This is a genomic window from Lederbergia citrea, from assembly GCF_018343525.1.
Lineage (GTDB): Bacteria > Bacillota > Bacilli > Bacillales > Bacillaceae_C > Lederbergia > Lederbergia citrea.
Genome location: NZ_JAGYPH010000002.1, coordinates 173,015 through 230,685 on the forward strand (window position 1 = coordinate 173,015; position 57,671 = coordinate 230,685).

At 39.8% G+C, this 57,671-nt stretch carries 51 protein-coding genes and 3 riboswitches (2 of these 54 running past the window's edge); of the genes, 38 read left to right on the forward strand and 13 right to left on the reverse strand.

Annotated elements, in window-relative coordinates:
* Both KHA88_RS10085 and KHA88_RS10090 read left to right on the forward strand, forming a co-directional pair.
* A protein-coding gene (locus KHA88_RS10085; protein WP_213122281.1) for a protein adenylyltransferase SelO crosses the window boundary here: on the forward strand, positions 1-315 show its 3' end. The gene continues 1,149 nt to the left of window position 1, outside the view; the window shows 315 of its 1,464 coding nt (coding positions 1,150-1,464); the start codon falls outside the window, past its left edge; its stop codon occupies positions 313-315.
* Positions 316-613: 298 nt separating this feature from the next.
* A complete protein-coding gene (locus KHA88_RS10090) occupies positions 614-1,519 on the forward strand; it encodes a sugar phosphate isomerase/epimerase family protein (RefSeq protein WP_213121839.1) in 906 nt (301 codons plus the stop codon).
* A 137-nt stretch (positions 1,520-1,656) separates the two neighbouring features.
* On the opposite strand, the gene mgrA is transcribed toward KHA88_RS10090, so the two are convergent.
* Entirely contained in the window at positions 1,657-2,649 is a 993-nt protein-coding gene (gene mgrA, locus KHA88_RS10095; RefSeq protein ID WP_213121840.1) for an L-glyceraldehyde 3-phosphate reductase, read from the reverse strand.
* Positions 2,646-3,509, reverse strand: coding sequence for an NAD-dependent epimerase/dehydratase family protein (locus KHA88_RS10100; protein WP_213098725.1), 864 nt, complete (start codon positions 3,507-3,509; stop codon positions 2,646-2,648). Before KHA88_RS10100 ends, mgrA begins: the two co-directional genes overlap by 4 nt.
* A 156-nt stretch (positions 3,510-3,665) precedes the next feature.
* On the opposite strand from KHA88_RS10100, the gene KHA88_RS10105 reads away from it, so the two are divergent.
* Complete coding sequence (locus tag KHA88_RS10105; RefSeq protein ID WP_213121841.1) at positions 3,666-3,986, forward strand: winged helix-turn-helix transcriptional regulator; 321 nt, start codon at positions 3,666-3,668, stop codon at positions 3,984-3,986.
* A gap of 53 nt (positions 3,987-4,039) precedes the next feature.
* Here the strand turns inward: KHA88_RS10105 and KHA88_RS10110 are convergent, their stop codons facing one another.
* Complete coding sequence (locus tag KHA88_RS10110) at positions 4,040-4,819, reverse strand: aldo/keto reductase (RefSeq protein WP_213122282.1); 780 nt, start codon at positions 4,817-4,819, stop codon at positions 4,040-4,042.
* Positions 4,820-5,249: 430 nt separating this feature from the next.
* Between KHA88_RS10110 and KHA88_RS10115 the strand changes: the two genes are divergently transcribed.
* Positions 5,250-5,684 carry an AarF/UbiB family protein gene (locus KHA88_RS10115; protein ID WP_213121842.1) on the forward strand — a complete coding sequence of 145 codons (435 nt, stop codon included), beginning with the start codon at positions 5,250-5,252 and terminating at the stop codon, positions 5,682-5,684.
* 241 nt (positions 5,685-5,925) lie between these two features.
* On the opposite strand, the gene pgeF is transcribed toward KHA88_RS10115, so the two are convergent.
* The 3 genes from pgeF to KHA88_RS10130 all read right to left on the reverse strand — a co-directional run bounded on the left by pgeF (position 5,926) and on the right by KHA88_RS10130 (position 8,391).
* The gene (gene pgeF, locus KHA88_RS10120) at positions 5,926-6,693 is read right to left on the reverse strand and encodes a peptidoglycan editing factor PgeF (RefSeq protein ID WP_213121843.1); all 768 of its coding nucleotides are present in this window, start codon (positions 6,691-6,693) and stop codon (positions 5,926-5,928) included.
* A 399-nt stretch (positions 6,694-7,092) separates the two neighbouring features.
* Positions 7,093-7,395 (reverse strand): DUF5634 family protein, encoded by a 303-nt coding sequence (locus tag KHA88_RS10125; protein WP_213107569.1) that lies wholly within the window; start codon positions 7,393-7,395, stop codon positions 7,093-7,095.
* A gap of 108 nt (positions 7,396-7,503) precedes the next feature.
* Entirely contained in the window at positions 7,504-8,391 is an 888-nt protein-coding gene (locus KHA88_RS10130; protein WP_213121844.1) for a TetR/AcrR family transcriptional regulator, read from the reverse strand.
* A 241-nt stretch (positions 8,392-8,632) separates the two neighbouring features.
* On the opposite strand from KHA88_RS10130, the gene KHA88_RS10135 reads away from it, so the two are divergent.
* Entirely contained in the window at positions 8,633-11,899 is a 3,267-nt protein-coding gene (locus tag KHA88_RS10135) for an efflux RND transporter permease subunit (protein ID WP_213121845.1), read from the forward strand.
* A 144-nt stretch (positions 11,900-12,043) separates the two neighbouring features.
* Positions 12,044-12,424, forward strand: coding sequence for a VOC family protein (locus tag KHA88_RS10140; protein ID WP_213098717.1), 381 nt, complete (start codon positions 12,044-12,046; stop codon positions 12,422-12,424).
* A gap of 105 nt (positions 12,425-12,529) precedes the next feature.
* On the opposite strand, the gene KHA88_RS10145 is transcribed toward KHA88_RS10140, so the two are convergent.
* The 4 genes from KHA88_RS10145 to KHA88_RS10160 form a co-directional block, all read right to left on the reverse strand.
* A complete protein-coding gene (locus tag KHA88_RS10145; protein ID WP_213098716.1) occupies positions 12,530-12,988 on the reverse strand; it encodes a hypothetical protein in 459 nt (152 codons plus the stop codon).
* Between the two features lie 234 nt (positions 12,989-13,222).
* A complete protein-coding gene (locus KHA88_RS10150) occupies positions 13,223-13,396 on the reverse strand; it encodes a FeoB-associated Cys-rich membrane protein (RefSeq protein ID WP_213107572.1) in 174 nt (57 codons plus the stop codon).
* A 20-nt stretch (positions 13,397-13,416) separates the two neighbouring features.
* Positions 13,417-15,426: a ferrous iron transport protein B gene (gene feoB / locus KHA88_RS10155; protein ID WP_213122283.1), complete on the reverse strand. Its 2,010-nt coding sequence runs from the start codon at positions 15,424-15,426 to the stop codon at positions 13,417-13,419.
* A complete protein-coding gene (locus KHA88_RS10160; RefSeq protein WP_213121846.1) occupies positions 15,423-15,650 on the reverse strand; it encodes a FeoA family protein in 228 nt (75 codons plus the stop codon). The genes feoB and KHA88_RS10160 overlap by 4 nt, the downstream gene beginning before the upstream one ends.
* Before the next feature lie 171 nt (positions 15,651-15,821).
* Here KHA88_RS10160 and KHA88_RS10165 point away from each other — a divergent pair, with 171 nt between their 5' ends.
* Together KHA88_RS10165 and htpG are read left to right on the forward strand one after the other, a co-directional pair.
* Entirely contained in the window at positions 15,822-16,733 is a 912-nt protein-coding gene (locus KHA88_RS10165; RefSeq protein ID WP_213121847.1) for a nuclease-related domain-containing protein, read from the forward strand.
* Positions 16,734-17,164: 431 nt separating this feature from the next.
* On the forward strand, positions 17,165-19,036 hold the full coding sequence (gene htpG / locus KHA88_RS10170) for a molecular chaperone HtpG (protein ID WP_213121848.1): 1,872 nt from the start codon (positions 17,165-17,167) through the stop codon (positions 19,034-19,036).
* Between the two features lie 44 nt (positions 19,037-19,080).
* Here htpG and KHA88_RS10175 read toward each other — a convergent pair whose 3' ends face one another.
* Positions 19,081-20,271 (reverse strand): coenzyme F420-0:L-glutamate ligase, encoded by a 1,191-nt coding sequence (locus KHA88_RS10175; protein WP_213121849.1) that lies wholly within the window; start codon positions 20,269-20,271, stop codon positions 19,081-19,083.
* A gap of 118 nt (positions 20,272-20,389) precedes the next feature.
* Here KHA88_RS10175 and KHA88_RS10180 point away from each other — a divergent pair, with 118 nt between their 5' ends.
* The 30 genes from KHA88_RS10180 to KHA88_RS10325 all read left to right on the forward strand — a co-directional run bounded on the left by KHA88_RS10180 (position 20,390) and on the right by KHA88_RS10325 (position 55,019).
* The gene (locus KHA88_RS10180) at positions 20,390-21,280 is read left to right on the forward strand and encodes a LysR family transcriptional regulator (protein ID WP_213121850.1); all 891 of its coding nucleotides are present in this window, start codon (positions 20,390-20,392) and stop codon (positions 21,278-21,280) included.
* 160 nt (positions 21,281-21,440) lie between these two features.
* Positions 21,441-25,784 (forward strand): alpha-amylase family glycosyl hydrolase, encoded by a 4,344-nt coding sequence (locus tag KHA88_RS10185; RefSeq protein ID WP_213121851.1) that lies wholly within the window; start codon positions 21,441-21,443, stop codon positions 25,782-25,784.
* 101 nt (positions 25,785-25,885) lie between these two features.
* Positions 25,886-25,992: riboswitch (TPP riboswitch) on the forward strand.
* A 67-nt stretch (positions 25,993-26,059) separates the two neighbouring features.
* Positions 26,060-26,149: riboswitch (TPP riboswitch) on the forward strand.
* A 118-nt stretch (positions 26,150-26,267) separates the two neighbouring features.
* A complete protein-coding gene (gene tenA, locus KHA88_RS10190; RefSeq protein WP_213107578.1) occupies positions 26,268-26,957 on the forward strand; it encodes a thiaminase II in 690 nt (229 codons plus the stop codon).
* Positions 26,958-26,994: 37 nt separating this feature from the next.
* Positions 26,995-27,516 (forward strand): energy coupling factor transporter S component ThiW, encoded by a 522-nt coding sequence (gene thiW, locus KHA88_RS10195; protein ID WP_213121852.1) that lies wholly within the window; start codon positions 26,995-26,997, stop codon positions 27,514-27,516.
* Positions 27,485-28,312 (forward strand): bifunctional hydroxymethylpyrimidine kinase/phosphomethylpyrimidine kinase, encoded by an 828-nt coding sequence (thiD, locus tag KHA88_RS10200; protein ID WP_213121853.1) that lies wholly within the window; start codon positions 27,485-27,487, stop codon positions 28,310-28,312. The genes thiW and thiD overlap by 32 nt, the downstream gene beginning before the upstream one ends.
* A gap of 3 nt (positions 28,313-28,315) precedes the next feature.
* Positions 28,316-29,119 carry a hydroxyethylthiazole kinase gene (thiM, locus tag KHA88_RS10205; protein WP_346729174.1) on the forward strand — a complete coding sequence of 268 codons (804 nt, stop codon included), beginning with the start codon at positions 28,316-28,318 and terminating at the stop codon, positions 29,117-29,119.
* The gene (thiE, locus tag KHA88_RS10210; RefSeq protein WP_213121854.1) at positions 29,116-29,733 is read left to right on the forward strand and encodes a thiamine phosphate synthase; all 618 of its coding nucleotides are present in this window, start codon (positions 29,116-29,118) and stop codon (positions 29,731-29,733) included. Before thiM ends, thiE begins: the two co-directional genes overlap by 4 nt.
* Positions 29,734-29,939: 206 nt before the next feature.
* Positions 29,940-31,124, forward strand: a complete 1,185-nt coding sequence (locus KHA88_RS10215; protein WP_213121855.1) for an MFS transporter — start codon at positions 29,940-29,942, stop codon at positions 31,122-31,124.
* Between the two features lie 106 nt (positions 31,125-31,230).
* Positions 31,231-31,413: riboswitch (Lysine riboswitch) on the forward strand.
* A 114-nt stretch (positions 31,414-31,527) separates the two neighbouring features.
* Positions 31,528-32,367: a transporter substrate-binding domain-containing protein gene (locus KHA88_RS10220; protein ID WP_213107583.1), complete on the forward strand. Its 840-nt coding sequence runs from the start codon at positions 31,528-31,530 to the stop codon at positions 32,365-32,367.
* An 86-nt stretch (positions 32,368-32,453) separates the two neighbouring features.
* Complete coding sequence (locus KHA88_RS10225; RefSeq protein WP_213107584.1) at positions 32,454-33,173, forward strand: amino acid ABC transporter permease; 720 nt, start codon at positions 32,454-32,456, stop codon at positions 33,171-33,173.
* A 17-nt stretch (positions 33,174-33,190) separates the two neighbouring features.
* On the forward strand, positions 33,191-33,931 hold the full coding sequence (locus tag KHA88_RS10230) for an amino acid ABC transporter ATP-binding protein (protein ID WP_213098702.1): 741 nt from the start codon (positions 33,191-33,193) through the stop codon (positions 33,929-33,931).
* A 242-nt stretch (positions 33,932-34,173) separates the two neighbouring features.
* Complete coding sequence (locus KHA88_RS10235) at positions 34,174-37,374, forward strand: DEAD/DEAH box helicase (RefSeq protein ID WP_213121856.1); 3,201 nt, start codon at positions 34,174-34,176, stop codon at positions 37,372-37,374.
* Positions 37,375-37,491: 117 nt separating this feature from the next.
* Positions 37,492-37,782, forward strand: coding sequence for a hypothetical protein (locus KHA88_RS10240; protein WP_213107587.1), 291 nt, complete (start codon positions 37,492-37,494; stop codon positions 37,780-37,782).
* A 54-nt stretch (positions 37,783-37,836) separates the two neighbouring features.
* Positions 37,837-38,028 (forward strand): hypothetical protein, encoded by a 192-nt coding sequence (locus KHA88_RS10245; RefSeq protein WP_213121857.1) that lies wholly within the window; start codon positions 37,837-37,839, stop codon positions 38,026-38,028.
* Between the two features lie 85 nt (positions 38,029-38,113).
* On the forward strand, positions 38,114-39,559 hold the full coding sequence (locus KHA88_RS10250; protein WP_213121858.1) for a DEAD/DEAH box helicase: 1,446 nt from the start codon (positions 38,114-38,116) through the stop codon (positions 39,557-39,559).
* Positions 39,560-39,814: 255 nt separating this feature from the next.
* The gene (locus tag KHA88_RS10255; RefSeq protein ID WP_213107589.1) at positions 39,815-40,234 is read left to right on the forward strand and encodes a MarR family winged helix-turn-helix transcriptional regulator; all 420 of its coding nucleotides are present in this window, start codon (positions 39,815-39,817) and stop codon (positions 40,232-40,234) included.
* A gap of 26 nt (positions 40,235-40,260) precedes the next feature.
* Positions 40,261-41,874 (forward strand): MDR family MFS transporter, encoded by a 1,614-nt coding sequence (locus tag KHA88_RS10260; RefSeq protein ID WP_213121859.1) that lies wholly within the window; start codon positions 40,261-40,263, stop codon positions 41,872-41,874.
* A gap of 89 nt (positions 41,875-41,963) precedes the next feature.
* Positions 41,964-42,725, forward strand: a complete 762-nt coding sequence (locus KHA88_RS10265; RefSeq protein WP_213121860.1) for a GTP pyrophosphokinase — start codon at positions 41,964-41,966, stop codon at positions 42,723-42,725.
* A gap of 87 nt (positions 42,726-42,812) precedes the next feature.
* Complete coding sequence (locus tag KHA88_RS10270; protein WP_430413710.1) at positions 42,813-43,055, forward strand: hypothetical protein; 243 nt, start codon at positions 42,813-42,815, stop codon at positions 43,053-43,055.
* A gap of 214 nt (positions 43,056-43,269) precedes the next feature.
* Complete coding sequence (locus KHA88_RS10275) at positions 43,270-44,697, forward strand: S8 family peptidase (protein WP_213121861.1); 1,428 nt, start codon at positions 43,270-43,272, stop codon at positions 44,695-44,697.
* Between the two features lie 310 nt (positions 44,698-45,007).
* Positions 45,008-45,808 carry a sensor histidine kinase gene (locus tag KHA88_RS10280; RefSeq protein ID WP_213098691.1) on the forward strand — a complete coding sequence of 267 codons (801 nt, stop codon included), beginning with the start codon at positions 45,008-45,010 and terminating at the stop codon, positions 45,806-45,808.
* Positions 45,777-46,502 (forward strand): response regulator transcription factor, encoded by a 726-nt coding sequence (locus tag KHA88_RS10285; protein ID WP_249313026.1) that lies wholly within the window; start codon positions 45,777-45,779, stop codon positions 46,500-46,502. Before KHA88_RS10280 ends, KHA88_RS10285 begins: the two co-directional genes overlap by 32 nt.
* Positions 46,503-46,508: 6 nt before the next feature.
* Positions 46,509-47,552: a hypothetical protein gene (locus KHA88_RS10290; protein ID WP_213121862.1), complete on the forward strand. Its 1,044-nt coding sequence runs from the start codon at positions 46,509-46,511 to the stop codon at positions 47,550-47,552.
* A 61-nt stretch (positions 47,553-47,613) separates the two neighbouring features.
* Complete coding sequence (locus KHA88_RS10295; protein ID WP_213098689.1) at positions 47,614-49,233, forward strand: ABC transporter substrate-binding protein; 1,620 nt, start codon at positions 47,614-47,616, stop codon at positions 49,231-49,233.
* A 66-nt stretch (positions 49,234-49,299) separates the two neighbouring features.
* Entirely contained in the window at positions 49,300-50,247 is a 948-nt protein-coding gene (locus tag KHA88_RS10300) for an ABC transporter permease (RefSeq protein ID WP_213098949.1), read from the forward strand.
* A gap of 12 nt (positions 50,248-50,259) precedes the next feature.
* Positions 50,260-51,171 carry an ABC transporter permease gene (locus KHA88_RS10305; RefSeq protein WP_346729175.1) on the forward strand — a complete coding sequence of 304 codons (912 nt, stop codon included), beginning with the start codon at positions 50,260-50,262 and terminating at the stop codon, positions 51,169-51,171.
* 17 nt (positions 51,172-51,188) lie between these two features.
* Positions 51,189-52,079, forward strand: a complete 891-nt coding sequence (locus KHA88_RS10310; protein WP_213121863.1) for a DUF1028 domain-containing protein — start codon at positions 51,189-51,191, stop codon at positions 52,077-52,079.
* Positions 52,076-53,089, forward strand: coding sequence for an ABC transporter ATP-binding protein (locus KHA88_RS10315; protein ID WP_213098687.1), 1,014 nt, complete (start codon positions 52,076-52,078; stop codon positions 53,087-53,089). The genes KHA88_RS10310 and KHA88_RS10315 overlap by 4 nt, the downstream gene beginning before the upstream one ends.
* Positions 53,064-54,026, forward strand: a complete 963-nt coding sequence (locus KHA88_RS10320) for an ABC transporter ATP-binding protein (RefSeq protein WP_213098686.1) — start codon at positions 53,064-53,066, stop codon at positions 54,024-54,026. The genes KHA88_RS10315 and KHA88_RS10320 overlap by 26 nt, the downstream gene beginning before the upstream one ends.
* Before the next feature lie 138 nt (positions 54,027-54,164).
* Positions 54,165-55,019 (forward strand): MBL fold metallo-hydrolase, encoded by an 855-nt coding sequence (locus KHA88_RS10325; protein WP_213121864.1) that lies wholly within the window; start codon positions 54,165-54,167, stop codon positions 55,017-55,019.
* A 51-nt stretch (positions 55,020-55,070) separates the two neighbouring features.
* Here KHA88_RS10325 and KHA88_RS10330 read toward each other — a convergent pair whose 3' ends face one another.
* Positions 55,071-56,264 carry an alanyl-tRNA editing protein gene (locus tag KHA88_RS10330; protein ID WP_430413711.1) on the reverse strand — a complete coding sequence of 398 codons (1,194 nt, stop codon included), beginning with the start codon at positions 56,262-56,264 and terminating at the stop codon, positions 55,071-55,073.
* A 292-nt stretch (positions 56,265-56,556) separates the two neighbouring features.
* Positions 56,557-57,671: the 3' portion of a purine-cytosine permease family protein gene (locus KHA88_RS10335; protein ID WP_213121866.1), read on the reverse strand. It continues 286 nt past the right edge of the window; 1,115 of the gene's 1,401 nt are visible here — the last part of the coding sequence; the start codon falls outside the window, past its right edge — the gene reads right to left on this strand; it ends in the stop codon at positions 56,557-56,559.

Below are 57,671 nucleotides of genomic sequence, written 5' to 3' on the forward strand. Positions count from 1 at the left end.
AAGCACGATGATACAAACTTATTTGGAAGCCCAGAATTTGCAGAGTGGCATGAGCGCTGGCTGGCAAGATTGGATGGACAGCAGGAATCGAAAGCCTCCTCGAACGAGTTAATGAAAAACACAAACCCTGCGGTTATTCCGCGGAACCACAGGGTTGAAGAGGCGCTGGAAGCGGCGGTGGAAAAAGGGGACTATAGCGTCATGGCCCGGCTTTTGGATGTGCTATCTCAACCTTTCACGTACGCTGCTGAGCAGGTGGAATACTGTACAGTACCAACATCAACAACTCCTTACCGAACTTTTTGCGGTACTTGATGTATATATAGGAAGAACTAGACAGAAATACTTTAAAGCCATTCTTATACGTTAAAGGAATGGCTTTTCACTATTTTCAAGATATATTTCGAGCATTGTGTTGATGAAGTCATAGGTGAAATGAAAGCCTAGAATTTAATTATATGATTTTCAGAAATTTTAGTGTAAAACGGCCATTGAAATTGCGAAAAAATCCAAACTTTCTGTTAAAATGTTATTATACATGCTTGCCTGTCAGGAGGTTGATGCGGGTTATCCATGTATTGGTAAGAATACATAAAAACAGGGAGGACTCGGTATGAAGATAGGTGTATCAAGCTGGAGTATGAATCAGGAATTTATTAAGGGAATGACAATGGTAGACTTCGTTCGTGTAGTCAAGGAGGAATTCGGGGCGGACGCGGTTGAAATGGTTCATTGGATGGTCGGTAATGTCAGTTCAGAAGGTGCGGAAAAAATGAGTTTCGCCTTCGAGCAGTTCAGTAATCCCGATAAAGATCCCGAAAAAATTCAGAAGGCGATTGGCGGCTTTATGGAAGTCATGGATGAGATGAGCCTCAACAAGCCGGAAAATCTTGAAGATGTTAAGATGGCTCTTGAAAAATACGGGGTGAAAGTACTCAATATGCCAATTGACTACGGCAATATTTCTGGGTTGGATGAAGAAAAACGCAAATCGGACCTAGCGGTTATAAAATCTTGGATCGATATAGCTGCTTACCTAGGAAGTACAGGAGCTAGAGTCAACACTGGTCAGCAGCCAGAAGGCGTTTTTGACCTTAGCATAACAGCAGATTCATATAGAGAACTAGCTGAATATGCCGAGACGAAAGGTGTTGCTTTAGTATTGGAAAACCACGGTGGTATGTCGGCAGATCCAAAAAATATACTAAAGCTTTTTGAAATGGTCAATCATCCAAATTTCCGAGTTTGCCCTGACTTTGGAAATTTTGATCCGGAAATTCGTTATGAAGCGATTGATATGATATTCAATAATCCTATCTTAGTTCATGCGAAAACATATGAATTTAATGAGGATGGAAGCCACGTCCAATTTGATTTTGGCAAGTGCATGGAGATTGCGAAGAAGCATAATTATGACGGCTACTACTCAGTAGAATTTGAAGGACCTGGAGACCAACGGGAAGGGATCCAGAAAACAATTGATTTGTTGAAAAAGTGTGTAAGTCCAATAAAACAGTAATTTATCATGAAAGAGTAATAGAATTAAATTTCGTATCAAATGGGACTTTTTTTCTGAAAATATAAACGAGCTTGTGAATACAAGCTCGTTTAAATATGAGGTATAGTGCACTGATATTGCCTTTCCTTATAATAAAATTAACCTTTTAAAATATCATCTATCATAGCTAATTCTTCCTCGCTAAATTCAAGGTTATTTAATGCTGCCACATTATCTTCAATTTGGCTAACACGACTGGCTCCAATTAATGCCGATGTCAGTCGTCCTCCACGGAGTACCCATGCCAGGGACATTTGTGCAAGTGATTGCCCTCTTTCTGCAGCAATGTCATTTAATTGACGAACCTTTTGAATTACATCTTCAGTGATTTGGTCTTTTTTAAGAAAACTTGTTGGGTTCGCAGCACGTGAATCCTCAGGAACTCCGCCTAAATATTTATTCGTTAACAAACCTTGTTGTAATGGACAAAAGGCAATGGACCCTACACCATTTTCTTCAAGGACATCTTGTAAACCATCTTCAATCCAGCGGTTTAACATCGAGTAGCTCGGTTGGTGGATTAACAAAGGTGTTCCTAGATCATTTAAAATTCGTACTGCTTCAGCTGTTTCCTCTGGAGAGTAGCTTGAAATCCCGACATATAATGCTTTACCTTGGCGAACAATTTGATCAAGCGCACCCATTGTTTCCTCTAATGGTGTGTTTGGATCAGGACGGTGAGAATAGAAAATATCAACATAGTCTAAACCCATGCGCTTCAAGCTTTGGTCAAGACTAGCGATCAAGTATTTTTTTGATCCCCATTCACCGTAAGGTCCATTCCACATATGATAACCCGCTTTTGTAGAGATGACCATTTCATCTCGATACGGTTTAAAGTCTGTCGCTAGCATTTGACCAAACATTGTTTCCGCGGATCCTGCTGGTGGTCCATAATTATTTGCGAGGTCAAAGTGCGTAATCCCTAAATCAAAGGCTCTTCTAAGCATTGCGCGCCCATTTTCATATGTATCGACACCGCCAAAGTTATGCCATAGGCCTAGTGATATTGCTGGTAATAACAGTCCGGAATCCCCTGTTCGATTGTATTTCATCGCTTCATATCGATTATCACTTGCTAAGTAAGTCATGATTTATTCTCCTTTAGGTTGACATAATTTCTCCAAACATGAACAGGCTGCCAATTTAATAGTTTTTTAGCTTTTTCATTGCTTAATAGTGTTTCAAAGCCGGTTAATTCTGTCTTAAAATCTTTTACATTAGGAAAAACTTGCTCCATCAATTGTTTACTTTCTATATCCATACTCGTTTCATCATTGGCAATATTTAAGACAACAGAACCAAGACCATCTGTTTCAACGGCGAGTCGATACGCTGTTGCGGCATCTCTGGAATCAATATAGCTCCATAAAATGGTTTTTCTTTGTTCCGGGTCATGGATAAAACTTGGGAAATTGGCATAATTCTCAGGTGTGATGACATTCCCGAGACGCATGGAAACCACTTGCATCCCCGTTCTCCGATGAATCATATCTGCTGTTTGTTCATTCACAATCTTTGATAATCCGTAGCTATCTTCGGGTAATTGCGGATGTTCCTCATCGATCGGCACATATTTTGGCTCTAATGAATTCTTTGAAAAACAAATACCGTAAGACGACTCACTTGAGGTAATAACGGCTTTTTTAATACCTAAATTTCCTGCTGCCTCTAAAATATTATACGTAGACATCACATTATTTCGGAATGTCACTTCATTAGGATGTGAATAAGCTACCGGAATAGCAGCGAGGTGAATAACCGCATCTGCTCCAACTAAAACTCCATGCACTTCGCCGAGGTTAGTTAAATCGGTAATGACGGTTCGACACAGCTCCTCTTGTGGCTTCTTCACATCGGCATTCACAACTTCATAGCCATGATCTAAAAATTCTTTTATCACTGAAGGTCCTAAAAGACCACTTCCACCTGTAATGACAACTTTGGGCATTTTGATCACCTCTATGGTTTAATAAAACGCTTACTCAAACGAAGTATACGTTTTCATATTGTTTAATACAAGTACTGAAATAATTTTGATATAATAAAAGAAAGAATATTTAGTATAAAATTTATAGTTACTATTTTTTAAAGGGGGATGGGGGATATGCAGGAAGTAAAGGAAGAGCTAGTTGTAGAATGTTCGATCGAAAAGGCATTGAATATCATTGGTGGTAAGTGGTCATTTCTGATTTTAAAGCAACTTTTTGAAGGGACAAAGCGTTTCGGAGAAATCCAAAAGTCTATACCAAAAATTAGCCCCAAAGCGTTAACTGATACATTACGCCACTTAGAAGAAAATGAAGTGGTGAATCGCAAAGTTACTCCAACCGTTCCTGTAACAGTCGAATATTCCTTAACTGATAAGGGACAAGCGCTCCATAAGATTTTAAAAGAAATGAAGATTTGGGGATCTCAGTGGGCTTGAAAACATAAGAAAAAGCGTAGTTATTTATCGCTACGCTTTTTTCTTTTTATCTTTTAAAATAGAAACTCATCCGGATCCGGTCCAAATCGGTGGTCTTGATTTAATTGATCGATCGCTTTCATATCTTCTTCAGACAATGTGAAGTCAAAAATGTCAGCATTTTCTTGAATACGTTCTTTGTGAACGGATTTTGGTATCGTAACAACCCCGTGTTGCACATCCCAACGCAGGACAATCTGAGCAGGAGTCTTTCCATATTTAGCAGCTAATTCCGTAAGGGTCGGCAGATTAAGATTTCCTTTCATAATTGGCGACCAAGCTTCCAATTGAATTCCTTCGTTCTTACAATACTGAAGAAGCTTTTGCTGGTTAAGTAAAGGATGAAATTCTACTTGATTTACAGCAGGAATTATATCACTGTTTTGTTTAAGTGTTTCAAGATGATGGATCTTGAAGTTACTTACGCCAATGGAGCGAATAAACCCTTCCTTATGTAATTTTTCAAAGGCTTTCCAAGTTTCCTGGAACTTATCTTTCCCAGGCCAGTGAATTAAGTACAGGTCGATATATTCAAGATCAAGCTTCCTGCGACTATCCTCAAAAGCGCGAAGTGTAGATTCATAGCCTTGATCAGGGTTAGCAAGTTTTGTTGTAATGAAAAGTTCCTCTCTTGGAATACCGCTTTGCTTAATCGCAGTGCCCACCCCGGTCTCATTTCGATACCCAGCTGCAGTATCAATCGAACGATAACCCGCTTCTATAGCATGAAGGACAGAATTAATGACTTCTTCACCTTCCGCCACTTGAAAGACACCTAACCCGAGCCATGGCATACGTACACCATTGTTTAAAACCGTATAGTCAGTGAATTGTTGAATATTCAAACCTCATTCCTCCTCACTATGTTTTCATTTTCATTGTATAAGATTACAGACAATTATGAAAGTGGTGAAATGTTTTTGTCTAGCTATACTTTATGTTACTTACTTAATTGGTTGTACGATGCCAGTGTAGCAGTCTTAAATTGTTCAATATGTTCAGCGCGCTTATTTTTATTTCGGGCTTACTGTTAAACGCCGTGACGTTAGAATGTCTTGTACAATAAAATAGTGGAAAAGGAGTAAAAAAATGGATGATTTTCACAAAATTACGATAAAAAAAACAGGAAAAGGGACGAAAATAAAAAATCCGACCCACTATGAATTGATCGGTAAAGGATTCCAGGGAGCTGTTTTTAGGCTTTCCGAAGACCGATGTATAAAGATGTATGCGAAAGAAAGACACTGTCTGAGGGAGAGCGAAGCACTAAAAATAGCACAGGTTTCCTCAATTGTTCCCAAGGTTTTTGAAGTTGGGGCGAACTACATTGTAATGGAATACATCAAAGGACAGCCTTTGAAGGATTATCTTGGAGCCTTAGGAAGCATCCCGGAATCAATCGTTAAACAATTAATATTTGTATTCAAGGAAATGAAAAAAGTCGGTTTTACCCGTGTTGACGAAGCTATTCGCCATTTTATCGTAACTGATAATGGGGAGATTAAAGTTATAGACCATGTGAATTCATTGACAACACAAAAAGCTTGGCCTAATAAATTCTGTGGTCACCTCGCTAAATTAAATTTATTAGATGCCTTCCTGTATCAGGTGAAGAAAAGCGATCGGGAATTATTTTCGGAATGGGAAAAATGGCTGTAATAGGAAGTATTTTAGTTTTCGGTATGTAATGTAACGGGGACAATAGTTAGTTTTTGTTGTGGCATAGCACCTCCTTAAATTGATACGTTTATCATACCAGCTGGGGCTGCTGTTTTATATGCGTTGTTTGAATACGGGCTTACTGTGTTTAGATAACTCCTCCATATTAAAGCACATCTATGTATAATGATGTGCTTTTTGGGCCGCTATTAATATTAATTGTTACTTGATCTCCATTTAATCAATCACCTTTTCTCATAATGAAACTTAGATGCCTTCCGCTTTGTTTATCCTCACGATAAGAGAAACCATCCTGATTTATATAAGTACAAGTTCGATCAATGGTAATTTGCTCCGACGGGATGCCTGCCAACTCACATTGCTTTTTCACGGTTAGTTGATTGTCAATGTGATATTTGCGGGTTTGGTCATTGTAATACATAAAATCATCCGCATAGCCAAGGTCTTTGAATTTTACATACACATCTTCATCGACTTCAAATTTCTCCTGGCTTAGCGCCGCACCAATTTGGACGTGGAAATCACTTGGGTTACAATGTTCCGCTTGCTTTAAATGCTTAAACATTTTCAAGGTAATTTCTTTCACTGTACCTTGCCATCCGGAATGGATCACGCCAACGAGACCATTCACTTTATTGTAAAAAATCACCGGGACACAATCGGCAGTGAAGCTGCATAATAACAGATTTGGCTCATACGTATACAGGCCGTCTGTATCCGCAATGGCTGTATCTATTTGATCAGCGCCTCGTCCTTTGTCAGCAAGCGTGACCCGATGAAAATTTGAGCTATGCGTTTGATTAGCACAACAAACGAAATTTTCTAGCCCACAATGTAAGGAAGCAGCTAATTTTTTTCGATTTTCGAGGACATGATTAGCATTTTCACAGGAATGAAGGGCCATGTTGTTGCTTTCAAGTTCTGCATCATCTTTCATGGTCATCCCTGCTATGAATTTCTCATTGTTTAAAAACATCTTTGTTTTCATATCATCACCTAGTTTTAATATATGTTAGTTTACTGCTGATGTATAGGGCGGTATTTTTGCAGCTTTTCCATGAGAACAGTGCCTTTTTATTTGTCATTTAACGCTTATGAGGATAGCTTTTCGATAAATGGATCGCTTTCAATTGCCGGTAGCTGATGTAAATGGAGCATGTTTCGATTTCCCGTAGCAGCGGATAATTGTTGTTCAGGGTAAATGGAGTGTGTCTCGATTTCCCGTAGCAGTGTAAAATTGTAGTTCAAGGTAAATGGAGCATAGGTTCAATTACCAGTAAAGATGAAAAAGTGTTGTTCTCTTATTTTTAGTTCTTAATGAGTACAGAAGATCCGAATAAATATCATAAAGGGCTGTCGCAGACAGCCCTTTACTTTTTTCAAGCATCTAAAGTGTACGAAAGATACTTTCTACATCATTATATCCTCTACGATCTTCATCCCGTGGATCATCGGATTCTACTGTCCACTCTGTTTCAACAGGGGCTAAAGCTCCGGAGTTGTTTTTTATATACGGAATATGAACATGATACGTTTTGCCGTCTTTTTCTGCCGTATAACCTAAATAGTACCGATTATCTTTGCCTTCTTCCTCAAAAATACCGATCCCATCTAAATCGAATTTTTCTATATAAGGTTGAAATGACTGTTGCAATTCATTGATAATTTGCTCTCGTGATAAAAATTCCATCAACTTCACTCCCTTCCTAATAAAACCTAATCTTAATATGTCTTTCTTTAGTTTTATTAAACGTTCTACTTTACCTAAAGAAAGCGGAGGGAGTTGGTAAAAGTCATTTTATAAAAGCTGCACATCTAAAAGAGCAGCAATTTTTTCGCGGTAGATGTCAAATTCCTTAATTTCTTTTAAATTGGCAAGCATTCCTTGAAAGGCATATTTCTCTAAATTTGGTTTCTTGAGTTCACCCTTTAGAAAATCAATGACCCCAGCTAGTCCATCTCTTTGGTCTTCATCTATTTTCATATTCTCAAGCTGTTCTTGCATATCAGCTAATAATAATGAGGCTTTTTCAATCCTATCAATATTCCCAAATGAGCATTGTGGGAAGGAACTTAGCAAATTACTTTTCTTAATGATTGGTTCTTCGCCATTTTGAAACGCGTTTACAATATCATCAATTCTGTTCATGAGAAAATTCGGGAGGAGATCCACATCCATTTGCAAATCATGAAAAAGCATGGCGGCCAAATAGCTTTGCTTCATCCCTTCTATTAACAAAATGATATCGCCAATGAAAGTGGTTATATTCTCTCCGTATATATCCTTCAAGTTTCTTTCATACCAAGTCAATGTTTCAAATTGGGCTTTTTCCATAAATTCACGAAGCTCTTTATTAATTGAAAAACTTTGTTCCCGTAAATACATAATGAAAAACTCTTTATGTTTAGTAAGTTCCTCGAATGGCACACCCAGCTGTTTTTTCATTTTTTCACGGGGATTCAAATTCTCTTTATCTATTTCTATTGTCCTTGTGCTCATTTGTTCAAAATAATATTGAAAAATTGCGATATGTAATTCCTCTTTGGAGGAAAAATAATTATAAAATGCCCCTTTAGACATCGCGCAATCGGTCACAATATCTTGAACGGATGTATTATAAAAACCATTTTCCGCAAACAACTTAATGGCAGACTCAATGATCTCTTTTCGTTTTTTTTCCTTCATAAGCCTCACCTGATTTCATATTATTGTTTTATTATGACCACGCGGTCACTATCTGTCTGATTCGGTTCATATATATAAGGACCTTAGCTAACCTGGACTTTAACCATTCGTGCAACTTATGGCAAAGCTGTGACTATGGCTTAATAATAGCAAATAATCCTTGCAATTGACTGACTGGTCATCTATAGTATAAAACATCAGAACCCACTGGTCAAATGATCATGAACAAGGAGTGTACGACTTGAAAAAAGTTATTGATTTTTCCCTAAACAACAAATTTGCCATATGGATCCTCACGCTTATGGTTGTTGTTGCGGGCCTATATTCAGGCTTTAACATGAAACAGGAAATGATTCCTAATATTACATTGCCAAACGTATCTATTATTACAACATATCCAGGAGCTGCACCGGATGAAGTAGCGGAAAATGTAACCGTACCAATCGAGCAGCGGGTCCAAAATTTAAATGGCGTAGAAATTGTGAGCTCATCATCATTAGCAAATGCTTCCTCCGTACAAATCCAATTTACTTATAAAACAGATATGGATGAAGCTACTAATGAGGTAAAAGATGCACTATCTAACCTTTCCTTACCAGAGGGTGCCCATGAACCGCAAGTATCGCGTTTAAGTTTAAGTGCAATGCCGGTCATGGCTTTAAGCGTTAGCGGTAAAAAACAAAGCTTGGACGAGCTGACGAAAACTGTAGAAGCTGATATGCTGCCTGTTTTAGAAGGGGTAGAAGGCGTTTCCGATGTACAAATTTCGGGCCAACAACTGAAAAAAGTAACAATCGATTTTGATGAAAAGAAATTGAACAAATATGGCTTGAAACAGGAAACGATTCAACAACTCATTCAAGCTTCAGACCTTACTTTCCCATTAGGTTTAACAAATTTTGATGACAAAGTAAAAAACCTCGTCATTGATGGCAATATTGCAACGCTTGATGATTTGAAAAAGTTGGAAATTCCTGCAATCCCAGCACAAGGCGCTATGCAAGGGCAAGATCTTGGTCAAACTGGTCAAATGGCACAACAGGGGGCTATGCAAGGCCAAGATCCTAGTCAAGCAGGCCAAATGGCACAACAAGGGGCAATGCAAGGACAAGGCCCAGGTCAAATGGGTCCAGGAGGTCAAGCCAACTTACAGGCGCAAGTTCCATCAGAAATGCCGACAGTACAATTAGGCGAGTTAGCCAAAATTAAAGTTGTCAGTGAGGCCGAATCTATTTCAAGAACAAATGGAGAAGACTCCATTGGTATTCAAATCACTAAGGCAGCTGATGCAAATACAGTTGAAGTTGTTAACGGTGTGAAGGATACGATCAAAAAGTTTGAAGATGAATTCGGGTTGACGGTTATCCCAACTTTTGACCAAGGAGAACCAATTGAGACGGCTATTAGTACAATGCTTGATAAAGCACTGTTTGGGATTCTTTTTGCAGTAATCATCATCTTACTGTTCTTAAGAAGTATAAAAACGACGCTAATTTCCATTGTTTCAATCCCGATGTCCTTACTAATGGCCATGTTCCTGTTGCACCATATGGATATTACGTTGAATCTATTAACATTAGGGGCGCTTACTGTTGCCATTGGGCGGGTAATCGATGACTCGATTGTAGTAATGGAAAATATATATAGGCGCATGGCTTTGCCAGATGAAAAATTACGCGGAAAAGATTTAATCCGTGAGGCAACACGTCAAATGTTCATTCCGATCTTCTCATCTACGGTCGTAACGATTGCCGTGTTCTTACCAATTGGCTTAGTTGGTGGAATGGTTGGAGAAATGTTCTTACCGTTTGCCTTAGCTGTAGCCTTTGCACTTGCCGCTTCCTTAGTTGTGGCAGTGACGATTGTTCCGATGCTTGCTCATTCATTGTTTAAGAAGAAGCTGGACAGCAACACTGGAAAAGGACACCGTAAACGTACGGAAAAACCTAGTAAACTATCGAATTTTTATAAAGGCATTCTGGAATGGGCATTAAATCATAAACTGATTACCTTTGGAGGATCAGTAGTCATCCTTGTCTTAAGTTTCTTCTTATTACCGCTGATCGGTGTCAGCTTCATGGATGATGAAGAGCAAAAAATGATTATGGCTACTTATAGCCCTGCACCAGGACAAACAAGAGCAGATGCGGAAGCAGTTGCCCTTGATGCAGAGAAAATGATTAGTAACCGTGAAGGTGTAACTACCTATCAGTATTCTTTAGGCGGCGACAGCCCAATGGCCATGATGGGGATGGGCGGAGGCAACTCTGCGCTATTCTTTATAGAATATGATAAGGATTTTAAAAACTTTAGTGAAGAAACGACAAAAGTGATCGACGCATTAAACGAAAATACTAAATTAGGCGAATGGAAAAGCATGGACTTCGGCGGTATGGGTGGAAGCGGCCTTCAATTATATGTCTATGGCGATAATAAGGAAGACATCCAACAAGCGGTTGACCAAATTTTACCGATCCTGGAAAAAAATAAAGAATTAGAAAAAGTCGATTCAAGCCTTAAGGAAGCTTATGATCAATATACGCTTTTAGCCAATCAGGAAAAATTAAGCAACTACGGATTGACTGCCGCTCAAATTGGTATGAATTTGAGCCAAACGGGTCAAGCCCCGATTCTTACAACGGTTAAACATGAAGGAAAAGATGTGAATGTTTATATCGAAGTGGAAGAAAAGGAATATAAAAGTATTAAAGATATAACAAATATGAAAATATCAACACCATTAGGCACCACTGTTAAAGTGGGCGATGTGATGGATGTTAAAGAAGGAAAAACTCCAAACACAATTGAACGAAGACAAGGAAAAATGTACGCATCCCTTTCTGCGGACGTGAAGAGCAAGGACGTAGCGGCGGTATCAGCTGCAATAGAAAATAAAATAAGCGAACAAGATTTACCGAGCGGAGTGAAGGTTGAATTTGGCGGTGTAACTGAACAAATCAATGAATCTTTTACTCAATTAGGTCTTGCCATGCTGGCGGCAGTAGCGATTGTCTATTTCGTTCTTGTCGTGACATTTGGCGGAGCACTGGCACCACTAGCCATTTTGTTCTCTCTGCCATTTACAATTATCGGTAGCTTAGTTGCACTTTGGATAGCTAATGAACCGTTAAGTGTATCAGCGATGATTGGTGCACTGATGTTAATTGGTATTGTCGTAACAAATGCAATTGTGTTGATTGACCGTGTGATTCATAATGAGAAGGATGGACTGACTACAAGAGAAGCGCTGCTGGAAGCCGGATCTACTCGTCTCCGACCGATCTTAATGACTGCTCTTGCTACAATTGGAGCTCTAATCCCACTCGCAATGGGGATAGAAGGCGGAGGGCTAATTTCAAAAGCATTAGGTGTGACAGTAATAGGTGGTCTAATAAGTTCCACACTGTTGACTCTTGTTATCGTCCCGATCGTTTACGAAACATTTACTAAATCTCGTAAAAGAAAAGTGAAGCACCGTAAAGGAAGAAATCCTGCTAGTAGTTATTAGGAAAAAGACTATGCCACAGTCGTTTAGACTGTGGTATTTTTATTATGTAAGAGGGTTATAATGCCCCTGAAGGTAAAAAGAAGGTAATTAGTAAAGTGTAGAGAATTAGAAGGTAAGGCAATTTGCGGAAAGGAAGAGAAGAAGATGATTAATAAAGTCGGTCAAATTATGTTATATGTAAATAACCAAGATGAGGTATTGCAATTTTGGACAGAAAAAGTAGGGTTTACTTTAGTTTCAGAAGAAGATAATGGCCAAGGATTTAAGTGGTTTGAAATTGCACCAACAAAGGATGCTGAAACGAGTATCATTCTCCACAATAAAGAATTAATTGCTAAAATGCAGCCAGAGTTAAATCTTGGAACACCTTCGTTAATGTTCTTCTCCGAAAATATTGATCAATTATATAAAGACTTGTCGGAAAAAAACGTCAAAGTCGGAGAAATAGTGAACATGCCTTCTGGCAGAGTATTTAACTTTGCTGATAATGAAGAGAATTACTTTGCAGTTATGGAAAAGAAGTGAGGCTAAAAGAAAAATCCTGATTAATTGATTCAGGATTTTGGTCAAACTTTATTGTGATATACCAATTTATGTATAGATACACTTAATTAAAGACGATCTATCTGCTCATATCGTATATTCCTTGAATGAAAAGCAGAAGAGTTTACGCATATTCCTGCCCTTATTACCAATAAGCCGGAACCAGGATTGACCAACGTAAAAAGAATTTGAAATAAGCCTATCTATTATGTAAGAAATACGGTCATTTGCTTCCTCATTTTCAATTTTATTTTTACAAGATAGTGACAAAACAAAATACGATTTATCGCCTTCAAGTTCAAGTAATTGAAGGTGATAAATGCCTTTCTGGGAATGATTGAACTCATCTAATACCTTTTGAATACTCTTTTCTACTTCTATCGCATATTTTTCTGCATCTCCCCAATTTGATAAAAGAGACTCATATAATGAAAACGTTAAGATAAAATGGGAGGCATATTCCTTGGGATCAAATTCTTTTTCTTTTTCATCTTCCAAAGGGTAAATAATAAACTCTTTATAGTTAGCAAAAAAATTACCTTTCATATTACTTACCTTCTTCCTTTAAAAATATGTGTGACAAAAATCCTGTTAAAATTATTATACATTATTTAGGTCGCTGTTGTTTGAAATATTTGATTATTTGATTAACGGGGCAAGTTAAGGGTTATCCTTTGTCATTTTTTTGAAAAAAAGAAGGTGAAAAGTAAGGCAAAGAGGCCGCCAAATGTGACAGCCTCTTTGCCTTACTTTGATAAGAAATATGGTTTGTCGCTTAGACTATTTTTCTGTAGAAAACGAACGACTTTGCTTCTGTATTGAACAGGCAGCTGAACAATTTTTGCTGAGGGAACATCCTGCACATTTACCCATTTTGCTTCTTTTCACAAATCGGTAAAGGGTAAAAATAGCATAGCCGAAAATGATTGCACCTAGAATGATGCTAATGAACATTTCGTATCCCTTCCTTCATATTAATGGAGTCCTAAGAGAAGACCACCTTGATAAATGATAATGGAAACTACATAGGCAATGATGAGCGCGTAAAGCACTGAAAACCATGTCCATTTTGCTGAACTGGTTTCTTTTTTAATCGCCGCGACCGTTGCCAAACATGGTACATAAAGCAAGATGAAGGCCAAAAAGCTATAGGCTGATAGCGGTGTAAAATAGTCAGTCATCACTCCTTGTAATGTGTGCATGTCGGGCGCTACGTAAATAATATTCATGGTTGAGACAACGACTTCTTTTGCCAGAAAACCGGTTAACAACGCGGCCCCGGCTTGCCAGTTTCCGAATCCGATCGGATGCAGAACGGGTGCAATCGCGCCGCCAATCAATGCAAGGAAACTTTCATCCATCGGGACGTTTAACCCGCTCGGCCCTGCATAAGTTAATAACCAAATGATAACGGAACCGCCAAATATAAAGGTACCGGCTTTACGGACAAATCCTTTTCCTTTCTCCCACGTGCTTTGCAATAAAGTTTTGAATTGCGGGAATCGATAAGGCGGCAATTCAATCACAAAAAATGAACTGGCTTGTTTTAAAATGGTCGCTGAAAAGATTTTCGCAAGTGATAAGGCAAGCACAATCCCTAATAAATATAGGGAAAGCACAATCAAAGCTTGGTTTTGTTTGAAAAATGCACCGACAAATAAGCTGTACACCGTCAGCCTGGCCGAACAAGACATCAGTGGATTTAAAATAATCGTGAGCAGCCGTTCCTTTGGTTGTTCGATCGTTCTTGCGGCCATAATCCCAGGCACATTGCAGCCAAATCCGATAATCATCGGAATGAAGGCTTTCCCGTTCAAGCCAACGCCCTCCATAATTTTATCCATCACCATCGCAACGCGCGCCATATAGCCTGAATCCTCAATAAACGAAATCATAAAGAAAAGCATAAAAATTTGCGGTACAAAAACGAGGACTCCGCCGACCCCAGCAATGATTCCTTGTAAAATCAGGGCTCGGATAAACTCGGTTGCACCTGCAGTCATTAGCAAGCTGTTCAGTGTATTTGTTAACGGCCCCGTAATAAAAGCATCCAATCCATCTGAAAGCGGGGTCCCGAACCAGTCAAAGGTCAGTTTAAAAATGAGATAAGTAAATAATATAAAAATAGGAAGTCCAAGCACTTTATTTGTTACGATTTGATCAATCCGATCAGTCATCGTATATTCAGCTTTTTTCGTAGTGTTGACACAGCATAATAATAAAGCTTGTATATAGTTGCCGCGTATCGTCCGAATATGGTGTGCCAATGATTTTGATATTGTTTCAGATTGTAGCCTTTTTTCCGTTTTTTCAAATAGTTCTTTTGCGGTAGATTCAGTTAGATACTTTAAAACTAGATCCTTAACCACCTGGTTTCCTTCAAAAAATTGCAGGGCTAACCATCTTCTTGGCGGTATATCCTCATCTTCAGGAAGCAATGCCGTAAAATCCTGAATCGCTTCCTCGATAATCCTTCCATAATCGATAACAAGTGTAGTTTGTTGATGCATAGTTGATGAAAGATTTGCAGCTAATTCATCACAACCAGCCCCAGAACGTGCGACTATGGGAACAATAGAACAATCAAGACGTTCAGATAAAAGGGGGATGTCGATCTCAATCCCTCTTGTCTTTGCGACATCTACCATATTTAATCCGATGGCAAGTGGTTTTCCATACTCTAATAATTGCAATGTTAAGTATAAATTACGCTCCAATTGGGAAGCGTCAACAATATTTAAAATGGTGGCAACATCATCATATAAAAGAAAATGAGTGGCCACTCCTTCATCCTTGGATAAGGGATTAAGGGAGTATACGCCCGGTAAATCGACTAAATGTCCGGCCTTATTTTTTAAAATCCCGACCTTCTTTTCAACCGTAACCCCGGTCCAGTTTCCCACATATTCATAGGAACCTGTTAGTTTATTGAATAAAGATGTTTTACCCGTATTGGGGTTGCCAACTAATGCTATATTATTTATACACTTTCCACCCGAATCTTCTTAGCTTCGCAGCGGCGAATCCCTATTAATTGACCTTTGGCTTCAATCGTAATTGGCCCGCCTAATGGTAAAATGCGCTTTATCTTAAGGACGGACCCTTCCATAATTCCAAGATCCAATAACCGGCGTTGAACAAGCTCGTTTATCCAATCCGTATTAATAATTCGTACTTTTTCTCCAGCGTGTATATCCGATAAAACCATTCTATACACCTCAATCTAATTGATAATGAGTCTCATTCTTCTTTAATTGTATGAGAATGATAATCATTTGTAAATAAAAAAATAAAGGGATTTTTTGCGACATCACTCAAGATTATATTGAAAATTTCAATAAGTCTATGATAGCTTTAAAATAAAGAAAGGAAGTGGAAAATGTTTATCAAATCAAGATGTGAATCAGCGGAACTAAAGCAACTAAGATATTTACACATACGAACGAATTTGTCTGAAAAAGAAAAGCGGCATTTTTCAAACTTAGAAAAAGGTTATGAAGGTGAATTGAAATTTGATATGTTGCTGGACAACCTTTCAGGTGAATGGTTGATCCTAAGTGACTTATTGTTTGAAGTTGGCAACACAATCTTTCAAATTGATTCACTGCTCATTTCTCAAAAAGGCATATTCCTTATCGATGTAAAAAATTTTGAAGGTGACTTTTATATCGAAGCAGACCGGTGGTACACGGCGTCCCGAAATGAAATTAAGGATCCACTGCTTCAATTGAGAAGAAGCGAATCCTTACTCCGGCGCTTACTCCAAGACCATAAGCTCAACCTTTCCATCGAAGCATACCTTATTTTTATCAACCCCGAATTTACTCTATACCAAGCCCCTCGAGACCTACCCATTATTTTTCCAACACAGCTTAACCGTTTTATGAAAAATTTAAATAAAAGATCATCAAAACTAAATGAAAAACACTCCAAGTTTGCTGACCTGCTTGTGGCGAAACATATGAATGAATCTTCTTTTACGCAATTACCGAATTATGATTATGAGCAGCTGCGAAAAGGTGTGATTTGTGAAGGTTGTCAGTCTTTTTTGATTTCAGTCGAAAAATACAAATTGGCATGTAATAGCTGCGGTTATAAAGAGGAAATCAAATCTGCTATTTTACGGAGCATAGAGGAATTAACGCTTCTTTTCCCAGACAGAAAAATCACAACAAACGCCGTTCACGAATGGTGTGAGGCTATTGTTTCTAAAAAAACCATAGAAAGGATCTTAACGAAAAACTATAAAAGGTTAGGGTATGGCTGGTCCTCCTATTATGTTAATTCATAGTTGCTTTCATGGATACCGAGCTAAATGATATTCAATTCCAGTATGTATCCTCGCTGTATGAAGACAGATTTATCATAAAAAGTAAGCAGTCTGTCTTCAATCTAGCTATATGAAGACAGGCTTATCTGAAAAGTAAGCAATCTGTCTTCATTCTGGCTATATGAAGACAGACTTATCATAAAAAGTAAGCAATCTGTCTTCATCCTTGCTATATGAAGACAGACTTGTCTAAAAATGTAAACAATCTGTCTTCATCCCTGGTGTATGAAGACAGATTTATCTTAAAATGTAGGAATCTGTCTTCATCTTCGCATCTGATCCTGGACAGAATCGCCGTACCAAAATCCATTAACTTTTCATTAGCACTCTATCCGATAGAGTGCTAAAATAGGGTCATCAAAGATATCTTTTACTAAGAAAGGGGAACAATCATGGAAAAAAAGCTATTTAAAGCAGAATCTAAGCGGCTATTGGAAATGATGATCAACTCTATCTATTCTCAAAAAGAAATTTTCCTAAGAGAGTTAATTTCCAATGCGAGTGATGCAATTGACAAGATTTATTACAAGGCGTTAACGGATGACTCATTATCCTTTAACAAAGACAGTTACTACATAAAAGTTGCCGCTGACAAGGAAAACAGAACGTTAACCATTACTGATACTGGTATTGGCATGACGAAGGAAGAATTGGAATCTAATCTTGGGATTATTGCCCAGAGTGGTTCATTAGAGTTTAAAACGGAAAATGAATTAAAAGATGAGCATGAAATCATCGGTCAATTTGGTGTTGGATTTTATTCAGCGTTTATGGTTGCTGATGAGGTCACAGTGATCACCAAGGCTTTAGGAAGCGATGAAGCATTTAAGTGGCAATCCGCTGGGGCGGATGGGTATACGATCGAGTCAACACAAAAAGATTCGGTCGGAACTGAAATCACTTTAAAAATCAAAGAAAATACTGAAGAAGAGAATTATGATGAGTATGTAGAAGAATATCGTTTAAAATCAATCATTAAAAAATACTCGGACTTCATACGCTACCCGATTAAAATGGATGTGACCGAGAGCAAGCTTAAAGAAGGCAGCGAAAATGAATATGAAGAGTATCAGGAAGAACAGACGATCAACAGTATGGTTCCGATTTGGAGAAAAAATAAAAGCGAGCTATCTGATGAAGATTATGAGAATTTCTATGCAGAGAAGCATTATGGATTCGACAAGCCTTTAGCACATATTCATACGAGCGTAGATGGGGCGGTAAGTTATCACGCCATTTTATATATTCCTGAAAAAACACCATTTGACTACTACTCAAAGGAATACGAAAAAGGCTTAGAGTTATATTCCAATGGCGTATTAATAATGAACAAATGTGCAGACCTGCTCCCTGATTATTTTAGTTTTGTAAAAGGAATGGTCGATTCACCGGATTTATCGCTGAACATCTCAAGGGAAATTCTACAGCATGATCGTCAATTAAAACGAATCGCAAATAATATTAATAAAAAAATTAAAAGCGAATTGCAAAATCTCCTGAAAAATGATCGGGACAAGTATGTCACTTTTTATGATTCTTTTGGCAGACAGTTGAAATATGGTGTTTATAGCGACTTTGGTGCCAATAAAGATGTACTGCAGGACTTATTGATGTTCTACTCTTCTAAAGAGAAGAAACTAGTGACGCTGGATGAATATATTTCGAGAATGCCTGAGGACCAAAAATATATTTATTATGCTTCAGGTGAATCGAATGAAAGAATCGAAAAGTTGCCTCAGACAGAGCTTGTATCCGAAAAAGGGTATGAAATATTGTACTTTACCGATGAGGTTGATGAATTCGCCATTAAAATGTTGATGAGCTATAAAGAGAAGGAATTCAAATCGGTATCAAGCAGTGACTTAGGAATCGATGAAAAGGAAAAAACGGAGACAGAAGAAAAAGAAAACAAAGACCTGTTTGATTTCATGAAAAATATTTTATCAGACAAAGTCAAGGATGTCAGGGCATCAAAAAGATTAAGATCCCATCCTGTATGCTTTTCTACAGATGGAGAGGTAACGATTGAGATGGAAAAAATCCTCAGCGCTATGCCTGATAACCAGAACATCCAAGCTGAAAAGGTGTTGGAAATTAATCCAAATCATGAAGTTTTCCAATCATTAAAAGCAGCTTTTGAAAATGATCAAGAGAAATTAACATTGTATACAAATCTTTTATACAATCAAGCCCTATTAATTGAAGGCTTGCCAATCAAGGATCCAGTCGAGTTTACAAATGATATTTGCAAAGTAATGGCATAAAAAATAGGAGCGTGGAAAATTTCCATGCTCCTATTTTGGTCATTTTATTTTGTAAAATTATCAAAATACCCTTGAATAAAGACAATTGGTGTACCTTTATCTCCGCTTCCTGATGTTAAATCAGATAAAGAGCCAATAAGATCCGTCAGTTTTCTCGGTGTAGTTCCTTGAGATTCCATCGACCCCACAAGATCAGCATCTTTATTGTTAATGAATTGCGAGATCGCTTGTTTCAGTTCTTCACCTCTTAAGTCAGCAAAGTTATTATCAGCAAGATATTTTAACTTTACTTCATTAGGTGTACCCTGAAGTCCTGATGTGTATGCCGGTGATACGACTGGATCAGCGAGCTCCCAAATTTTACCGACTGGATCTTTGAATGCCCCGTCTCCATAAACCATGACTTCTACATTTTTGCCCGTCTTTTCTTTAAGCATCTGTTGGATTGTATCAACAGTAGATTGGCAATTACGTGGGAAAAGTTTCAGACCCTCTTCAGTAGATTTATTGGAACCCAGGAGACCATAATCTTCATTATATCCACTGCCATCTATGGACTCTGATAAGATGTTGTCGAGACCGTAAATTTTTTCCCCGCCATTTGCTTTCAATATCTTCTTCGTTCTGAATCTTGTATGGACATCACAAACAAGAACGCTTTTTGTGTAATCTAAAATTGTCTTTGGATTATTTGAGAAGATAACTTCACATTCAATACCGTATTCTTCCATTAACGTTTTATAATAATTAATATAATCAACACCAGTAAAAGGATGTTTGTTATAGCCAAAATGATCACGGAATTGTTTTTCTGTTAAAACATCTGTCCAAGGATTTACTCCCTTGTCATCAAGCGTGTCTATATCGACTAAGTGATTCCCAACTTCATCAGACGGATAACTAAGCATTAAAACGATCTTTTTAGCCCCTTTTGCAATGCCACGAAGGCAGTTTGCAAAACGATTGCGACTTAAAATCGGGAATATGACGCCAACCGTATCTTCTCCAAATTTTGCACGCACATCTTTAGCTATATGATCAATCGTCGCATAATTACCTTGAGCACGAGCAACGATGGATTCTGTTATTGAAACGATATCTTTATCATTAATTTGAAAGCCTTCAACTTCTGCAGCTTTTAACACACTGTCTACAACGATTTCCTCAATATTGTCCCCTTGATTGATGATTGGGCAACGAAGACCTCTGGCAACTGTTCCAACTACTCGTTCCAATATGATCTCTCCTTATGACTAATACATTTATTTTATATTGTCCTTACTTGTAATATACACGAGTTTAATGATATAAGTAAAATGGCTGTATCGAATGGCAGATATAAGGGGTGCTTATATGATAAGTAAATTAGATTTATATAAAGTATTTTGTATGGTAGGAAAAAGTGAGAGTTTTTCTAAAGCAGCAAAAGCTCTTTATATGACACAACCAGCCGTTAGTCAAGCGATTATGCAATTAGAAAGGGAATTAGATGTCCGTCTTTTTAATCGAACACCTAAAGGAGTATCTTTAACATATGAAGGTAGTCTTCTTTTTGACTATGTTAATTCGGCAATAAATATCATTGATGCTGGAGAAGAGAAGATTTTAGAATTCAAAAATTTAACGACTGGGGAATTAAAAATTGGTGTTGGGGATACGATCTCTAGGCACTTTTTACTTCCTTATTTAGAAGCTTTCCATAATAAATATCCTAATATTAAGTTTAAGATTGTGAATGGGACAACGTTAGAGATTTGTTCGATATTAAAAGCAGGCGAAGTGGATATCGCCATTTGTAATTTTCCGCTTGATGATCCCACATTAGAACTGATCCCCTGTATCGATATCCATGATATTTTTGTTTGTGGGGAGAAGTACAAGCAGCTTTTACCCAAACCAATCAACATTGATGAAATAGCAAAATTGCCATTAATTCTCCTTGAACCGAACTCAAATTCCAGAAAGTTTGTAGAGGATTATTTAATATCTAAAGGGATAAAGATTTCGCCGGAATTTGAATTAGGCTCCCATGATTTATTATTGGAGTTTGCGAAAATCAATTTAGGGATCGCATGCGTCACAAAGGAATTTTCCCAAGAGTATATAAATAAAGGCCTATTATATGAAGTACAACTAATCGAAGAAATACCAAAGAGAAGTATCGGTGTCTGTTTTTTAAAAAATGTACCTTTATCACATGCCGCAACAAAATTCGTTGAGATTATCGAAAATAAATTAATATAGTCAGGCGATGCTTTGTGGAGGATTAATTCCAGAAATTTTAACCAAAAAAATGGAAGTCCTACTTTTCTAAAAATACAGACTATGGGATAATAGATTGCAAGTATGCGTTTGTTTGCATGAGCAAACAGTTGCGCAAAACCAAATAAAAAGGAGGAAATAAATGAAACGTGAGATGAGAAAGTCCATCAGCATGATTGTCCTCATCTTGTTATTTATGCAAACGGTTACAATTGGAACGCTCTACAATCCGCCATCAACAAATGCTGAAGGGAGGGTTGTGACACTTGTCGGAGATTTGCAGGATGAGCTGGGCACATCGGGCGAGTGGAACCCTGCAGATCCCGCGACGCAAATGCTGCTGCAGGAAAATGGCAAGTACGTGCTCACAGGGGTGCTGCCTGCGGGAAACTATGAATATAAAATTGCCATAAACGGTTCCTGGGATGAAAACTATGGAATGAATGGAGAGCGAAACGGTGCCAACTACCAATTATCGCTCGACAAGCAAGCCGAGATCACATTCATCTACGATGATGCTACCCATCGAGTCACGATCCTGAAGGAGCTCTCCGATAAAGAAAAACCAAGGGTTGTCGGTGATATCCAGCCTAAATTGAATGCAGGCGGAGAATGGGCGCCTGATGAATCGACGGCGATTTTACATGATGAAGACCGCGATAATATTTACACCTATACGGCCGTTGTTCCAAAAGGGAAACACGAGTTTAAGATTGTGCTCGGAACGGATTGGTCAGCACCGGCGTATCCTGAGAATAATTTTGTGCTTACAGTTATAAAAGATACAGAGATTACATTCTTTTATAACCATGATACTAAGGCAGTGTACACCGATTATGATCCGGGATTGCCGGATGGGAATGTACATGGGGACAAGTTGTTCCACGACACATGGGATCCGGCTTACAGGTCTCCATTTGGAGCAGTAAAAAAGGGTGAGTCGGTCAAGCTCCGTCTTCACGCAAAGAAGGGAGATTTGACAGCTGCCAAGGTCCAGCTAAAAAACTATCAATCTGGTAATACTAGAACGGTTGATATGGAATATGCTGGCTGGCTTGAGCTGGAAGGCTCGCTTGTAGAATTTTGGGAAGCGACCATAAAACCGGAGGAAATAGGCGTTTACGGATATAAATTTATTGCCCGTGATGGGGAATCCCAAAAGGAATACGGGGAAGACATTCATGAAGGCGGGAAAGGCATCGGTGTGGATACAGGCGCAGCATTTTTCCAATTGACGGTTTATGATCCTGCATACAAGACTCCGGACTGGATGAAGGAAGCGGTCGTCTTTCAAATTTTTCCGGATCGCTTTTATAACGGAAATAAAAAGAATGATACTGCAAAAACGACTGCCCGGGGCGACGAGCCGATCGAGCATAAAGAATGGAATGAGCTTCCGGATAATCCGCGTGAAGCTGATGCCGGCGGCTATAAAGGCGATGGAATTTGGTCGAATGATTTCTTCGGGGGCGACATTGCAGGCATCCAAAAGAAGCTGGATTATATTCAATCGCTAGGCGTAAATACTCTTTATTTAAATCCAATCGCCCATGCCGCATCCAACCATAAGTATGATGCGACAGACTATAAGACGATCGATCCAATGTTTGGAAGGCCGGAGGAATTTAAGGCGTTTACGAAGGAATTGAAGAAACGAAAAATGTACTTAATACTGGACGGTGTCTTTAACCATGTCGGCGATGATTCGATTTACTTCGACCGCTATGGAAAATATGAAAAGGTTGGGGCATATGAATATTGGTCAGCCGTCTATGACCTCGTCAACAAAGGGGTTAAGGAAGAGGAAGCGAAGAAACAGGTAGAATCAAAATTCAAGGCGGAAGGCCAGGTTTTCAGCCCATATGGATTCCATAACTGGTTCAATATTGAAAATCGCAAGGTGGACGGGGTTTATCAATATCAGGCCTGGTGGGGATTTGATTCTCTCCCTGAGATTAAATCGGTTCCAGGTAAAGCTGTCGACTATTTATCAGAGTTAAACAATGAACAATTTGCCAACTATATAATGTATGACAAGGATTCGGTTGCAAAAACGTGGTTGGACCGCGGGGCAACCGGATGGCGCCTTGACGTTGCAAATGAGGTGGACCCAGAGTTTTGGCGTGAATTCCGCAAAGAGTTGAAAACGGGGAAAAAGGACGAACCGTTGATTCTCGGTGAAATCTGGGACGATGCATCTGAATATTTCCTTGGTGACCTCTATGATTCGGTGATGAATTATCGATTCCGCGATGCCTTGATTAATTATTTGAAAAACGGTAACGCTGAAGGAGCGGAAAATCAGCTGAATGCCGTATACGAGGACTATCCGCAGGAGGCTTTTTACGCGCTGATGAACTTAATGGGCTCTCACGACACGCCGCGCGCCGCCTTTATTCTTGGAAATGGGACTGATTCGTTTGAGCGTGCCGAGCTGGATAAAAACTATCAGCACAAGCTTGGTGTTGAACGCCTGAAACTTGCCGCCATTTTGCAAATGGGCTATGCGGGTGCTCCGACAATTTACTACGGGGATGAAGCGGGCGTTACCGGCTCCAAGGACCCGGATGACCGCCGCACATACCCATGGGGCAACGAAGATCAGGCGCTCGTTAAACATTACCAAGCGATTGGGAAAGTCCGGACGAATTATCATGATTTGTTCAGTTATGGTGAGCTGGACCATCTTTATGCTAAGGGAGATGTGCTTGCTTTTTCCCGTTCCGATGAAAAGAATTTCGCTGTCGTCGTTACAAACCGCGGCAATGAAGATCAGAAAGTGGAGTTGAATGTAGAGGACCTCGTCATCAATGGAATCCAATTAACAGACCAACTGAATAAAAAGTATACGGCAGTCACGAAGGACGGAAAGCTGGTGATCACAGTCCCGGCGATGGGTGGGCGCATGCTAGTTTCTGACAAAGGCCAAAATCTGAAACGTCCAGGAGCGGTGAAAGGACTATCCGCCGTGGAGGGTAGTCATAAGGCGACTTTGACATGGAAAGGCGGTGCCAAGAACTATGTCGTTTATCAAACAACAGTCGAAGGGGCTTTTTATAAAAAGGTGAAGGAGACAACGGAAAATAAAATAACCATCGACGGGTTGGACAATGGCCGCAAATATTATTTTGCCGTCATTGCACTAGATAAAAACGGCAATCGTTCTGAAAAAATAGCCACGGAGACGGCCGTGATTCCTCACGTTGAGCTAAAAGCGGGCAATTACAAGATTGATAAAGTGACAGCTTTGAAACCTGATATGATTGACCTTTCGAGGCAGCAAACGGTCACTGCAAGCATCTTTGTAAAAGGAGAAACGGAATCCAATCAGATGGAAGGCTTGCAGGCGAAGCTTGAAGTTAAACAACCAGGAAGCAATAAATGGATCTCTTATCCGGCAGCCTATGCGGCTCAGGATGGGACCGCAAATGTATTTAGCGCCCATTTCCTTCCGCTTGAGGCAGGGAAGTATGAATATCGCTTTGCTTTTTCAAGTGATCTGGGTAGGATTTGGGTGGCGAGCGAAGCACAGTCGGTGAATTTTACAAAAGGGGAAGACACGACGGCGCCTGTTGAAAAGGCAACACTTGAACAACCAGTGCAGGAATCTGGTCAAGTTAATCTTTCTTGGAAGCTGGAAGGAGAAAATAAACCTTATATGGTGGCGATTGTTCGCGACGGTGAAATGATTGCGCAATTGTTTGATATGAGCAAGCAATCGTATCGGGATGGAAACGTCATAAACGGAAAAACATACACATATGAAGTGCATGTGTACAGTCAGTCCGGCAATAAGGTGAAATCGAATGCGGTGACGGTTACGCCCAACCTCGTCACTGTGAAGGTGACATTTAGGGTCAATGCGCCGGCCTATACACCTCAAGGAGTCGCCATCACCATGCCAGGCAGCAAAAACGGCTGGAATACGGGTGCATGGACGATGACACGCGGCGGCGCGGTAACAAATGATTATGAATATACAATTGAGGCTCAAGAAGGAGAACAGTTGACATATAAATACGTCAAAAATGGCACATGGGATCAAGAGGGACTGGCCGACCATACGCCGGCGAACTCGATTGATGATGATGTCAGCTATTATGGCTACGGTGCGCAAGGCACCGATCTCTCCATCATTGTATCAAATCAAGGCGGAAACGAAATGGTTGTACAAGATAAAATCCTCCGCTGGATTGATCAGCCAGTTGTCGTTACTTCGCATACGGATGGACAAACGGTATCGTCAGATAGCATCACGCTCACGGGCAACGCGATTAAAGCAGGTATCCTCACCATCAATGGCGAGCGAGTGGCTATCAAGGACGATATGAGCTTTTCCCATAAGCTTTCGCTTCAGACAGGAGAAAATAAAATCACGATTCACATTGAGCCTACAGCTGAAAATAAATCTGTGATTTTCAAAAATGACGGCGGTGCAATCGGAAAAGCGACGAAAACGATAGAATATACAATAATAAAGAATTGAGGAACAAGCCTTTTTCCTGAGAATAGGGAAAAGGCTGTTTCCGTTAAGGAGAACTTAATTTGCAATTTCAAATATTCATGCTATGCTATGAGTTGAATCATAAATTACACTAGGGGTGTCTACTTATAGACTGAGATGGAACGGCCGTTCTAAACCCTCTGAACCTGATCTAGTTTACGCTGGCGTAGGGAAGTGGTAATTGGTTGAAAATATGTATAACTATCAACCTCCACTTTTTCAGTAAAAAAAGTGGAGGTTTTTTGATAATAGAATATTTTTTCTGCTGGGGGCGCCTTTATGGCTGAGAAGTACCCTTCGAACCTGATCTAGTTAGCACTAGCGTAGGGAAGTAGTTATCATTACAAGAGTACGTGTGTATGATGAACCGCTTTCCTCAATTGGGAAGCGGTTTTTTTGTGCTCGTAAAAATTTGTGTATCGAGGTAATACAAAATATAAAACGATTTTATAGGAGGAATTATTAATGGAAACGGTAAAAACAAAGAAATTCACTGAAAGACTATTTACAAATGTGCAGCCGATTTGGGAGAAAAATCACAATCATCCTTTTGTTCAAGAGATTGGGAAGGGTACATTGGATGAGGAAAAATTTATTTACTACATGAAACAGGATTATGCTTATTTGATTGACTATTCGAAGCTGTTTGCAGTTGGCGTATTGAAGGCGCGGGATTTACATACAATGGGGAAATTTGCCCAAATCCTTCATGAGACATTGCATTTTGAAATGGAATTGCATCGTCAATTTGCAGCCGAGTTTGGCATTTCCCGTGAGGAATTAGAAGCAACCAAACCTACACCTGTCAACTTAGCCTATACACGTTATATGTTAAATGTCGCCCAAAATGGCAGTTTAGCAGAAGTAGTTGCTTGCTTGCTCCCATGTGCGTGGGATTATTGGGAAATTGGAAAACTATTAAGAAAGCAATATGGGGACCAATTAGCAACAAATCCTTATGCAAAATGGATTGAAACTTATGATTCGGAAACATTTGGTGAAGGGGCTAAATGGTTAATTCAACTCATGGATGAACTTGCAGACGGTAAACCAGAGCGTGAGCTTGCCATCCTAGAAGAGCATTTCCAAATGACGTCTAAATACGAATATTTATTTTGGGATATGAATTATCACAAGCAAGATTGGCCGATTTAAGCTCAGGTTGACAAGGATATTTTAGGGAGTGAATAAGATGCAAAAAACAAAAAAGCTAACATTAACCGCCATCATTGCAGCAATTACAACCGTATCAAGCAGTTTCATTTATATTCCAGTCGGGTTCGCAAAGATCTTTCCGATTCAGCATTTTGCTAATGTATTATCGGCAGTTTTACTTGGACCATGGTATGCAGTCATTCAAGCATTTATCTCATCAACGCTAAGAAACATGCTTGGGACAGGGAGTTTATTTGCCTATCCAGGAAGTATGATTGGCGCATTTTTAGCAGCTATTCTTTACTCCAAAACGAAGAGAATTGGCTTTGCTGCAATTGGTGAAGTAGTTGGGACAGGAATAATTGGTGCGTTGGCCACCTATCCAATTGCCACCTTGCTATTAGGCCAGGAAGCAACATTATTTGGATTTATTCCTGCCTTTATGATCAGCTCCTTCACGGGAGCGATCATGGGCTACGGATTACTAAAGATATTAGTTCGTAATAGAGCGCTAGGAGGGATATTACATGAAAACAGCACTAACAATCGCGGGATCTGATTCAGGTGGCGGTGCTGGAATCCAGGCAGATTTAAAAGCTTTTGCTGCTCAAGGCGTTTACGGAATGTCCGTAATAACGGCTGTGACGGCACAAAACACGGTGGAGGTCCGTTCCGTACAGAATATTGACCTTTCCATTATTAAGGATCAAATAGAAGCTGTTTTTGATGATATTCGTGTGGATGCAGTGAAAATTGGCATGCTCTCATCCGTTAAAACTGTAAAAATTGTTGCAGATTCATTAGAAATGTATCAACCGAAGTCTATCGTTCTAGATCCTGTCATGGTCTCAAAAGGTGGAAATCGTTTATTACAGGAAGAAGCGATTTCAGCATTAAAAGAGAAAATGCTCCCCCTATCTACAATTGTTACGCCAAATATTCCGGAAGCTGAAGTTTTAATAAATCGCTCCATACAAACAGAAGCAGATATGATGGACGCATGTTTGGCCATAAAGGCCCTTGGACCAAAAACTGTTCTTCTAAAAGGCGGCCATCTTAGCGGAGATCCGAATGATTTATTTTACGATGGGGTAAATTTCCACTGGGTAAAAGGAGAAAGAATCCATACAAAAAACACGCATGGAACAGGATGTACATTATCTTCAGCCATTGCGGCCAATTTAGCAAAAGGGGCTACCTTATTGGAAGCAGTCCAACTGGCAAAAAAATATATTACAATGGCAATCCAACATAGTCTAAACCTAGGTCATGGACATGGACCGACAAATCATTTTTATGAATTATATGAAAGAGCTAATCTTGTACTCTGTGAGAATAATTTTGAGAGGATGTAGGATGTGAAAAAGTCTGTCATAAATGATTTATTTTTATTAATGAAAGACCGGAATCCACTCGTTCATCATATTACAAACGGTGTAACGATCAATGATTGTGCGAATGTAACATTAGCCATCGGCGGTTCCCCTGTCATGGCGACAAATATAGAAGAAGTTTGTGATATGGTTCAACTTGCAGATGCGCTGGTTATTAATTTTGGAACGACTGACGAATCGATGTATGCATCCATGATTCGGGCTGGTCAAGCTGCAAATAAAAAAGGGATTCCTGTTATTTTCGATCCGGTCGGTGTCGGTGCGACTCCTTTTCGGACAAGCAGGGCGATTGATTTACTGAATAAAGTAAATGTATCAATTGTTAGAGGAAATGCAACAGAGATTTATGCTCTCATTGGCGGAAAGGCGACAACAAGGGGCGTCGATACGGGTGAACTTACTATTTCTAAAGTAGAACTTGCTCTTAAAGCATCGCAGCAGCTTCAAGCCATCACTGTAATCAGCGGGGAACATGACGTCATTTCAGATGGTACAGAAACTGTCCAAATTTCAAATGGTGATATTTGGTTAACTCGAATAACGGGAACAGGATGTATGACAGCATCATTAATTGCTTGTTTCGCCGGCATCACGGAGGACTGGTTTTCAGCCGCCATTGCTGGCATGTCAGTGATGAGCCTAGCGGGAGAGCGGGCTAAAAAAGCATTGAATGACAACGATGGAATTGGAACTTACCGTATAAAGCTGATGGATGAAATTTCTCTGATGAATGAGCAAAAATGGGCGGAAGGAGTTCGTTTCCTATGACACCGAACTACAATTTATATTTAGTCACGGAAGAATCCGTTCCAATGCCAGAGCTTCTCCGTATCGTAGAAGAAGCAGTAAAAGGCGGGGTTACTATTGTTCAGCTGCGCGAAAAAAATAGTTCTGGTAAAGATTTTTACGAAAAAGCAAGAAAATTAAAGGAATTATTAGCTAGCTACGATGTTCCACTAATCATTAACGACCGTGTTGATGTTGCATTGGCTGTTAACGCTGATGGTATTCATATCGGTCAAACAGATCTTCCATTATCGGCAGTAAGGAAAATTGTTCCCGCTTCGATGATTATTGGAATATCTGTTTCAACAGTAGATGAAGCAAAGGAAGCAGAAAAATATGGTGCTGATTATATTGGGGTGGGTGCAGCTTTCCCGACGCAATCAAAAAATGATGCTAAAATTCTGCCTAAAGGAATATTAGAATTAATTACGAATGCCGTGACCATCCCTGCCGTAGCCATTGGTGGGATAAAGATTGAAAATCTAGCAGAGATTCGGAATAAAAACATCGCCGGAGTAGCAATCGTTTCGGGGATTATGAAAGCAAAGGATCCTAATAGAGCAGCAACAGCTTTTCGAAAGGCTCTTCTAAATTAATAGTGAAAATAATAAACTAATTACAAACAAAAGACAGGTGAGATGCACCTGTCTTTTGTTTGGTCTTTGTTCTTGTAATGACAAATATTTATGAATTTGTAGTGACAAATTGGTCCTAAGTCAATTATACTACAGTCAATTGACTAGTACGAAGCTAAGTTCGAAGTCTCCTAATGCCGAGTGAATCTTGAATGGATGGTGTTTAAATGAAGCTAAGAATTTCCATGTTTTATTTAGTTTTGTACATCGGTATGGGAAGTTTTATGCCGTTTATGAGCTTGTTTTTAAATGAAAGGGGTTACGACGGGGCTACGATTGGAATCATCCTTGCGGCGGGCTCGTTAACCGGCATTGCCGCCCAACCTATATTTGGTTTGATTAACGACGCTGCGCGGGATTATCGGACGTTGCTGAAGGTATCGTCATTTCTATCTGCTATTGTGGCATTTGGATTTATCTTTAGTCATGCTTTTATTCCGATGATCATCACCGCCATCATCTTCTCGTTCCTCAATACGCCTGCAGGTACGATTGTAGATGCCATTACAGTTGAGAATGGGCCTAAGTTCGGTTTTACTTTTGGACAGGTCCGTCTATGGGGGGCATTGGGTTTTGCCTTCGTTACGGTTATTGCTGGTTATGTTTATAGCGCGATTGGCTACCATTATAGTTTTTTAGCATTTTCATTCTTTTCTATCATCATGTTTTTATTAATGTTTACCTTTCCAAAATTGGAAAGAGCGAAAAGACCAGCAGTACTTGGGAAAGAGGTACTTGGCGCATTATTCACGAATTGGCATTTCGGTTTGTTTTTAGGAATCACCTTGCTGATTTCGGGGTCGGTTACTATGAACTTCAGTTATTTGCCGATTTATTTTCAAAAATTGAATTATCCCGTTGATCTAGTTGGTTGGAACTTTACCATAGCAGCGGTTGTAGAGATTCCACTTTTCTGGCTTTCCGCAAAGTTAATTCGCCGTATTGGCTTGTTTCCGATGTTAATCCTCGGTATCTTTGCGTATGCCATTAAGTACATCGTGATGGGCTTTGCGCCTCCGGTCGGTGTGGTATTATCCTTACAGGCATTGGACGGATTGGCTTTCGCATTTTACTTCAGTTCGGCTGTGGAGATTGTGAATCTGATGGCGCCAAAACATGCGAAGGCTACAGCTCAAACCTTATTTGCGGCAGCTGGTGGGATTGCAGGCATTGTTGGGAACGTCGTAGGAGGCTTGATCGTCGATCAACAAGGACCACAGTATCTCTTCTTGTTGATGGGGGGAATCGTGCTCCTTGGAACACTATTGTTCATCTTTTTTCCTGGAAAACGAAAGTATCAGCTTGTTATAAATGATACGAATGGAACCGAGGATACGAGTATGAGTCACTAGATATTCAGCTTAGTAGGCAATAATACTCATAGTCTGGTTGACGGATAAATTATGTTATTGTAAACTATTGACTATGTATCACAATTGAATAAGACCTCACTTTTACGGGTGAGGTAGAGGCGCGGTATTTAACAGTCCTTAAAGGAGTTTGAGAATCTGTGATTTTAAGGAGAAGGAAATACCGCCGAAGTTTGTAATATTTCTCTGTATTACTTGCTGGGTCTGCAGTTAAGAGCTGCAGGACTGTCTCAATAAACGTCCTGGTTTATTGAGGTGTACTATCTCATATGGAAAAAAGAAGAGGATTTAGGACAATTATACGACCTGAGTTCATTTCAGGACGTATAATTGTCCTTTTTTAGTTTTTAAAAACATAAACCTATTAAAAAGGAGAGAAGTAACCATGAGGAAAAAATCATCCATAGTTATAACGATGTTCCTTTCAGTCATTTTGCTGTTAGCAGCATGCGGAACTGGCGGTTCAGAAAAAACAGGTTCATCTTCAAAAAAGGAAACATTTAAAGTAGGTATGGAAGCTGGCTATGCACCATTCAACTGGACGCAAATGGACGATGCAAACGGCGCGGTTAAAATTTCTGGCAACGCGGAATATGCTGGTGGATATGATTTAGAAATCGCCAAAAAGATTGCGGAACATTTAGGAAAAGAATTAGTCATTGTGAAAACGGAATGGGACGGCCTTGTACCATCGTTAACTTCAGGCAAAATCGATGCGATTATTGCCGGAATGTCACCAACAGAAGACCGTAAAAAGACAATCGACTTCTCGGATATTTACTACACATCCAATTTAGTGATGGTTGTAAAAAATGGCGGGGCATATGAAGATGCTACTTCTATTCAAGACTTTAAAGGAGCAAAAATTACTGCTCAATTAAATACATTCCACTATTCAGTCATCGATCAAATTGAAGGAGTCGTTAAAGAGACAGCGATGGATAACTTCCCGGCAATGAGGGTTGCGCTGGAATCGGGCATGATTGACGGATACGTGACAGAGCGTCCAGAAGCGGTTAGTGCTTCCGCGGCCAACGAAAACTTCGCCATGGTAGAATTTACAGATGGCTTTGTTACATCTCCTGAAGATACTGCAATTGCTGTCGGACTTAAAAAAGGTAGTGAATTAACGGATAAAATCAATGAAGCTTTGAAAGCCATCTCTGAAGAAGAACGTCAAAACATGATGGATACTGCCATTAAAAATCAACCAGCTGCAGAATAATGAGTAATTGATACCGGCTGCTTCCTTTTGCAGTCGGTTTTTGGAATGTGAGCGCTTGCGCTTTTCTTTAAAATAGGAGGAATATGATGAGTTTTGAATGGTTCATAAATATTATTACTAACTACTGGCCAATGTTCCTTCGTGGAGCGGGGATGACCCTTTTCATCTCAACCATTGGAACAATTGTTGGCGCAATCATCGGGTTAATTATCGGGATGATTCATACGATTCCGACACCGGAGCGAAAAGCAAAAAGAGGTATTCTTAAAGTTATTCATGTGATTCTCTCTTTTTATGTGGAATTTTTCCGTGGTACTCCGATGATTGTACAAGCGATGGTCATTTTTTACGGGACGGCTTTAGCTTTTGGTTTCGACATGGACCGAACCTTTGCGGCCTTGTTGATCGTATCGATTAATACAGGAGCATATATGGCGGAAATCGTTCGTGGAGGGATCATTTCTGTCGACAAAGGGCAGTTTGAAGCCTCTCAAGCAATTGGCATGAATCACGTGCAAACGATGATGAACATTGTTTTACCACAAGTCCTACGCAATATCTTACCAGCAACGACCAATCAATATATTATTAATATTAAAGATACGTCAGTCTTAAACGTTATAGGTGTAACGGAATTATATTTCCAAACAAAATCGATTGCAGGCAACAACTATCGCTATTTTGAATCATTTTTTGTAACGTGTGTCCTATATCTCGTCATGACGTTTACAGTATCATTAATTTTGCGTTATTTGGAGAGAAGATTGGACGGAAAAGAAAACTACAATATGGTTACTAAATCATAAACAAAGGAGGAGAACATATGGAAACAGTCATCGATATCCAGCATTTAAGCAAATCCTTTGGATCGCATGAAGTATTAAAGGACATTGATTTTTCAGTAAAAAAAGGCGAAGTGGTTTGCGTCATTGGTTCATCTGGATCTGGGAAATCTACCCTTCTGCGTTGTATTAATCTATTAGAAAAACCAAGCGGCGGCCAAATTATTTATCATAATGAAAATATTTTAGACGACAAGCATGATATCCATGCTTATCGCAGAAAATTAGGGATGGTTTTCCAGCAATTTAACTTATTTAATAATCATAATGTGCTAAACAATTGTGTTGTTGGCCAAGTGAAAGTATTAAAGCGTTCCAAAGCGGAAGCCGAAAAAATTGCGATGAAATATTTGAAAGTCGTGGGGATGGATCAATACATCAACGCCAAACCGCGCCAACTTTCAGGCGGCCAAAAACAACGTGTAGCGATAGCGAGAGCACTTTCGATGGAGCCCGATGTCATGTTGTTTGATGAGCCTACATCTGCCCTTGACCCTGAAATGGTCGGTGAAGTGCTGAAAGTAATGAAGGAATTGGCCGAAACAGGCCTTACGATGTTAATTGTCACCCATGAAATGGAATTTGCAAAGGAAGTTTCTGACCGGGTTGTATTTATGGATAAAGGTGTAATCGCAGAAGAAGGAAGCCCGGAGCAAATTTTCAATCATCCAACCGAAGAACGGACGAGAGAATTTTTAAAACGGACTTTAATCAAGGTATAACTTGTCCAAGCTAATAGGTAATGGAAATATTGATTTTAACGAGCACCGGGAAATATAATCCCGGTGCTTATTTTATAAATTGTAGAGCAGGTGAACAGGTCCGCTAAAAATATTGGAGAAATAAATCTTTTCCTGGGAAATAATGTGGGTTCGTGTCGAAGCGACGAACGAGATCATCCTCGACCTGTGTTACAATTATTTTAACTAGGTTGTGGCAAATTATTTAGAAAGGAGGCGTCGAGATGAAGCTTAAACTGAATCATGACATCATTCGAGAATTATGCGGATCCGTCTCCTTTAAAAAAGGGGACTCTTTTTATCGTGCCAATAAGGTGACGTTTGAAAAATATAGAGAGGATGAGTGTACGGTAATCGTAAAGGGTGGGGAAGATTTCCGTGTTTCGATTGCGTGCAAGGGTGCCGGTAAGTTTCAAACGGCATGTAGCTGTCCAAAACTGCCGTCCTTTACAAATGATTGCCAGCATATAGCCGCGGTTTTGCTGGCCTTGTATGACCATCAGCAAAAAGGAACTACCCCTATTGTGTCAGACAAACCAGATGCACTGACGGAAGGACTGCTGACCCTGTTTAATGAACAGCCAGCCAGGGCAAGCGGCAGCCAGTCTTATTTTGAAAATAGACAAGTGCTTCAACCAAGTTTTACCTGTAAACCGGTAGCAATTGGGAAAGGGCAAAATTTGTTGGGCTTGGAAATGGAAGTAGATACTATTCCAATCTTAAATGTCAGGGAATTTCTTGCAAGTGTGGGAGAAGGCAGACCCTACAGTCTTTCTGCCACGATGACTTATGATTCGAATTCGCATTGTTTTCAAGCAGAAACGGATGCTATCATTCGTCAGCTCATCCAAGTGGAGAAGGATGAAAAGGCGTTTGTAGCTACCTTGGCCAATCAAGCGGACGGTACGATCAGTCCATCCATGCTGCTCATCCCACCTTCTTCCTGGGAAAGATTGATTTCCTTGCTTGTAAATACCCCTATGGTAAAACTTGCATACCGAGAAAACCTGTACGAAGGCTTACATTTATCCGAACAAAAACTCCCTTTGCTGTTTAATTTTTCAGAGACAGAGGGCGAAGACTACGAGTTGAAGGTTGCTGGCCTGAAACATGTCATTGTTCTAGAGCCTTACCAAACGGTATTATCCGGCGGAAATGTGGTTCGTCTTAATGAGGAGGACTGCAATCGCCTTTCCGAGCTGAAGCGGATGCTTGATCGTTCAAGGACGAATCGAATTCCAATTTCGCCACAGCAATTGAGCTTTTTTCTGGAAAAAGTCGTTCCGGGGTTAAAGAAGCTTGGGGATGTTAACATTTCTCCATTGATTTCTAGCCAATTTTTAAAGACCCCGCTCATAGCAAAGCTTTATTTGGATCGGCTCAAAAATCGCCTCCTTGCCGGATTGGAGTTTCATTATGAACATGTGGTTGTAAATCCACTTATGGACCGGGAACTCCCGGCTAACTCTGGACTTGTTCGGGATGTGGACAAGGAGGAGGAGATCTTGGAGCTGATGGAATCAAGCCTCTTCGCCAAGACGGAAGGTGGTTACTTTTTACATAATGAGGAATTGGAATATGAGTTTTTATACCATGTTATTCCAAAATTGCAGCCGCTTGTACAGATCTATGCAACAACAGCTATTAAGAATCGGATTTTTAAAGGAAACGCCTTTCCAAAGATGAGGATCAAGGTTAAAAGGGAGCGGACCAATTGGCTGGAATTCAAATTTGAAATGGATGGGATTCGGGATCATGAAATTCGGGAAGTGCTCGCAGCCTTGGAAGAGAAGCGGAAATATTACCGTTTGCGTAATGGGTCCTTGCTCTCACTGGAAACAAGGGAAATGGAGGAAATCCAGCGTTTTTTGCATTCTTTGCCTGTGGAACAACCAGATTTTGAGCAAGGTATCGATCTTCCCATCATCGAAGGACTACGGCTTCTAGAATCCATCGAGGATGAGCAGCAGCTTTTTACGATGGAGGAATCCTTTCGAAAGTTTTTGCAAAATCTTTGCAATCCGAATGAGATGGATTTTACAGTGCCCGAATTATTAGACCCGACACTACGGGATTATCAAAGATACGGGTATAAATGGATGAAGACACTTTCTGCCTATGGTTTCGGAGGGATTTTGGCTGATGATATGGGATTAGGAAAAACGCTGCAAAGCATTACCTATATTTTATCAGAGCTACCTGAAATCCGAAAAAGTAAGCAGCCTGTCCTGATTGTATGTCCATCTTCTTTAACGTATAACTGGTTGAATGAATTGGCTAAGTTTACGCCGAACATACAAGCCATGATTGTTGATGGAGTGATCAAAGCGAGGGTCGAGAAAAGAAAAGAGGCCATGCAGCAGGATGTCATCATTACATCCTATCCATTACTAGTCAAAGACAGGCAATGGTTCGAGAAGCAAGCGTTTCACACCATCTTTTTTGATGAAGCCCAAGCTTTTAAAAATCCTGCCACCCAAACGGCGAAAGCGGTGAAAAGGTTACAGGCAAGGGTGCGCTTTGCACTCTCAGGAACTCCAGTTGAAAATGCATTGGAGGAGCTATGGTCGATTTTCTATGTAGTTTTCCCCGATCTTTTTAAAGGCTTTAAAGAATTCAGCAATCTCCCGCGAAAAACAATCGCCAGGAGAATTCGCCCCTTTTTACTACGCAGAATAAAGGAAGACGTGCTGTCAGAGCTTCCCGAAAAGATGGAGCAGCTCGTATCTATGGAATTGCTGCCTGAGCAGAAAAAGCTATATGCGGCTTATTTGGCGAAACTCCGCCATGATACGTTAAAACATCTCAACAAAGAGACGATTCGAAAAAATCGAATCAAGATCCTCGCTGGTTTAACCCGGCTTCGGCAGATTTGCTGCCATCCTTCCCTATTCGTAGACGGCTATCAAGGGAGCTCGGCGAAAATGGAACAGCTACTGCAGATTGTCGAGGAATCAAGAATTTCTGGAAGAAGGGTATTGATCTTCTCTCAGTTTACGAAAATGTTAGGTTTGATTGGGAGTGAATTAGCCGGACGCGGGCATGCTTTTTTCTACCTTGACGGGCAAACTCCTGCAGAGGATCGGGTGAATATGTGCCAGCGCTTTAATGAGGGCGAAGGACAGTTTTTCCTGATCTCGTTAAAAGCAGGTGGAACCGGCCTTAATCTGACTGGCGCCGATACGGTGATTCTGTATGACCTTTGGTGGAATCCTGCTGTAGAAGAGCAAGCGGCTGACCGGGCCCACCGCATCGGCCAGACAAATGTAGTCCAGGTAATCAAGCTTGTTGCCCGCGGTACCATTGAAGAAAAAATCAACGAGCTCCAAGAAAAAAAGAAACATCTCATTGAAGAAATTATCGATCCGAAAGAAAAAATGCTAGCCAGTCTTACTGAAGAGGATATCCGGGAAATATTAAGGTAGTAGGGAATTTTGATAATTTCTCTTTAATTGGTTGAAGATATCGGTAATCCAATCTTTTGCTGTCTTGATAAGTGGCCAGTGTTAAACATGATCGCTAGTTTTTCTAGGAGGGGTTTTATGGATTTGATAGCTGCACAGCCGTATATTACGGTTCATAGGGAAATAAATAGCATCGAACAAATTGCTTTTGAGCAAGAACAGACTATAAATTTGTTTAATGATAAGATTGTTACTCAGCAACATGAGTTTCATCTTCAGGAAGTGCTCGACATATCTTACAGGAAGATTGGCAATGAAGGGGGTCTCCTTTATTTGCACACGAGTGCGGGCTTACACTCCTACATAGTAAAAACATCTCCTCAACAATTTATCGAATCGTTTAAGGAATATAAAAATAGCAATTACTGAATAAAAGCGAACGTTAACGGAAAGATGCAGTACCGGAAAGGAGTTAGAAAACTTATGAAGTATGTGAAATCACAAATGAAAAAGCTGGTTAAAGAAAATCAAGAATTGCAAGAACGGTTACAAGAATTAATGAATGAACATGACCTTGAGAAAAACTTTGCGCTTAAAGCTTTGTACCATTCAGAAGTTGCCGGAGATGGAGAGTATCGGTTAGACTACCAAGCACTTGACCAGCCCAAAGGGTAGGTCGCTTTTTCTAAGGAGTCATTGCGATAATGGTATCCGGAATAATTAATCATATTGAAAAATACACCAATAAAAGAGGCTTGTTATGTCTAAAGGAAGTTTTAAACAATATCAATTAAGTGATGAAATAACCAATGCGCTCAACAGCTTACAATATAAAAATCCAACGGAAGTACAGAGTAAAGTCATACCTCTTGTGTTAGAGAGGAAGGATCTTGTTGTGAAATCGCAAACGGGAAGTGGTAAGACGGCAGCGTTCGGAATTCCTATTTGTGATTTGATCGATTGGAAGGAAAATAAACCTCAAGCGTTGATTTTGACACCAACGAGGGAACTAGCTGTTCAAGTGAAAGAAGATATTTCAAACATAGGCCGATTTAAACGAATAAAAGCAGCGGCGGTTTATGGAAAACAACCTTTTGCCATCCAAAAAACAGAATTAAAGCAAAAAACACATGTGGTCGTTGGTACTCCTGGTCGCGTGTTTGATCATATTGAAAGAGGTACGCTGTCCTTAGAACGGATTGGCTATCTTGTTATTGATGAAGCTGACGAAATGTTAAAAATGGGATTTATCGAACAAGTAGAAGCCATCATAAAAGAGTTACCGCGAAATCGAGTGACAATGTTATTTTCGGCTACTTTGCCGGACGAAGTCAAAAACTTATCAGTTAAGTACATGAAAACACCTATCGATATTGAGATAAAAGCCGCGGGACTCACGACAGATACAATCGAGCATTCTCTTATTAATGTGCCTGAGGCAAATAAATTTTCTATGCTTAAAGATGTAACGACTGTAGAAAATCCGGATAGTTGCATCATTTTTTGTCGAACAAAGGATCGAGTAGACACTGTTTGTGAACAGTTAATTGATTCAGGTTACAGCTGTGACAAAATTCATGGAGGCATGTTCCAAGACGATCGGCTTGATGTGATGAATGATTTCAAAAGGGGAGAATTTCGTTATTTAATTGCTACAGATGTGGCAGCTAGAGGAATTGATATTGATAATATTACACATGTTATCAACTATGATCTCCCATTAGAGAATGAAAGCTATGTCCATCGTACAGGAAGAACTGGGCGGGCTGGCCAACAGGGGAAAGCCATTACGTTTGTTACACCATTTGAAGATCGGTTTTTAAGTGAAATAGAAGAATATATTGGCTTTAAGATTCCGAACATGACTGCCCCATCAAAAGAGGAAGTTTCAAATAAGAAATCTGCCTTTGAAGCAAAAATGAAGGTTGAACCAACGATTAAAAAAGCAAAAAATGAACATCTAAACAAAAAAATCATGAAGCTATACTTTAATGGTGGTAAGAAAAAGAAGCTTAGAGCAGTAGATTTTGTAGGGACGATTGCTAAAATTGAAGGCGTAACAGTTGAGGATATTGGCATCATTACAATACTGGATACCGTTTCTTATGTTGAAATATTCAATGGCAAAGGTCCGATGGTGCTGAAAGAGATGAAGAATACGAAAATAAAAGGTAAGTTGTTAAAAGTATCTGAAGCGAAGAAATGACAGTTGCTAATCACGTGTAATACAAAAGAATATGAAAGAGCTAAGGTGACTATAACAGGTCACCTTTATTTCGTATATACATAAAAGTAAGTAATCATTTAACTGGTAGGGAAAATTATAGATGTGATTTTGCGCTTTAGCACAGTGGGGGACAGGCACCTATTAAAAAAATCTTGACAAAATTAGTTAAACTGTTTAAAGTTTAGTTTGTTCAATAATTAATTCATTTAACTATACCTCAAGGAGGAGGAACAATTGGATGATCTTGTAAACCGATTCCAAATTGCCATGCAAATGCTCAAGCGGAATATAGAATCTGGTGTTCAAAATACATTTGAATCTCCAGTCACTAAACCTCAGACATTTATGCTATATGCTCTTAATAAATTTGGTCAATGTAAGGTTTCACAACTTGCTGAAATGATGGAAGTCAAACCTAGCGCCATTACAGTGATGATTGATCGATTGGAGGGCGGTGGCTACGTCAAACGTACCCATGGCACCATTGATCGTAGATCTGTGCTGGTTGAAATGACCCCATCAGGGAAAGACGTATTGAAGAAGGCTATTCGGCAAAGAAATGAAATCTTAAAAACTTACTTATCCCGATTGGAACAAGAGGAAGTTCGGGTAATTACCGAGTTGTTGGAAAAAATGGTTGACTCTGATAAGTAAAGATTAACGAAAAGGAAGTGTAGACCTTGGGAGATTTGACACAAAAGAAAAAAGTAACGATTATGATTGCAATTATGGTAGCGATGTTCTTCTCTGCCATTAATCAAACGATTGTGGGCACTGCGATGCCGAGAATTATTGCGATTCTCGGCGGGATGGAACATTACTCATGGGTCATTACCATCTACATGTTAACGTCCACCATTGCAACAGTCCTGGTCGGAAAATTATCCGATATTTATGGGCGGAAACCGTTCATTCTTGCTGGTATTGTATTATTTATGATTGGTGCATTTTTAAGCGGTTTTTCCAAAGATATTTATCAAATGATCACATATCGCGGTATTCAAGGTCTCGGAGCAGGTGTTATCATGTCATCCGCATTCACCGCTGTTGGGGATTTATTCTCGCCACGTGAACGTGGGAAATGGATGGGTGTGATGATGGCCGTTTTCGGTGTTTCCAGTGTACTTGGCCCGCCGCTCGGAGGCTGGCTTGTAGACAATATGGATTGGAAATGGCTGTTTTGGATTTTCCTTCCGTTAGGCTTTGTTGCCTTCGGATTGATTCTAATGCTTTTTCCGAAAACAGTACGCAAAACATCAGAGAAAATCGATTATCTCGGTTCTCTTTTTCTTAGTTTGGCCATTATTGCATTGCTCCTAGGCTTTTCATGGGGAGGAACGAAATATGATTGGGGTTCCGCAGAAATCATTGGCTTATTTGTAGCGAGCATTGTTTTTATCGTTGTATTTATCTTCGTGGAAAGAAAAGCGACAAGTCCAGTACTGCCATTATCATTGTTCCGTAATGATATTGTTACGATCTCAAATAGTATTGGATTTATTATGAACGCTGGAATGATGGGTGCACTCATCTATCTTCCGTTTTTCGTGCAAGGTGTGGAAGGGATTTCTCCCACGTATTCAGGCTATGTCACGATGCCGATGTCAATCGCAATGGTTGTCGTCAGCGCAATAACTGGAAATTTGATTACCAAAACGGGTAAATATAAACGATTTGCACTCATTGGCATGCCGATTATGATTGCTGGAATGATCATCATGGCGTTTATGAATAGTGTGTGGATGGCTGTTGTGGCGATGATTGTATTCGGGCTTGGACTTGGTACGGGAATGCCGGTCTTCTCAATTACGGTCCAAAACGCAGTGAGTCCTGCGCAGCTCGGAGTAGTAACGGCGTCTTCCCAATTGTTCCGTAATCTGGGCGGTACAATCGGAATTGCTGTCATGGGATCAATTATGCAGTCCCAATTGGTCAAAAATATGAAAGCTGCGGTATCTAATAGTGGGTTTGATGTCACCAAAATTGATCCAAAGGCTGCGGAACAGTTAGCTGCATTCCAAAGTCCGCAAATGCTTCTTGATCAACCTAAGCTAGAGCAGTTAAAGCAGACGCTACCGGCGGAATTGCAGCCGGTTGTAACACAAATGATTGATACACTTCGCGAAGCATTAAGCGCATCTTTAACAACTGTCTTTCTAGCAGGTGCATTTTTACTGGTAGTCGCTTTAGTACTTACCTTTTTCTTAAGGGAAATTCCGCTTCGAACATCTAATAAGATGCCTCAAGAAGAACCGGAAGATGGTAAGTCTCACCAAGCAATTACTAACGAATAAGTGAAACAACGAAAGATACGGCCCGGTAATGGTCCGTATCTTTCCATATAATATGGATAATATATTAGGGGAAATTGGAGCGATTATGGATGACTTCAAACCAAGTCGAACAGATAAAAAGGATGAAAAATGAATTTACTCGTTTTATGCTCATGTATAAATTCGCACTGAATGAACTTGAGACAAAAATCGAGATATTAAAAGAAGAATTTCACTTTCTTCATGACTATAATCCGATTGAACATACAAAATCTCGATTGAAATCACCTGAAAGCATTATTAATAAGCTTTATAGAAAAGGAGGGGATATTACATTTCACAGCATAAAAAGTAATATTAAGGATATTGCTGGGTTGCGTATTACATGTTCCTTTATTTCCGATATTTATAGAATCAGTGACATGCTGAAAAACCAAAGGGATCTGAAAGTTTTGGAGGTCAAAGATTATATTAAAAACCCAAAGCCAAATGGTTATCGCAGTCTTCATCTGTTAGTTGAAGTACCGGTGTTTATGTCAGATCGGGAAGAACATGTATGTGTAGAAATCCAAATTCGAACCATCGCCATGGATTTCTGGGCAAGTTTGGAACATAAAATCTATTATAAATACAATCAGTCTGTTCCAACAAACCTCCTTCGGGAATTAAAGGAAGCCGCGGACTCTGCAACCGCTCTGGATCAAAAGATGGAGAGTCTTCATCGTGAAATAGCAGTTGTTAAAGAGGAACAAGTGGATAATATAGAGGAAAACTTGACACAGCTCATCATAAATAACCAAAAGTTTTCGATTCCGGAATCCTTGCTAAGTCTTATGGGGAACGATCAGAATGACTCTAAAAATATTAAATAAAAATAGTAAGTATTGGAAATAATGCTGCCTAATCTATTTAAAATTGTTGTATACTTAGAAGAATCGGAAGTTTAAATTTTGGGTGAGGTGGTATTTTTGATTGGTTTAGGTACAATTGCCGTCGTAATGATTTTTACAATCCCTATCGTTGCAATCATTACTGAACATTCTCGAAAAAAGGCCAAAATCAAAAGTAATATTATTAAAGAAGAAATCGAATTAGAAAAAATCAAACAACAGAACTTTTTGCTTGAAACGGAAAAAATGCGACTTGAACTTGAAAAAATGCATCTAGATACATCAAAAGAAGATAAATACTTGATAAAGTAATTTTTGGAGCAACGAATCATTAGTCGTTGTTCTATTTTTTTGCAATAAATTGTGTGATTGCTACAAAATACTCCCTTATCCATGTTGAGCGATGTAAGTATTTGTTATACGAATATTAAAGGAAATACTCAGTTTCCCGGCTAATTATATGTATATCGGCCTTGTCTTTTTTATAGGCATTGTTCGTATAATTATTCACTTGGGGAGGAACAAGATGAAAAAGTTTTTTGCGGTTGTATTCAGTTTTGTTTTAGTATTTAGCTTCTTACCGTTCGTGAATGGAGCGAAAGCAAGTGGGCCGGATGCGCGGAGCTATTCTGTTCTATTTAACAAAAATAGTATTCCAGCAAATTTCGAACAACAGGTAAAAAGCTTAGGTGGGGAAGTCTTATATTCAGTTCCTGAAATTGGTTTTGCACAAGTCAAAGCTTCAAAGTCATCATTTACTAAAATTAAAGGCATTTCAGGTGTGAGTGCATCGAATCCATCTGTGACATGGAGCCTACCGAAATCTGAGAGAATAAAGGAAAGTGCTGTAAATCCAGCGAAGGCAGCACTTTGGGACATGCAATGGGATATTAAGCGGATTACTAATAATGGGGAAAGCTATAAACTTGGAACTGGTTCACATAATGTAGTAGTCGGAATTATTGATACAGGGATTGATCGCGACCATCCGGATTTAGTGAAAAATCTTTTACCTGGTTCGAAAAACTTTGTTCCTGCCGGCGGATTTGATGGTGAGGAACCCAGTGAAAATGGTGATCCGAATGCGTTCGATGATCAACATGGTCATGGCAGCCATGTTGCCGGGTCGATTGCAGGGAACGGCGCCATGTTAGGTGTTGCACCTAATACCGGAATTCGTGCCTATCGTGTGTTCGGTACAAGCTCTGCTGAGACCTCCTGGATTATTGCCGCAATGGTTGCAGCCGCAAATGATGGGGTTGATGTCATTTCCATGAGTTTAGGCGGCTTTGATGTTATGGGACAAATTTTCTATATTGATCCAGTGACAGGCAAGAAAGAAAATCTCGGAAATGATGTAGCAGACTTTAAAGCGTATAAGCGTGCTGTGGACTATGTCACTAAAAAGGGATCGCTCGTTGTTGTAGCAGCAGGAAATGAAAGTCTCAATGCTACAAACAAAAAAGAAGTCATGGATTACATGAACGAAGAATATGCGGGAGATGGATTATATTTTGTTGGTGCTGGTTTTGAAGTTCCTGGAACGACTCCTGGTGTCGTAACCGTTTCAGCAACTGGGCAAAACGATATTCTAGCAAACTATTCAAACTATGGACCAGGCTTTATTGACATTGCAGCGGTAGGTGGAGATGCGAGAATGTATGACCAATACTTTGCGGAAGGGAGATTTGCTGAATATCTTTCAAAGCGTCTATTTGAACAAGAATTTAACTTAAGCGCAAGTGAGGATGGGGGCTGGTATTGGTCAATCGGTACATCGATGGCAACACCAAAAGTATCAGCGGTTGCTGCGCTGCTAGTAGACAAATACGGAAAAATGTCACCAGCAAAGCTGCAAGACCTTCTGTATAAAAAAGCGGTCGACCCTGTAAAAGGGAAAGACAAATCGTATTTCGGAAACGGCCATTTGAATTCGTATAAGGCATTGAAATAAGTAAATATTTTAAAGGAGAAATTGAATTAGGGGAACTTTCGTTAGTAAAATAATTTGTAGAAAGCGATTAGGACAACGATCTATGGTCGTTGTCCTATTTGATTGGAATGATCTATGAGAATGTGAGAAAAAGGGAGGATCCGGGAACCATGAAGCATTCATGAGGACAGGGAATGTGAGAAAAAGAGAAAACAGTTCCCATAGAGCTACATTATGGAAGCTTGAAAAATCAATTAAGTACCTACCCTAGTCATAAAGTCCCTTTCATAGTAAAATTATTTATAATATTGGAAAATCGGTGGTGCTCATCATGGTTTCCTATGAAAGCTTCTTCTTATTAATCTTAATTAGTGTACTAGGACCAGTGGTTGGATTACTTACGCTCATCTTTTTCAACGCGTTTGAGCGACAAGTTTATTTACTAGAAGTAGAAAACACACAAGTGCTACTAGAAAAAGAGTTAGAAACAAGTAAATATATTCAGCTGAATCAACAAATTCAGCCCCATTTTTTATTTAATGCTCTGAATTCGATGCTTGGATTAATCAGGTTGAAGAAATATGATCGATTGGAAAACGTTTTTGAGCATATGGTGCTGTATTTACGTTCTAAATATAATGAGGAAAAATCATTGTATACGTTGCGCGAAGAACTTGATTATACAAAGCACTTTATTGCAATTCAGCAATTGCGGTTTGGCGAGCGCCTTCAAGTAGATTGGTTGATTGAGGAAGAAATCGAGGAGGCGTTGATAGTACCATACGTATTGCAAACACTTGTTGAAAATGCATTTAAGCACGGAATAGAAAATATTGAAGGTGAAGGTATTTTGCAAATAACGATACAATCGACTGACGAGCAACAGCTTTTACTGATAGTGGAAGATAATGGTCCGGGTTTTCAAGTGAACCCATTGTCTGGCAAAGGCGGGGTTGGCTTAATGAACATCACGAAACGATTGAAGTTATTATTTGGAGACGAGGCAAAGATAGATTTTTTAACTAGTCAAAGGGAACACGGTGGAAAGGTAGTGGTGTCTTTGCCGAAAATTTATCATTTCGATGAACTGGGGGGTGAACATGAAGATGAATATTCTTCTATTGGACGATGAGCCGATTGAATTGGAACAATTAGAGTTGTTGATTCATTCACATTTCCCTACTTGGACTATTTATAAAGCTTTATTCGGGTCAAATGCCATTGAACTAGCTGAAAAAATGGCAACCGATGGGAAGCAGTTTCAACTCGCACTTATGGATATTAAATTACCTGGACGAAATGGTCTGGAGGTCGCCGGGAAGCTTAAAGAACTCATGCCTTCCATAGAAATCATCATTGTTTCGGCATTTCAAAACTTTGATTATGCAAAGCAATCGATCCATTTAAAAGTAATTGATTATTTAGTAAAGCCAGTGATGGAACGAGAATTGATCGCAAGTATTCACTCATTCTTAAATGAGCACCCAGAATACAATATCCATACGGAAGTTGTTCAAGAAGTGATGCAGTTAGTAAAAAATGATTACAATCTGCCACTTAAATTATCAGAAATTGCCAACAAGCTTCATATTAATGCGAGCTACTTAAGCAGACTCTTTAGTGAAGAAGTAGGCACATCCTTTTCTGATTATTTACTCAATTACCGAGTGGAGAAGGCTAAGAATCTACTATTAAGTCAGAAAAGATGGCCCATTCAACGTATCGCTGAAGAATGTGGTTTTAATAGCCAGCATTATTTCAGCAGTGCCTTCAAAAAAATTACAAGCTGTACTCCAAAAGAATATCGAAATAAAGGAATTGCATAAGAATTGATGATGAAGTCAATAAAACCATTGAGCGTAACGTATTTAATTTCAAACTGGCTATCTATAAGTATGATTTTTTTAATTAGTGAAGCGGTGATTCAATACGGAGTCTTTGCAGGTTTTGTCATTGTATGCACATTTTTACTAGCGTTTTGTGCAGCCTTGCCTTTTTTAAGACCTATTCTCTCCAATTCTGCACCAGTAAAAAATAGAAGCTGGTTAAACTGGCTTTTGTTAGCGGTTTGGCTACTGGAAATCTTCATATTACATCTATTAATTAGTGGAGTGCTTTTACATACATTTTTCAATATGCATAATACCGTTTCTGTTTTCTTTACCGTTGCGGTCATACTGCTGATCATTACATTTCTTTCAAAGTGGAGAATGGTCATTTTTGCGGTAAAAAATATTAAGTTTATCTTAATCAGTAGTTTAGCTATTTTTCTGCCTACTTATATTTATTTACAAAAAGGGCTCGAATCCGTCTATCATGACCTGCTGCATTATCATCCTACTATTCTTCATAACGAACAAAAGGGCATATGGATGTTTATTACAATCGCGTTTTTGATTTTCTTTTCAAAATTTTTGCTTCAAGGGGAACTGCTCGCTAAATATACGGGGCCTGTCTTACATAAGGGGATTCGCAAGTTATTTGTAGCGGTTTTTATTTTTTCGACATTTATAATGGCTTTTTCAACGATGACAGTTGTTGCAATCACGCAAAATTTGGAGGTTAGCCATGTAAATGAGTTGCTCGTATTCCTGATCAAAAAATTATCAACCCCGAGCATATCTCATTTAATTGGAATTGTGCTTTACTTATCTACTTTACTTACATTGGTCATTTCTTTTTTTCAATTTGAAGATCGTTTAAATCTGAGAATTCCTCAAGTTTTAATGATAATAGCAGCCATTTTGGCTATGATCATTGATCATTTTCAACTGACTCTTTTAACGATTTATAGTTTTGCAGGAATCTTTATCAGTGGGATGGTTCTTATTTTCTTATTTCACAAGATGTCAATAAACATTAAAAATTTGAAATAATATCGCAACATTGTTGTTAGAAGATTCCCTATAATAAGAAAAAAGAGGGGGTCGAGAATGTATGAAGAGAGCCAAAATAAATTTGCTTTCTTTTTTTCTTGTTATTGCTTTAGTGATGACTGGATGTAGTTCCAAGTCTTCGACTGAAGAAGGAAAAGAAGGAAAAGCAGGCAATTCGAAAACGGCTAGAAACAACACACTTGTGATTGGTTTGGAAGCTGAGCCAACATCTTTAGATGCGCATCAGCTGTCAGACTTTAACTCAAGCCGGACTGCAATGGAATTGTACGATCAGCTCGTGCACTTTAAAGATGAAAGTACTGAACTAGAACCCGGGCTTGCAGAAAAATGGGATGTTTCAGATGATGGTCTCGAATACACGTTTTATTTAAAGAAGGATGTAAAATTCCACGATGATACTCCATTTAATGCAGATGCAGTCAAGTTCAGCATTGATCGCCAAATCGATCCGAAGCATCCTTTCCATGATACCGGGCAATATGCCTATGCTGATTTTACATTCGGATCAGTTGATAAGGTGGAAGTAGTCGATGAATATACGGTGAAAATTACTTTGAAAGAGACATTTGCGCCGTTTTTAGGGAATATGGCGATGCATGCCGCAAGTATTGTCAGTCCAACAGCAGTAGAAAAATATGGTGCTGATTTCACAAAAAACCCTGTGGGAACGGGTCCATATAAATTTGTGAAATGGGATCCAGGCGTTGAAGTTATTCTGGAGAAAAATGAAGATTATTTTAAAGGTGCACCTTCTGTTGAGAAATTGATTTTTAAACCAATTACAGAACCGCAAACGCGCTTGGCAGAACTTGAATCAGGAAATATTGATTTTATCGTGAATGTTCCACCAGATGATATTGCCAGACTAAAAGATGATTCAAACTTACAAGTAATTGAACAGGCTGGCATGCATGTATGGTGGACAGCACTGAATACACAGCGGGAACCGTTTAACAATGTGAAAGTGCGTCAAGCTGTGAACTATGCGGTGAATAAGGAAGCGATTGTAGAAGGGATTTTACAAGGGACGGGTGAGGTGGCAAACAGTCCAGTACCGCCTACCGTATGGGGGCACAGTCCTAATGTGAAAAACTATGCATTTGACACTGAGAAAGCGAAGGAGCTTTTAGCTGAGGCTGGTTATCCAGACGGATTTGAGGTAACCTATTGGGTTCCAGAATCGGGAAGCGGTATGCAGCAGCCTGAAGCAATGGCGGCAGCAATCCAGGCCGACTTGGCTAAAATTGGTGTGAAAGTGAAGATTCAAACGCTTGAGTGGGGAACGTATTTAGATAAAGTATTCGTACCTGCCGAAGAAAACGAGATGGATATGCACCAAATGTCTTGGATGGGTGACAATGGTGATCCGGATAACTTCTTATATATTTTGTTAAGCGGTCAGCAATGGCCGACAGCTGGCTTTAATGATTCCTACTACCAAAATAAAAAAGTAGATGAATTATTGGAGAAAGCAAGAGTCATTAATGACAAGAATGAACGGACAAAAATGTATGAAGAAGTACAAGAATTAGTGATGGAGGATGCTCCTTGGATTGTTGTGGACCATGAAAAACAAATTGTCGTGGCAAACAGCCGTCTAAAAGACTTCAAGCTTCATCCAACCGGCGTGTTTAGATTTTCAAAAGTAACAGTAGAATAAAAGATCCATAAAGGTAAAGAGGAGAGTATCTCCTCTTTACCTATTTCTTAAGTTGAGGTGAGCGAGGTGTTTTCCTATATTTTAAGAAGATTAGGAGGGTTAATCCCGGTTTTACTAGGAGTGACGATTCTAGTTTTCTCTATTATGCATTTATCTCCAGGAGACCCTGCGAAAATCATTTTAGGTCCGAAAGCCACAGCGGAGACGATCGCAAAACTAAATGCACAGCTTGGATTAGATCAACCGTTATATGTCCAATATTTCACCTGGATTGGCAATGTATTTACAGGTGATTGGGGAAGATCGATTCAAATGAAAATGGATGTATTGCCGCTTGTAGTCGATCGCTTTAGCGCAACCTTAATCTTAACGGTGTGCAGTGCGCTAATTGCTGCCGTGGTTGGAATTGGCGTAGGGATTATTTCCGCCTATAAAAAGTATTCATGGATTGACCGCGGGTTGATGTTATTCGTTTTAGTCGGGTTCTGTTTGCCGGTATTTTGGCTTGGAATCATTATGCAAATAATCTTTGGCTTAAAGCTCGATCTGTTCCCAATTTCCGGGATGTATTCACCTGGAGAATCTGGTTTTGCTGATTTAATGAAGCATATTGTTTTACCTTCACTAGCACTTTCGGCTGGAGCTGGGGCAGTTATTGCGAGAATGACGAGGTCGAGCATGTTAGAAGTATTTGAACAAGATTATATTCGAACGGCAAGATCAAAAGGGATAAAAGAGCAGCGGGTCATTTACATACATGCACTAAAAAACGCATTTATTCCTGTCCTTACTGTTCTCGGAATGCAGGTCGGTTTTTTACTAGCAGGAGCCGTGCTCGTTGAAATGGTTTTTGCATGGCCTGGTATTGGTACGCTGATGATTAATGGCATTTTAGCGCGGGATTTTCCGTTAGTACAAGGAATTATCCTTTTCGTCGCAACCACTTACGTAATCGTGAATTTACTTGTAGATATACTTTATGCCTTGCTCGATCCGCGAATCTCTTATAAATAGGAGGTGAAGAGAGTGGAACCGAATTTGAGCAAGCCGGCGAGCAATATACTTGCTGCAACAGAAACAGATAAACCATACAAGCGCCAAAGTCCATGGAAAACGGCTTGGAAGAAATTATTACGTGATAAAGCTGCAGTAACTGGTCTAATCATGCTTTCGATAATATTACTGATTACGTATCTTGCCCCGATTTTACCACTCGAAAATCCCGAGGAAGTGGACTTAATGAACCGATTAAAACCAATCGGGACAGAAGGTCATCTTCTCGGTACAGATGACTTAGGAAGGGATATTTTCAGCCGGTTAGTATGGGGTGGGCGAGTATCAATTACAGTCGGCTTTATTGCTGTCTTTATCGCATTATTTTTCGGAGCAATTTTAGGGTTGATAGCTGGATACTTTCAAAAATTCTTTGACACAGTCATTATGAGATTTATAGATATATTAATGGCTTTTCCTTACGTTCTATTAGCGATCGCAATTATTGCAGCGTTAGGGCCGGGACTAATGAATACGATGATTGCGATAAGTATTGTCGGGATTCCTTATTATGCAAGAATTGTTCGCAGCAGTGCGTTAATGTTTCGGAATATGGAGTTTGTTCTAGCAGAACGTGCACTTGGGGCAGGACATTTCCATATTATCTTCCATCATATTCTTCCCAATTGCTTGCCGCCGATAATCGTAGCCGCAAGCCTGGATGTAGGTTGGATGATATTAGCTGCTTCAGGCATGAGCTTTCTAGGGCTTGGCGCACAGCCGCCAATGGCAGAGTGGGGAGTCATGCTGAGCGAGGGACAGAAGTTCCTTAGAGTTGCTCCTCATGTCAGTTTATTACCAGGCTTCGCGATTTTCCTCGTCGTGCTCGCCGTTAATCTGGTCGGTGACGGACTACGTGATGCCCTTGATCCAAAATCAAAATAAATGGAGGATGAATATAAATGAATAAAGACAGAGATTTTGTTAATACGTATTCAATTGTTGGTTTTGATCCAGAGACAAAAGAGCTTGGTGTGGCAGTCGCCTCTAAATTTCTCTCGGTAGGTTCGATTGTGCCGTGGGCGAAAGCCGGGGTAGGAGCGGTCGCTACACAATCATGGGCTAATCCCCTTTATGGGAAAGAAGGCTTAGAGCTAATGGCGGAAGGGAAAAGCGCTGAAGAAGTGCTGAAGATTTTAACGGAAAACGATGAGCAGAAGCTTTTTCGCCAAGTTGGGATTGTGGACGCCAATGGAAATAGCGCTACTTTTTCCGGTAGCGAGTGCTACGATTGGGCCGGAGGACTAGCTGGGGAAAACTTTGCTTGTCAAGGAAATATTTTAGCCGGACGAGAAGTTGTTGAAGCAATGGCCGCCACCTTTCAAGCAACAGAGGGTGATTTGGCCACACGGCTCCTAAAGGCGTTGGAAAGCGGTGAAAAAGCAGGTGGGGATAGACGGGGCAAACAGTCTGCTGCTTTGCTTGTTGTAAAGGAAAACGGTGGATACGGCGGTGTGACGGATCGTTATTTAGACCTTCGTGTTGATGACCATAAAGAGCCTGTGAAGGAATTGGAACGAATTTTTGCTTTACATCAGTTGTATTTTAAAAAATCAGAGCCAGGCGATATTTTACTCGTTAAAGGCGAATTGAAAAATAAGCTTTCTGCAGCGTTGCAAAAATTGGATTTCTTAAAAAGTGTTCAGCCAAGTGATGATGAAGTATTAGAAGCACTGAAGGATTTCCATCTAATTGAAAATTTTGATGAGCGAGTCCAAGAAAAAGGAAAAGTGGACCGTAAAGTGGTTGAATATATCGAATTCCTAGTTAGTGACGGGGAAAAAGGACAATGAATCCACTTTTAGAAGTAAAGGATTTAGAAATTGCCTTTAAAAAAGACCGAGCCTTTATTCCAACTGTAAGAGGTGTTAATTTTCAAGTTTTCCCCGGTGAAATGCTTGGGATTGTTGGTGAATCAGGTTGCGGGAAAAGTGTGACATCGCTTGGTGTGATGGGTTTACTTCCGAAAGAGTTTAGTAAACTAGGTAATCATAGTGAAATTCTATTTGAAGGAAAATCATTGAAACACCTATCAGATGTTGAATACCGCCACTATCGCGGCAATGAAATGGCGATGATTTTTCAAGATCCAATGTCATCGTTGAACCCTGTATTTACGATTGGCTTTCAAATGATTGAAATGATTACTGCGCATCTGAAACTTTCAAAAAAAGCGGCGAAAACGAGAGCTGTCGATATGTTGAAAAAAGTTGGGATCCCTCGGGCTGAAAGTGTCGTTAATGAATATCCGCATCAGCTTTCAGGTGGAATGCGGCAACGGGTGATGATCGCCATGGCCTTATCTTGCAATCCGAAGCTTCTGATCGCAGATGAACCAACTACGGCATTGGACGTAACGATTCAAGCGCAAATATTGGATTTGATGAAGAAACTGCAAAAGGAATACCAAACAGCCGTCATGTTAATTACCCATGATTTAGGGGTTGTTGCTGAAGTTTGTGACCGGGTGATTGTCATGTATGCCGGAAAAGTGGTCGAGGAAGCTGAAGTTGCTGAAATTTTTAATGCGCCGAAGCATCCATATACCGTTGGTTTGATGAACTCCATTCCTAGCCTGACAGATGAAAAAGAAAGGCTGGATGCGATTACCGGTTCTGTTCCACTGCCGGAGGAAATGCCGGCAGGATGCCCGTTTGCGCCACGCTGCGCTCATGCAACAGACCTTTGTTTTTCAGAAGAGCCGGTAACTGTAAACGTAGGACCGAAACATTATACAAGCTGTTGGTTATATAGCGGGGAAGGGAGGGAAGCGGCCGATGGAAGAGCTTTTAGCCGTACGTAATCTCAAGAAGTATTTTCCCGTGAAAAAAGGCTTGATCCGCCGAGCAACAAGTCAAATAAAAGCTGTCGATGATGTCAGTTTTACTTTGAATGAAGGAGAGACACTCGGTTTAGTAGGGGAGAGCGGATGTGGGAAATCAACGCTCGGAAGAACGGTCCTGCAATTATGGAAGCCGACTTCAGGAGAAGTCGTTTATAAGGGAAAAGAACTGACCGACATGAACTTCAGTCAGTTGCGCCCGTATCGAAAAGATATTCAAATGATTTTTCAGGATCCATACTCCTCTCTTAACTCAAGAAAGACGATAAGCAGCATCTTAAAAGAACCATTTAAGATTCATCACTTGTATACAGATAAAGAAAGAGAAGAAAAAGTGGCAGAAATGCTCGAGCTTGTCGGTTTAAACCGGGGATTTGCCGAACGGTATCCGCATGAATTCAGCGGTGGTCAGAGACAGCGGATTGGAATTGCCAGGGCTTTAATGTTAGAGCCAAATTTAATTATTGCGGATGAACCTGTCTCGGCGCTAGATGTTTCCGTTCAGGCACAAGTGTTGAATTTGATGCAGGATGTACAGGAGAAGCTAAAGCTCACCTATTTGTTTATTGCCCATGATTTAAGTGTCGTTAAACATTTCAGTACAAGGGTGGGAGTGATGTATCTCGGGCGAATGGTCGAACTGGCAGACAAGTCAAGCCTCTATTCCGAACCGTTACACCCTTATACGCAAGCATTATTATCAGCAGTTCCTGTTCCAAAAGTTGGCGTGAAGCGTGAGCGGATCATCTTGCAAGGTGATGTTCCGAGCCCCGAAAATCCGCCTGCTGGATGTGCATTTCACACCCGTTGTGCCGCCTGTATGAAAATCTGCACCGAAGAGCGGCCGGTTATGAAGGAAGTTGCCAAAGGCCACTATGTGGCTTGTCATTTATATTAAATCAAAAGTTTATCCTAATAAAAAAATGGAGAAGATGAGGGTTGTCCGGAATTGGGCAACCCTTTCTCTATGCACTAACATGATATAATTTGAATGATAAAAACGGAGACCTAATATGATCGGAAAGAAGGTACATAAATGCTGAAAAAACTAGCAAATAGAGTGTATTATATGCCTCATTATTCAGAAACAGACCGTCCCACATTAGGCTTAATTTGTGGCGATGCCTATAGCCTGATCGTTGATTCAGGAAACTCACCTGCACACGCGGCGGATTTTCTTAAACTCGTGGAAAAAATGGATATACCGCCGGTGAAGTTTGTTGTCATTACACATTGGCATTGGGATCATATATTTGGAATGAAAACGATGGATATATTAACGATTAGCCATAAGGAAACGAAGAGAAAATTGGAGTATTTGAAAACTCTTAAATGGGATGACTCTTCATTAGATGCACGGGTTGAGACCGGTGAAGAGATAGAGTTTTGCAGAGACATGATCAAACGTGAAATGCCTACGCGTGATCACTTAGAATTGAAGGTGCCTGAAATAACATTTGATCATAAGATCGAAATTGATTTGGGGGGTATAACCTGTGTAGTTGAACATGTCGGCGGGGTACATGCTCAGGATTCATCGATTATTTATATTCCCGATGAAAAAATTATGTTTTTAGGAGATTGCATCTATCAGGACTTTTATAGCGGCGAATGGAGCTATGACCTTGAGGAACTCATTATCCTTTTAGAAAAAATAAAAAAGTATGATGTGAATTGCTATGTTACCGGGCATCAAGATCCAAAAACATCCGAAGAAATGTGGAGTTTCTTTGGCGATCTCATTAGTATTGGGGAAATCGTGGATAAAGAGGTTACTCTTGAGAAGGCTGTTACAAAATTTAGCGACGTACGAAAGACAAATCCAAATGAAGAGCAACTTGAGTATATCCAAAACTTTATTTTTGGTAATCAAAAGAAGGCAAAATTGTAAAAGAGGAGTTACATACAACTCCTCTTTGTCTGTAATAACATGACCTGCGGACTAGATATCTAAGTTGAAACTAACCAACATTTTATTCATTAACTCTTCACCAGCCATTGTCCGCTCGCCGCCACCTTGGACAAACGCATCATTGCCGCCGCCTTTACCGTTAATCGCCAAGAGTGCCGAAGCTGATACTTGCTTCATGCTCATTTCCACTGCCGCTCCGCGTGCTGCAACAAATTGTAATCGATCTTCCGTTTCCGCTACAAGCAGCACAATCACATCATCCGCTTCCGCTACAAGCAATCGCGCTAATTTTTGCAGCTCTTTAACCGTTCGCCCTTTAAACACAGCCTTTACGATGCCACGCTCTTTATTCAATAATAAATCCTTCGCTTCAAACGACAATAACGCTTCACGCGCTTCATCCAATGCCTTTTCAAGTGTGCGGTTCGTCTCCAGTAGCTTCGTGATTGCCGTATTTACGCTGTCTTCAGGTGCACTTAATTGTTGCGAAGCTTCCGCTAAAAAATAATTTTTTCGCTGTAGTTGCTGTAAAACGCGTCCGCCGCATGCGAAATATACACGCACTTTCCGTTTTTGCTTTTCAGTTGATAAAATTTTAATTGCACTCACTTGTCCTGTTGAACTCGGATGCGTTCCGCCACAGCCGTTATAATCATATTCTGGGATTATCACAAGCCGAATCTCATCTGTAACTGACACATTTTTGCGTAACGAATATTGATCAAGCTCAGTCTCTGTCACCCATTTCGTTTCGATTGGGAGGTTCCGTAAAATGATCTCGTTTGCTAAGCTTTCCGCTGCTTCTAATTGCTCCGCAGAGACATACTCTACATCTATATCAATCGAACAGAGCTCTTTCCCTAAATGAAAGCTCACTGTTGGTACTCCGAACAATTCGACAAATGCAGCCGTTAAAATATGCTGCCCTGCATGTTGCTGCATATGATCAAACCGGCGACCCCAATCAATGACACCTTCAACTTCACCTGTGGGATCAAGTCTTTCCGCCACCGTATGATAGATTTCCCCATCGATTTCCTCAACATTCGTCACTTGAATGCCATTCAACAATCCCATATCATGTGGCTGACCACCACCTGTTGGGTAAAAAGCCGTGGTTTCCAACACCACATTCCAATTTCCCATATGATCTTGTGACTCTTTCACAACACGAGTTGTAAATGTTTTACAATACGGATCCATATAATACAAACGCTCTTTCAACATGATAAAATACTCCTTGAATTCTTTTTCATTATTTTAACATGTCTTAAACCCAAAAATATCCTTTATATTGGAAATCCAACATAAAGGATATTTTCGAGTGCGTTGTAGGCAACTTTGTAATTATTACGACCAACCACTTAGTAAAGCGGGAATTGCGAGAAAATGAATAGAGAGGCCAGAAAAAGCTATCTTGAACGGGGACTAAATGATGGCATCTTGGTTGGTTAGTGATTAGCGAGGAGAAAAAGAATCAAATTCAGGTAATATTAAACCTACTGAGCAGAAATTCTTATGCAATATAGTCTTCCTCTGGAATGTCATCGGGCTCACTTTTTAAGTAATACTTCCCTTTCGTAAGAAGCGCAATCATAACTGTTAGTATAGCTGCCAGAAGCGCTGCAAAAAATGCGGCAGTACTTTCTAAGAACGATCCCATATATCCTAATGCCGCGACTGTACCTAAACCACTCGATATCAGCAAGGACACGACTCCAACAGGATTCCATTTATACAAAAACTGTTGTCTTGCTTCATAATATTTCGGACCGATCTTCAATAGTTTTTTCACGATTAAGGCGTCACTAACTAAGATTGCAGCCCAAGCAAGTAAGAAAACTCCTTGGAATGTCATTGCGGTATCCAAATGATCCACGATGCCGGCAAGCATTAACACCATCGCTGAAACTCCTGTTACAACAACCCAAAACCGTCTTCCAGGTGTGAACTTAAAGATATTTTCGAAGAAGTTGGATAATGATAAGGAACCGCTATAAATATTGGTCACGTTAATTCTTAGTTGGGTCAACATTGTAAATAATGCTCCACCGAGACCTAGAAGCAATACGATGTAAACTCCGGGATTGGCTTCTCCGAGACGAACGCCGAACCATATTCCAAGACCACCCATGACTCCATAGCAGAAAAACTGTGGAATAAATCCGATTGCCACTGATCCTTTTTTTATATCTTGTGGTTTAAGGAACCGTGAATAATCCGAAGCAAGAAGAGCTGTCAAACCCATGATTCCATGGTGCATTCCCATACATAGCAGTAATGCTTTTCCTCCAACTTGAACGCCTTCAGGCATATACGTCCAGAAAGCACCTTCATAAAGCGAGGGTGTGAAGAAAGAGACAACGATTGCCGTAATTAAAAAAACACCGAAAATCGGTAAAGACCACTTTTGTAATTTATCCAATTGTTTAATCCCAAACCAATTTAACGGAATGACAAGTGTTCCGAAGAAAATGATTAATGCCCAGGCTGGTATAGCGGGGAAAAAAGTATGAACAGCATAGACTAGTATTAAGCCTTCAAAAGCACAATACATAATGAAGTTTGTCGCATAAATAAACGATGTTAATGATGCGCCTATATAGCCAAATCCGCCGCCTCTTGACATAA

Coding starts and splice junctions, on each gene's coding strand:
- KHA88_RS10090 (WP_213121839.1), top strand. CDS start 614: ATGAAGATAGGTGTATCAAGCTGGAGTATGAATCAGGAATTTATTAAG.
- KHA88_RS10180 (WP_213121850.1), top strand. CDS start 20,390: ATGATAAGTAAATTAGATTTATATAAAGTATTTTGTATGGTAGGAAAA.
- KHA88_RS10130 (WP_213121844.1), bottom strand. CDS start 8,391: ATGAAGGAAAAAAAACGAAAAGAGATCATTGAGTCTGCCATTAAGTTG.
- KHA88_RS10105 (WP_213121841.1), top strand. CDS start 3,666: ATGCAGGAAGTAAAGGAAGAGCTAGTTGTAGAATGTTCGATCGAAAAG.
- KHA88_RS10315 (WP_213098687.1), top strand. CDS start 52,076: ATGAATCCACTTTTAGAAGTAAAGGATTTAGAAATTGCCTTTAAAAAA.
- KHA88_RS10245 (WP_213121857.1), top strand. CDS start 37,837: ATGAAGTATGTGAAATCACAAATGAAAAAGCTGGTTAAAGAAAATCAA.
- KHA88_RS10165 (WP_213121847.1), top strand. CDS start 15,822: ATGTTTATCAAATCAAGATGTGAATCAGCGGAACTAAAGCAACTAAGA.
- pgeF (WP_213121843.1), bottom strand. CDS start 6,693: ATGAAAACAAAGATGTTTTTAAACAATGAGAAATTCATAGCAGGGATG.
- KHA88_RS10125 (WP_213107569.1), bottom strand. CDS start 7,395: ATGGAATTTTTATCACGAGAGCAAATTATCAATGAATTGCAACAGTCA.
- KHA88_RS10280 (WP_213098691.1), top strand. CDS start 45,008: ATGGTTTCCTATGAAAGCTTCTTCTTATTAATCTTAATTAGTGTACTA.
- KHA88_RS10160 (WP_213121846.1), bottom strand. CDS start 15,650: ATGGTTTTATCGGATATACACGCTGGAGAAAAAGTACGAATTATTAAT.
- KHA88_RS10185 (WP_213121851.1), top strand. CDS start 21,441: ATGAAACGTGAGATGAGAAAGTCCATCAGCATGATTGTCCTCATCTTG.
- KHA88_RS10240 (WP_213107587.1), top strand. CDS start 37,492: ATGGATTTGATAGCTGCACAGCCGTATATTACGGTTCATAGGGAAATA.
- KHA88_RS10230 (WP_213098702.1), top strand. CDS start 33,191: ATGGAAACAGTCATCGATATCCAGCATTTAAGCAAATCCTTTGGATCG.
- KHA88_RS10295 (WP_213098689.1), top strand. CDS start 47,614: ATGAAGAGAGCCAAAATAAATTTGCTTTCTTTTTTTCTTGTTATTGCT.
- tenA (WP_213107578.1), top strand. CDS start 26,268: ATGGAAACGGTAAAAACAAAGAAATTCACTGAAAGACTATTTACAAAT.
- KHA88_RS10310 (WP_213121863.1), top strand. CDS start 51,189: ATGAATAAAGACAGAGATTTTGTTAATACGTATTCAATTGTTGGTTTT.
- htpG (WP_213121848.1), top strand. CDS start 17,165: ATGGAAAAAAAGCTATTTAAAGCAGAATCTAAGCGGCTATTGGAAATG.
- KHA88_RS10100 (WP_213098725.1), bottom strand. CDS start 3,509: ATGCCCAAAGTTGTCATTACAGGTGGAAGTGGTCTTTTAGGACCTTCA.
- KHA88_RS10145 (WP_213098716.1), bottom strand. CDS start 12,988: ATGAAAGGTAATTTTTTTGCTAACTATAAAGAGTTTATTATTTACCCT.
- KHA88_RS10110 (WP_213122282.1), bottom strand. CDS start 4,819: ATGCCATGGCTCGGGTTAGGTGTCTTTCAAGTGGCGGAAGGTGAAGAA.
- KHA88_RS10150 (WP_213107572.1), bottom strand. CDS start 13,396: ATGTTCATTAGCATCATTCTAGGTGCAATCATTTTCGGCTATGCTATT.
- thiE (WP_213121854.1), top strand. CDS start 29,116: ATGACACCGAACTACAATTTATATTTAGTCACGGAAGAATCCGTTCCA.
- KHA88_RS10140 (WP_213098717.1), top strand. CDS start 12,044: ATGATTAATAAAGTCGGTCAAATTATGTTATATGTAAATAACCAAGAT.
- KHA88_RS10115 (WP_213121842.1), top strand. CDS start 5,250: ATGTATGCGAAAGAAAGACACTGTCTGAGGGAGAGCGAAGCACTAAAA.
- KHA88_RS10325 (WP_213121864.1), top strand. CDS start 54,165: ATGCTGAAAAAACTAGCAAATAGAGTGTATTATATGCCTCATTATTCA.
- KHA88_RS10215 (WP_213121855.1), top strand. CDS start 29,940: ATGAAGCTAAGAATTTCCATGTTTTATTTAGTTTTGTACATCGGTATG.
- KHA88_RS10320 (WP_213098686.1), top strand. CDS start 53,064: ATGGAAGAGCTTTTAGCCGTACGTAATCTCAAGAAGTATTTTCCCGTG.
- mgrA (WP_213121840.1), bottom strand. CDS start 2,649: ATGACTTACTTAGCAAGTGATAATCGATATGAAGCGATGAAATACAAT.
- thiD (WP_213121853.1), top strand. CDS start 27,485: ATGAAAACAGCACTAACAATCGCGGGATCTGATTCAGGTGGCGGTGCT.
- KHA88_RS10250 (WP_213121858.1), top strand. CDS start 38,114: ATGTCTAAAGGAAGTTTTAAACAATATCAATTAAGTGATGAAATAACC.
- KHA88_RS10220 (WP_213107583.1), top strand. CDS start 31,528: ATGAGGAAAAAATCATCCATAGTTATAACGATGTTCCTTTCAGTCATT.
- KHA88_RS10265 (WP_213121860.1), top strand. CDS start 41,964: ATGACTTCAAACCAAGTCGAACAGATAAAAAGGATGAAAAATGAATTT.
- KHA88_RS10285 (WP_249313026.1), top strand. CDS start 45,777: ATGAAGATGAATATTCTTCTATTGGACGATGAGCCGATTGAATTGGAA.
- KHA88_RS10290 (WP_213121862.1), top strand. CDS start 46,509: ATGATGAAGTCAATAAAACCATTGAGCGTAACGTATTTAATTTCAAAC.
- KHA88_RS10235 (WP_213121856.1), top strand. CDS start 34,174: ATGAAGCTTAAACTGAATCATGACATCATTCGAGAATTATGCGGATCC.
- KHA88_RS10225 (WP_213107584.1), top strand. CDS start 32,454: ATGAGTTTTGAATGGTTCATAAATATTATTACTAACTACTGGCCAATG.
- thiW (WP_213121852.1), top strand. CDS start 26,995: ATGCAAAAAACAAAAAAGCTAACATTAACCGCCATCATTGCAGCAATT.
- KHA88_RS10275 (WP_213121861.1), top strand. CDS start 43,270: ATGAAAAAGTTTTTTGCGGTTGTATTCAGTTTTGTTTTAGTATTTAGC.